The sequence below is a fragment of the Streptomyces sp. NPDC002092 genome, from assembly GCF_053593775.1.
Map to the genome: position 1 here is coordinate 189,210 of NZ_JBSFDG010000004.1, position 55,994 is coordinate 245,203.

General features: G+C 71.2%; 52 protein-coding genes, 1 pseudogene and 1 riboswitch (1 of these 54 only partly in view). Of the genes and pseudogenes, 32 read left to right on the forward strand and 21 right to left on the reverse strand.

Features of this window, described 5'->3' with window-relative positions:
* From ACWCRD_RS10915 to sucD, 3 genes are all read left to right on the forward strand, one after another.
* A partial coding sequence (locus tag ACWCRD_RS10915; protein ID WP_450965544.1) for a hypothetical protein occupies nt 1-600 on the forward strand: 600 nt, incomplete at its 5' end.
* Between the two features lie 453 nt (nt 601-1,053).
* Nucleotides 1,054-2,232 (forward strand): ADP-forming succinate--CoA ligase subunit beta, encoded by a 1,179-nt coding sequence (gene sucC, locus ACWCRD_RS10920; protein WP_450965545.1) that lies wholly within the window; start codon nt 1,054-1,056, stop codon nt 2,230-2,232.
* Nucleotides 2,233-2,250: 18 nt separating this feature from the next.
* Entirely contained in the window at nt 2,251-3,135 is an 885-nt protein-coding gene (gene sucD / locus ACWCRD_RS10925) for a succinate--CoA ligase subunit alpha (protein ID WP_099930861.1), read from the forward strand.
* A gap of 147 nt (nt 3,136-3,282) precedes the next feature.
* Here sucD and ACWCRD_RS10930 read toward each other — a convergent pair whose 3' ends face one another.
* Nucleotides 3,283-4,287, reverse strand: a complete 1,005-nt coding sequence (locus ACWCRD_RS10930; RefSeq protein WP_450965826.1) for an RNA polymerase sigma factor — start codon at nt 4,285-4,287, stop codon at nt 3,283-3,285.
* Between ACWCRD_RS10930 and ACWCRD_RS10935 the strand changes: the two genes are divergently transcribed.
* Nucleotides 4,210-6,096: a cell division protein PerM gene (locus tag ACWCRD_RS10935; RefSeq protein WP_450965546.1), complete on the forward strand. Its 1,887-nt coding sequence runs from the start codon at nt 4,210-4,212 to the stop codon at nt 6,094-6,096. The two genes, ACWCRD_RS10930 and ACWCRD_RS10935, sit on opposite strands and share 78 nt — an antisense overlap.
* 25 nt (nt 6,097-6,121) lie before the next feature.
* On the opposite strand, the gene ACWCRD_RS10940 is transcribed toward ACWCRD_RS10935, so the two are convergent.
* Nucleotides 6,122-6,883 carry a hypothetical protein gene (locus ACWCRD_RS10940; RefSeq protein WP_450965547.1) on the reverse strand — a complete coding sequence of 254 codons (762 nt, stop codon included), beginning with the start codon at nt 6,881-6,883 and terminating at the stop codon, nt 6,122-6,124.
* Between the two features lie 336 nt (nt 6,884-7,219).
* Between ACWCRD_RS10940 and purN the strand changes: the two genes are divergently transcribed.
* The 4 genes from purN to ACWCRD_RS10960 all read left to right on the forward strand — a co-directional run bounded on the left by purN (nt 7,220) and on the right by ACWCRD_RS10960 (nt 10,892).
* Nucleotides 7,220-7,849, forward strand: a complete 630-nt coding sequence (purN, locus tag ACWCRD_RS10945) for a phosphoribosylglycinamide formyltransferase (RefSeq protein ID WP_450965548.1) — start codon at nt 7,220-7,222, stop codon at nt 7,847-7,849.
* Nucleotides 7,846-9,414 carry a bifunctional phosphoribosylaminoimidazolecarboxamide formyltransferase/IMP cyclohydrolase gene (gene purH / locus ACWCRD_RS10950; RefSeq protein ID WP_450965549.1) on the forward strand — a complete coding sequence of 523 codons (1,569 nt, stop codon included), beginning with the start codon at nt 7,846-7,848 and terminating at the stop codon, nt 9,412-9,414. The genes purN and purH overlap by 4 nt, the downstream gene beginning before the upstream one ends.
* A 103-nt stretch (nt 9,415-9,517) precedes the next feature.
* The gene (locus ACWCRD_RS10955; protein ID WP_450965550.1) at nt 9,518-10,063 is read left to right on the forward strand and encodes a hypothetical protein; all 546 of its coding nucleotides are present in this window, start codon (nt 9,518-9,520) and stop codon (nt 10,061-10,063) included.
* A gap of 103 nt (nt 10,064-10,166) precedes the next feature.
* Entirely contained in the window at nt 10,167-10,892 is a 726-nt protein-coding gene (locus ACWCRD_RS10960) for a glycoside hydrolase family 16 protein (RefSeq protein ID WP_450965551.1), read from the forward strand.
* A 10-nt stretch (nt 10,893-10,902) separates the two neighbouring features.
* On the opposite strand, the gene ACWCRD_RS10965 is transcribed toward ACWCRD_RS10960, so the two are convergent.
* The 6 genes from ACWCRD_RS10965 to ACWCRD_RS10990 all read right to left on the reverse strand — a co-directional run bounded on the left by ACWCRD_RS10965 (nt 10,903) and on the right by ACWCRD_RS10990 (nt 15,664).
* The gene (locus ACWCRD_RS10965) at nt 10,903-11,364 is read right to left on the reverse strand and encodes a peptidoglycan-binding protein (RefSeq protein ID WP_450965552.1); all 462 of its coding nucleotides are present in this window, start codon (nt 11,362-11,364) and stop codon (nt 10,903-10,905) included.
* A gap of 81 nt (nt 11,365-11,445) precedes the next feature.
* Nucleotides 11,446-11,946: a hypothetical protein gene (locus ACWCRD_RS10970; RefSeq protein ID WP_450965553.1), complete on the reverse strand. Its 501-nt coding sequence runs from the start codon at nt 11,944-11,946 to the stop codon at nt 11,446-11,448.
* A gap of 98 nt (nt 11,947-12,044) precedes the next feature.
* A complete protein-coding gene (locus ACWCRD_RS10975) occupies nt 12,045-13,610 on the reverse strand; it encodes a serine/threonine protein kinase (protein WP_450965554.1) in 1,566 nt (521 codons plus the stop codon).
* Nucleotides 13,607-14,353: an FHA domain-containing protein gene (locus tag ACWCRD_RS10980; RefSeq protein WP_450965555.1), complete on the reverse strand. Its 747-nt coding sequence runs from the start codon at nt 14,351-14,353 to the stop codon at nt 13,607-13,609. Before ACWCRD_RS10980 ends, ACWCRD_RS10975 begins: the two co-directional genes overlap by 4 nt.
* 131 nt (nt 14,354-14,484) lie before the next feature.
* Nucleotides 14,485-15,015 carry a hypothetical protein gene (locus tag ACWCRD_RS10985; RefSeq protein WP_450965556.1) on the reverse strand — a complete coding sequence of 177 codons (531 nt, stop codon included), beginning with the start codon at nt 15,013-15,015 and terminating at the stop codon, nt 14,485-14,487.
* A gap of 37 nt (nt 15,016-15,052) precedes the next feature.
* On the reverse strand, nt 15,053-15,664 hold the full coding sequence (locus ACWCRD_RS10990) for an RDD family protein (protein ID WP_450965557.1): 612 nt from the start codon (nt 15,662-15,664) through the stop codon (nt 15,053-15,055).
* A 245-nt stretch (nt 15,665-15,909) separates the two neighbouring features.
* Between ACWCRD_RS10990 and ACWCRD_RS10995 the strand changes: the two genes are divergently transcribed.
* From ACWCRD_RS10995 to ACWCRD_RS11020, 6 genes and pseudogenes are all read left to right on the forward strand, one after another.
* A complete protein-coding gene (locus ACWCRD_RS10995) occupies nt 15,910-16,764 on the forward strand; it encodes a bifunctional methylenetetrahydrofolate dehydrogenase/methenyltetrahydrofolate cyclohydrolase (RefSeq protein WP_344404552.1) in 855 nt (284 codons plus the stop codon).
* Nucleotides 16,754-17,275: a DUF3017 domain-containing protein gene (locus ACWCRD_RS11000; RefSeq protein ID WP_450965558.1), complete on the forward strand. Its 522-nt coding sequence runs from the start codon at nt 16,754-16,756 to the stop codon at nt 17,273-17,275. Before ACWCRD_RS10995 ends, ACWCRD_RS11000 begins: the two co-directional genes overlap by 11 nt.
* Before the next feature lie 213 nt (nt 17,276-17,488).
* Nucleotides 17,489-17,971 (forward strand): annotated as a pseudogene (locus ACWCRD_RS11005) (helix-turn-helix domain-containing protein); the annotation flags it as partial.
* Nucleotides 17,972-18,340: 369 nt separating this feature from the next.
* A complete protein-coding gene (locus ACWCRD_RS11010) occupies nt 18,341-19,567 on the forward strand; it encodes a DUF2690 domain-containing protein (protein ID WP_450965559.1) in 1,227 nt (408 codons plus the stop codon).
* 327 nt (nt 19,568-19,894) lie between these two features.
* Entirely contained in the window at nt 19,895-20,884 is a 990-nt protein-coding gene (locus ACWCRD_RS11015) for a malate dehydrogenase (RefSeq protein ID WP_030930180.1), read from the forward strand.
* Between the two features lie 135 nt (nt 20,885-21,019).
* Nucleotides 21,020-21,910 (forward strand): hypothetical protein, encoded by an 891-nt coding sequence (locus ACWCRD_RS11020; protein ID WP_450965560.1) that lies wholly within the window; start codon nt 21,020-21,022, stop codon nt 21,908-21,910.
* Nucleotides 21,911-21,990: 80 nt separating this feature from the next.
* Here the strand turns inward: ACWCRD_RS11020 and ACWCRD_RS11025 are convergent, their stop codons facing one another.
* Nucleotides 21,991-23,388, reverse strand: a complete 1,398-nt coding sequence (locus ACWCRD_RS11025) for an MFS transporter (protein ID WP_450965561.1) — start codon at nt 23,386-23,388, stop codon at nt 21,991-21,993.
* Nucleotides 23,389-23,490: 102 nt separating this feature from the next.
* Here ACWCRD_RS11025 and ACWCRD_RS11030 point away from each other — a divergent pair, with 102 nt between their 5' ends.
* Complete coding sequence (locus tag ACWCRD_RS11030; RefSeq protein ID WP_450965562.1) at nt 23,491-24,411, forward strand: LysR family transcriptional regulator; 921 nt, start codon at nt 23,491-23,493, stop codon at nt 24,409-24,411.
* Here the strand turns inward: ACWCRD_RS11030 and ACWCRD_RS11035 are convergent.
* Nucleotides 24,394-25,329, reverse strand: coding sequence for a GNAT family N-acetyltransferase (locus ACWCRD_RS11035; RefSeq protein WP_450965563.1), 936 nt, complete (start codon nt 25,327-25,329; stop codon nt 24,394-24,396). The two genes, ACWCRD_RS11030 and ACWCRD_RS11035, sit on opposite strands and share 18 nt — an antisense overlap.
* 157 nt (nt 25,330-25,486) lie before the next feature.
* Here ACWCRD_RS11035 and ACWCRD_RS11040 point away from each other — a divergent pair, with 157 nt between their 5' ends.
* The 8 genes from ACWCRD_RS11040 to ACWCRD_RS11075 all read left to right on the forward strand — a co-directional run bounded on the left by ACWCRD_RS11040 (nt 25,487) and on the right by ACWCRD_RS11075 (nt 36,002).
* Nucleotides 25,487-27,250, forward strand: coding sequence for a hypothetical protein (locus tag ACWCRD_RS11040; protein WP_450965564.1), 1,764 nt, complete (start codon nt 25,487-25,489; stop codon nt 27,248-27,250).
* Nucleotides 27,240-27,599 (forward strand): hypothetical protein, encoded by a 360-nt coding sequence (locus ACWCRD_RS11045; protein WP_450965565.1) that lies wholly within the window; start codon nt 27,240-27,242, stop codon nt 27,597-27,599. The genes ACWCRD_RS11040 and ACWCRD_RS11045 overlap by 11 nt, the downstream gene beginning before the upstream one ends.
* Before the next feature lie 10 nt (nt 27,600-27,609).
* The gene (locus tag ACWCRD_RS11050) at nt 27,610-28,653 is read left to right on the forward strand and encodes a hypothetical protein (RefSeq protein WP_450965566.1); all 1,044 of its coding nucleotides are present in this window, start codon (nt 27,610-27,612) and stop codon (nt 28,651-28,653) included.
* Nucleotides 28,654-28,834: 181 nt separating this feature from the next.
* Nucleotides 28,835-30,364: an aldehyde dehydrogenase family protein gene (locus ACWCRD_RS11055; RefSeq protein WP_450965567.1), complete on the forward strand. Its 1,530-nt coding sequence runs from the start codon at nt 28,835-28,837 to the stop codon at nt 30,362-30,364.
* Between the two features lie 131 nt (nt 30,365-30,495).
* Nucleotides 30,496-32,025: a GMC family oxidoreductase gene (locus ACWCRD_RS11060; RefSeq protein WP_450965568.1), complete on the forward strand. Its 1,530-nt coding sequence runs from the start codon at nt 30,496-30,498 to the stop codon at nt 32,023-32,025.
* Nucleotides 32,025-33,086, forward strand: a complete 1,062-nt coding sequence (locus tag ACWCRD_RS11065) for a quaternary amine ABC transporter ATP-binding protein (protein ID WP_450965569.1) — start codon at nt 32,025-32,027, stop codon at nt 33,084-33,086. The genes ACWCRD_RS11060 and ACWCRD_RS11065 overlap by 1 nt, the downstream gene beginning before the upstream one ends.
* Nucleotides 33,086-35,029, forward strand: coding sequence for an ABC transporter permease (locus ACWCRD_RS11070; protein ID WP_450965570.1), 1,944 nt, complete (start codon nt 33,086-33,088; stop codon nt 35,027-35,029). The genes ACWCRD_RS11065 and ACWCRD_RS11070 overlap by 1 nt, the downstream gene beginning before the upstream one ends.
* 1 nt (nt 35,030) lies before the next feature.
* Nucleotides 35,031-36,002 carry an ABC transporter substrate-binding protein gene (locus ACWCRD_RS11075; protein ID WP_450965571.1) on the forward strand — a complete coding sequence of 324 codons (972 nt, stop codon included), beginning with the start codon at nt 35,031-35,033 and terminating at the stop codon, nt 36,000-36,002.
* Here the strand turns inward: ACWCRD_RS11075 and ACWCRD_RS11080 are convergent, their stop codons facing one another.
* The 3 genes from ACWCRD_RS11080 to ACWCRD_RS11090 are packed head-to-tail and all read right to left on the reverse strand — an operon-like array spanning nt 36,003 to nt 37,668.
* Nucleotides 36,003-36,731 (reverse strand): isocitrate lyase/PEP mutase family protein, encoded by a 729-nt coding sequence (locus ACWCRD_RS11080; protein ID WP_450965572.1) that lies wholly within the window; start codon nt 36,729-36,731, stop codon nt 36,003-36,005. It lies immediately after the preceding gene.
* Nucleotides 36,728-37,174 (reverse strand): carboxymuconolactone decarboxylase family protein, encoded by a 447-nt coding sequence (locus tag ACWCRD_RS11085; protein WP_450965573.1) that lies wholly within the window; start codon nt 37,172-37,174, stop codon nt 36,728-36,730. Before ACWCRD_RS11085 ends, ACWCRD_RS11080 begins: the two co-directional genes overlap by 4 nt.
* Nucleotides 37,171-37,668: a carboxymuconolactone decarboxylase family protein gene (locus ACWCRD_RS11090; RefSeq protein WP_450965574.1), complete on the reverse strand. Its 498-nt coding sequence runs from the start codon at nt 37,666-37,668 to the stop codon at nt 37,171-37,173. Before ACWCRD_RS11090 ends, ACWCRD_RS11085 begins: the two co-directional genes overlap by 4 nt.
* Nucleotides 37,669-37,715: 47 nt before the next feature.
* Here ACWCRD_RS11090 and pdxR point away from each other — a divergent pair, with 47 nt between their 5' ends.
* A complete protein-coding gene (gene pdxR, locus ACWCRD_RS11095) occupies nt 37,716-39,116 on the forward strand; it encodes a MocR-like pyridoxine biosynthesis transcription factor PdxR (protein ID WP_450965575.1) in 1,401 nt (466 codons plus the stop codon).
* Between the two features lie 129 nt (nt 39,117-39,245).
* Here pdxR and ACWCRD_RS11100 read toward each other — a convergent pair whose 3' ends face one another.
* Nucleotides 39,246-40,085 (reverse strand): hypothetical protein, encoded by an 840-nt coding sequence (locus ACWCRD_RS11100; protein WP_450965827.1) that lies wholly within the window; start codon nt 40,083-40,085, stop codon nt 39,246-39,248.
* A gap of 184 nt (nt 40,086-40,269) precedes the next feature.
* Nucleotides 40,270-41,475: an ornithine--oxo-acid transaminase gene (gene rocD / locus ACWCRD_RS11105; RefSeq protein ID WP_450965576.1), complete on the reverse strand. Its 1,206-nt coding sequence runs from the start codon at nt 41,473-41,475 to the stop codon at nt 40,270-40,272.
* Between the two features lie 104 nt (nt 41,476-41,579).
* Nucleotides 41,580-41,669, forward strand: a riboswitch (ZMP/ZTP riboswitch).
* A gap of 42 nt (nt 41,670-41,711) precedes the next feature.
* Here rocD and ACWCRD_RS11110 point away from each other — a divergent pair.
* Nucleotides 41,712-43,163, forward strand: a complete 1,452-nt coding sequence (locus ACWCRD_RS11110; RefSeq protein WP_450965577.1) for a glycine hydroxymethyltransferase — start codon at nt 41,712-41,714, stop codon at nt 43,161-43,163.
* Nucleotides 43,164-43,235: 72 nt separating this feature from the next.
* Here ACWCRD_RS11110 and ACWCRD_RS11115 read toward each other — a convergent pair whose 3' ends face one another.
* The 3 genes from ACWCRD_RS11115 to ACWCRD_RS11125 all read right to left on the reverse strand — a co-directional run bounded on the left by ACWCRD_RS11115 (nt 43,236) and on the right by ACWCRD_RS11125 (nt 45,608).
* Nucleotides 43,236-43,892: a hypothetical protein gene (locus ACWCRD_RS11115; protein ID WP_450965828.1), complete on the reverse strand. Its 657-nt coding sequence runs from the start codon at nt 43,890-43,892 to the stop codon at nt 43,236-43,238.
* Nucleotides 43,893-44,071: 179 nt separating this feature from the next.
* Nucleotides 44,072-45,019, reverse strand: a complete 948-nt coding sequence (locus ACWCRD_RS11120) for a hypothetical protein (protein WP_450965578.1) — start codon at nt 45,017-45,019, stop codon at nt 44,072-44,074.
* The gene (locus tag ACWCRD_RS11125; RefSeq protein ID WP_450965579.1) at nt 45,006-45,608 is read right to left on the reverse strand and encodes an RNA polymerase sigma factor; all 603 of its coding nucleotides are present in this window, start codon (nt 45,606-45,608) and stop codon (nt 45,006-45,008) included. The genes ACWCRD_RS11120 and ACWCRD_RS11125 overlap by 14 nt, the downstream gene beginning before the upstream one ends.
* Nucleotides 45,609-45,697: 89 nt before the next feature.
* Here ACWCRD_RS11125 and trpS point away from each other — a divergent pair, with 89 nt between their 5' ends.
* Both trpS and ACWCRD_RS11135 read left to right on the forward strand, forming a co-directional pair.
* Nucleotides 45,698-46,711, forward strand: coding sequence for a tryptophan--tRNA ligase (gene trpS / locus ACWCRD_RS11130; RefSeq protein WP_450965580.1), 1,014 nt, complete (start codon nt 45,698-45,700; stop codon nt 46,709-46,711).
* Nucleotides 46,712-46,848: 137 nt separating this feature from the next.
* Nucleotides 46,849-47,427 carry a 2'-5' RNA ligase family protein gene (locus ACWCRD_RS11135; RefSeq protein ID WP_450965581.1) on the forward strand — a complete coding sequence of 193 codons (579 nt, stop codon included), beginning with the start codon at nt 46,849-46,851 and terminating at the stop codon, nt 47,425-47,427.
* A 10-nt stretch (nt 47,428-47,437) separates the two neighbouring features.
* On the opposite strand, the gene ACWCRD_RS11140 is transcribed toward ACWCRD_RS11135, so the two are convergent.
* Nucleotides 47,438-48,193, reverse strand: coding sequence for a decaprenylphospho-beta-D-erythro-pentofuranosid-2-ulose 2-reductase (locus tag ACWCRD_RS11140; protein ID WP_450965582.1), 756 nt, complete (start codon nt 48,191-48,193; stop codon nt 47,438-47,440).
* Between the two features lie 492 nt (nt 48,194-48,685).
* Entirely contained in the window at nt 48,686-50,041 is a 1,356-nt protein-coding gene (locus ACWCRD_RS11145) for an FAD-binding protein (RefSeq protein ID WP_450965583.1), read from the reverse strand.
* A 199-nt stretch (nt 50,042-50,240) separates the two neighbouring features.
* Between ACWCRD_RS11145 and ACWCRD_RS11150 the strand changes: the two genes are divergently transcribed.
* Nucleotides 50,241-51,215 (forward strand): YihY/virulence factor BrkB family protein, encoded by a 975-nt coding sequence (locus ACWCRD_RS11150; RefSeq protein WP_450965584.1) that lies wholly within the window; start codon nt 50,241-50,243, stop codon nt 51,213-51,215.
* Here ACWCRD_RS11150 and ACWCRD_RS11155 read toward each other — a convergent pair.
* Nucleotides 51,160-52,431 carry a D-alanyl-D-alanine carboxypeptidase family protein gene (locus tag ACWCRD_RS11155; protein ID WP_450965585.1) on the reverse strand — a complete coding sequence of 424 codons (1,272 nt, stop codon included), beginning with the start codon at nt 52,429-52,431 and terminating at the stop codon, nt 51,160-51,162. The two genes, ACWCRD_RS11150 and ACWCRD_RS11155, sit on opposite strands and share 56 nt — an antisense overlap.
* A gap of 91 nt (nt 52,432-52,522) precedes the next feature.
* Between ACWCRD_RS11155 and ACWCRD_RS11160 the strand changes: the two genes are divergently transcribed.
* The 4 genes from ACWCRD_RS11160 to ACWCRD_RS11175 all read left to right on the forward strand — a co-directional run.
* Nucleotides 52,523-52,762, forward strand: coding sequence for an SCO4848 family membrane protein (locus ACWCRD_RS11160; protein ID WP_266959238.1), 240 nt, complete (start codon nt 52,523-52,525; stop codon nt 52,760-52,762).
* Between the two features lie 52 nt (nt 52,763-52,814).
* Entirely contained in the window at nt 52,815-54,056 is a 1,242-nt protein-coding gene (locus ACWCRD_RS11165) for a metallophosphoesterase (RefSeq protein WP_450965586.1), read from the forward strand.
* Between the two features lie 216 nt (nt 54,057-54,272).
* Nucleotides 54,273-55,829 carry an ABC transporter substrate-binding protein gene (locus tag ACWCRD_RS11170; protein WP_450965587.1) on the forward strand — a complete coding sequence of 519 codons (1,557 nt, stop codon included), beginning with the start codon at nt 54,273-54,275 and terminating at the stop codon, nt 55,827-55,829.
* Between the two features lie 95 nt (nt 55,830-55,924).
* Nucleotides 55,925-55,994, forward strand: the start of a protein-coding gene (locus ACWCRD_RS11175; RefSeq protein WP_450965588.1) for an ATP-binding protein. 332 nt of this gene lie beyond the right edge of the window; the window shows 70 of its 402 coding nt (coding positions 1-70); it begins with the start codon at nt 55,925-55,927; its stop codon lies beyond the right edge, outside the window.

Below are 55,994 nucleotides of genomic sequence, written 5' to 3' on the forward strand. Positions count from 1 at the left end.
GCCCGGCCCGTTGTCGGCGCCGTCGAGCCGGTGGTCCAGGGTGTCGCCGACGACGCGGCGCCGCTCGTGTACGGCGTGGCCGGTCATGTGACCGGTCTGGGGTACGGCGTCGCCGGGCAGGTGCCGCAGTTCGCGGAGGGTGTCACCGGGGCTGCCCGGCCCGTTGTCGGCGCCGTCGAGCCGGTGGTCCAGGGTGTCGCCGACGACGCGGCGCCGCTCGTGTACGGCGTGGCCGGTCATGTGACCGGCCTGGGGTACGGCGTCGCCGGGCAGGTGCCGCAGTTCGCGCAGGGTGTCACCGGGGCCGCCCGGCCCGTTGTCGGCCTCGTCGAGCCGGTGGTCCAGGGTGTCGGCGGCAGCGCGACGACCCTCGCGTACGGCGTCGCGGGCGATGTCACGCCCTTCGCGTACGGCGTCGTCGGGGATGCGGGCCCCTTGGCCCACGGCGTCGTGGGCCAGGTCGCGCCCTTCACCGGCGACCTGACCGACACCGTCCGGTCCACCGGCGGCCCGCTCGCCGGACACGCCGTCACCGGCGTCCAGGGCGTCACCGAGTCGATCACGCCCGGATACGTGCAGAACGTGCACCACGGCGTCTGACGCCCGACCGACTCCGCGGACCCAGGGACCCGGACGGCCGAAAGCCGTCGGACCGGCCGGCCCGAACCCCGCGGATGGAGCCAGGTGATCCCCATTGGGGTGGGGATCAACTGCTCCGAGCCCCCTTCGGGGCTGAACAGGGGCCTCACCGGGTCAACCCCAGCCCGGTGAGGCCCTTCCCCGTACGCGCCCCGTACGCCCTTGCGAACCGGGCCCGTCCCTCACATCCGGCACGCCGTGCCAGTGAGCGCGGCATCATGTGACAGGTATCACCGCTCAGGTGTGACCCTCGATTTAGGGGCCCTCCGCAAGCAGCGATAACCTGCGAGACGGACATGCCGCGCGCTCGGACACCGTGTGCGCCTCCCCTGTGACTAGCGGACGTCACGTTGCCCTTCGCGGCACGCCCACGCATCCAACGAACCGCGAGATCACTGATAGGGACGGAAGCGCGTGGACCTGTTCGAGTACCAGGCGAGGGACCTCTTCGCCAAGCACGATGTACCGGTGCTGGCCGGTGAAGTCATCGACACGCCTGAGGCGGCCCGCGCAGCCACCGAGCGTCTCGGTGGCAAGTCTGTCGTCAAGGCCCAGGTGAAGGTCGGCGGCCGTGGCAAGGCCGGTGGCGTGAAGCTCGCCGCCACCCCGGACGAGGCGGTCGAGCACGCGACCAACATCCTCGGCATGGACATCAAGGGCCACACGGTCCACAAGGTGATGATCGCCGAGACGGCGCCCGAGATCGTGGAGGAGTACTACGTCTCCTTCCTCCTCGACCGTGCCAACCGCACCTTCCTCTCCATCGCGTCCGTCGAGGGCGGCATGGAGATCGAGGAGGTGGCGGCCACCCGCCCCGACGCCGTCGCTAAGACGCCGATCGACGCCAACGAGGGTGTGACCGAGGAGAAGGCCCGCGAGATCGTCGCGGCCGCCAAGTTCCCGGCCGAGGTCGCCGACAAGGTCGTGAACGTCCTCGTCAAGCTGTGGGACACCTTCATCAAGGAGGACGCCCTCCTGGTCGAGGTCAACCCGCTGGCGAAGGTCGCCTCCGGTGACGTCATCGCCCTGGACGGCAAGGTCTCGCTGGACGAGAACGCCGAGTTCCGCCAGCCGGAGCACGAGGCCCTCCAGGACAAGGACGCGGCCAACCCGCTCGAGGCCGCCGCCAAGGAGAAGAACCTCAACTACGTCAAGCTCGACGGCGAGGTCGGCATCATCGGCAACGGCGCGGGTCTCGTCATGAGCACCCTGGACGTCGTCGCGTACGCCGGTGAGAACCACGGCGGCGTCAAGCCCGCCAACTTCCTCGACATCGGCGGCGGCGCCTCCGCGGCCGTCATGGCGAACGGCCTGGAGATCATCCTCGGCGACCCGGACGTCAAGTCCGTCTTCGTCAACGTCTTCGGCGGCATCACCGCGTGCGACGAGGTCGCCAACGGCATCGTCCAGGCGCTGAAGCTCCTGGAGGACAAGGGCGAGGAAGTCACCAAGCCCCTCGTCGTCCGTCTGGACGGCAACAACGCCGAGCTGGGTCGCAAGATCCTCTCCGACGCCAACCACCCGCTGGTCCAGCGCGTGGACACCATGGACGGCGCGGCCGACAAGGCCGCCGAGCTCGCGGCTGCGAAGTAAGGGACGAGGACAACAGCCATGGCTATCTTCCTCAACAAGGACAGCAAGGTCATCGTCCAGGGCATGACCGGCTCCACGGGCATGAAGCACACCAAGCTCATGCTCGCCGACGGCACGAACATCGTCGGTGGCGTGAACCCGCGCAAGGCGGGCACGACCGTTGACGTGGACGGCACCGAGATCCCGGTCTTCGGCACCGTCGCCGAGGCGATCGAGAAGACGGGCGCGAACGTGTCCGTCCTCTTCGTACCGCCGGCCTTCGCCAAGGCCGCCGTGGTCGAGGCGATCGACGCCGAGATTCCCCTCGCGGTCGTCATCACCGAGGGCATCGCGGTCCACGACTCGGCCGCGTTCTACGCGTACGCCGTGTCCAAGGGCAACAAGACCCGGATCATCGGCCCGAACTGCCCCGGTCTCATCACCCCGGGCCAGTCGAACGCCGGCATCATCCCGGGCGACATCACCAAGCCGGGCCGCATCGGCCTGGTCTCGAAGTCCGGCACGCTGACGTACCAGATGATGTACGAGCTGCGTGACATCGGCTTCTCCTCCGCCGTCGGCATCGGTGGCGACCCGGTCATCGGCACCACCCACATCGACGCGCTCGCCGCGTTCGAGGCCGACCCCGACACCGACCTGATCGTGATGATCGGTGAGATCGGTGGCGACGCCGAGGAGCGCGCGGCCGCGTTCATCAAGGAGAACGTGACCAAGCCGGTCGTCGGCTACGTCGCGGGCTTCACCGCGCCCGAGGGCAAGACCATGGGCCACGCGGGTGCCATCGTCTCCGGGTCGTCCGGCACGGCTGCCGCGAAGAAGGAGGCCCTTGAGGCCGCCGGTGTGAAGGTCGGCAAGACGCCGACCGAGACGGCGAAGCTGGCGCGGGAGATCCTGGCCGGCTGAGCGGTTTCCTAGCTGAGCGTTGGTGGGCCCGTTCCCCTGGGTGGGGGCGGGCCCACCGGTGTTTCGCTTGCCCGCGCTGGGCGGGTGCCGCCTCTCTTTGGGACGGGTGCCGCCCCAGCGGCACGACTGCCCGCGGGGCCGGGTCAGCTATTGCTGCAGCGGTACGAGTCTCTCCGGGCCGTGGGCCGTCTCCGACCGTAGTTTTGCTCGGAGTTGGGCCTGGGGGGCCGGCAGGGCGCCTCGGGCCACCCGGGGTGGGACCCCTTCCACGATCGCGCCCGGCGGTACCGGGGGCTCGTAGTGTGTGGGGGCCGTTCGCAGGGCCAGGGCCGTCGTGCCGATCAGGGCCGTTGTGAAGGCGATGGCGGCCCGCGTCCAGAAGCGGGCGCTGCGTTCGCCGCGGCTGCGTACCGTCGGTGGCCGGGGGGCGGGCCGCCGCTCCGTGGAGGCCAGTTCGACCAGACGGCGGTTCAACTCGGCCGGGTCGGCAAGCTCCGGCAGACGGGCGGCGATCGCCTCGCGCGCGTGCAGCAGCCGGTGCGCCGCCGCCGGAGTGCTCGCCTCCGCCTCGGCCGCCGTCTCCGGCAGATCGAGGCCGACACCGTCGTAGAGCAGCAGCGCCCGGCGGTACGACGGCGGGAGTTCCATGAGTACGTTCATCAGCTCGCGGTCGCGCCGGTCGACCAGCGGCGGCTCGGGGCGCCGCAGGCACGGGCGGAACCGGTGCCAGGGCGAGAGCGCGTACTCGTACGCCGTCGCCCGCACCCATCCCGCCGGATCTCGGTCCACGGCCACCTCGGGCCAGCGCTGCCAGGCGAGTTGGAAGGCCCGCTCGACCGACTCGCGCGCCAGTTCGCGCCGCCCGGTGAGCAGGAACGTCTGCCGTACGAGGGCGGGAGCGCAGAACGCGTACAGCGCGTCGAAGGCCTGAGCGGGCGTCAGCTCGAGCGCCGGCGGGCTCGCAGGGGTCGACGTCACGGGGCGCCCTTTCGTACGAAAAAGTACATAAACGTATATTGAGCGACACTTCGGCGGTTTGCCTATTACGGCGATAAAGCGCGTGTCGTTGGGAGCATGGCGGTCGTGATCCAGACGACTGCTCGCCGAGCTCCGTTGCCGTACCTGCGTGCCCGGATCCGGGCCAGGATGCAGGACCGATCGCCCGGGCTGGGCGCCGGCGTGGCGGGCGGTGCGGTGGCCGCCGGGCTGGGGCTCGGGGCGATCACCGTGCTGGTGATGGTGTTCTGGATCAGTTCGCCGTACCCGGACAGCGGGCCCGGCGGTGCGCTGCACGTCGCCGCCGCACTGTGGCTGCTGGCGCACGGCACCGAACTGCTCCGCACCGGCACGCTCTCCGGTGTCCCCGCCCCGGTGGGGGTCACTCCGCTGCTGCTCTTCGCGGTGCCGGTGCTGCTGGTGCACCGGGCGGCGCGGGACGTGGTGTACGGCGGCGAGGAGGACGGGCCGCTGCTGTCCGGCCGTACGGCCTGGGCGGGCGTGGTCCTCGGCTATCTCGGCGTCGGCGCGGCCGCGGCACTGTACGCCTCGGGCGGGGAGCTGCGGCCCTCGTGGGGGCGGGCCATGCTGTGCCTGCCGTTGCTCGTCATGGTGATGGCGGGGGCCGGGGTGTGGACGGCGTACGGGCATCCGCGCCGGGCGTTCGACGGTGTGCTGAAGCTGCTGCCGTCCGGGCTGCGGAGCTTCGTCCGCGGGCCGGGTTCCCACGCCCGCCTGGGCATTGCGGCGCGGTCCGCGGGGGCCGGTGCGGCGGTGCTCGTCGGGGGCGGGGCGGCGCTGGTGGCCGTGTCACTGGTGTGGCACGGCGGGACGGCGCGGGTCTCCTTCCTGCAGCTCACGGAGGGCTGGTCGGGCCGTTTCGCCGTGCTGTTCCTGTGCCTGGTGCTGGTGCCGAACGCGGCGGTGTGGGGGGCGGCCTACGCCCTCGGGCCCGGGTTCGTGCTCGGCACGGGGCATGTGGTGGACCCGCTGTCCTCGGCACCCGCCCCGCTGCTGCCACCGTTTCCGCTGCTGGCCGCGGTGCCGGACGCGGGGGCCGGGGGATGGCCGAACTGGGTCGCTGGAGCGGTACCGGTGGCGGCCGGACTGGCGGTGGGGTGGTTCGTGGGCGGGGCGGAAGCACGCGGTGCATCCTCCTCGGCGGATGCCGGAACCTCCGGTGGTGCCCGGCAGACCGCCGGCACTGCCCTGCTGGCGGCGCTGCTGTGCGGGGTCGCCATGGCGGTACTCGCGACGATGGCGGGCGGGCGGCTCGGCGTCGGGGAGCTTGCCAGGTTCGGGCCGGTGTGGTGGGAGACGGGGGGCGCGGCGGTCGTATGGACGGCGGTCGCGGCGATTCCGACGGCGGTCGGCGTACGGGCCTGGCGGTGCCGGACGCGCCGGGGACGTAGGGGAGAACCCGGGTCGCACACCCTCGATCTGAGGCCGAGGACCATCGACCCGAAAGCGAAGATCGTCGAGCCGAGGCCGGAAGCCGCGGACTCGAAGCCGGAGAAGCCGGAGAAGCCGGAGAAGCAGGAGAAGTCGAAGAAGGCAGCAAAGGCAGCAAAGGCAGCGAAGGCGGATAAGGCGGACAAGGCAGCAAAGGCAGCGAAGGCGGAGAAGGCGGACAAGGCAGCAAAGGCAGCGAAGGCGGAGAAGGCGAAGGGCAGGGGCCGGTTCTGGAAGAAGAAGTCGGCTTCCGGTGGGGCGCAGAATCCGGCGGACGCCCAGACGCCCTCCGCCCCCTACGACCAGGACGACGCGTACGGCGCGCTGCGCGACGAGGAGGAGGCGGGCTTCGGGCCGTACGACTTCCTGCCCGTCGAACCCTCGCCCCAGCCGACGGCCTCATGGCCCGGCGAGGCCACCCGCGAGTCCCGCTGGGCGGCCCTCAAGGACGCGTCCGACCCGTCCCGGACGCCGGATGCACCGGACGCGCCGGACGGGCCGGACCGGCCGTGAGCGCCGATCGCGCAACGGCCGTTCGTCAGCCGTTCGAGCCCAGCAGTCCCCGCAGTTCCTTCGGCAGCAGCTGGGTGCAGGACTGCTTCGCCTGGTTCGTGAGGGCGTCGTTGGTGCAGTTGTAGTAGTCGCTGTAGACCATCTGCGCGGTGAAGGTCGCGGCCACCAGTGCGATCGCCAGGGAGGCCGTCACCAGGCCGGTCACCGCCGCCGTTGTCTGCGGCCGGCCGCCAGGGTCGCCCGCGGGCTCGGCGCCGGTCCTGGCCCGCAGGGCGCTGATCCCCCAGTACAGGGCGAGGGCGCCCAGCAGCAGGGCCACATACGGCCAGCTGAACAGGGCGAAGAAGAAGGCCCACATGCCGCACAGCAGGGCGTAGCGGGCGCGGCGCTGCGAGGGGTCGGTCGGGTCCCAGCGCATGCCGGACCCCGGGGTGTTGCCGCCCTGGCCCTCGGGGCCGGGGGGCGGACTGCCGGGACGCTCACCGAAACCGCCGGGGGAGCGGCCCGGCTGGCGGTCGCTCCACTGGCTGCCCCACGGGGAACCGGACTCGCCGGACCGGTCGCCGTTCTCCCCCTCGGCCGGGCGGCGCGGCCGCCATGGGCGGTCCGGGGTGCCTTCCGGAGGCGGGGCGAAGGGGTTGTCGTCCTCGGGGGAGTCGCCGGTCTTCCGGTCCGAGGGCGCGTCGGGCGGAGAGGCGGGGCGCTCCCGCAGCAGCACGCCGCGGTGCTCCCCTCCCTCCACCGACTGCGGGGGGAGCGTGAGCAGTCGCAGGCTGCGGTCCGGCATCAAGTGAGCGTCTTCCCCTAGGCGATACGGCGGTGATCAGGTGTTGATCAAGCGTTGATCGGTTGATCAAGCGTTGATCAGGCGTTCGTACGGCTGTCCTTGCACGAGCTTCCACTTCGGAAACGCACAGCACCACGACCACGTTCCCGACCCGGGCTCTCCCAGACGCTACCTTCCGGCCGCGCCCCCGTCCCGTGGGGGCTGCCCGGAGTGCCGGTATCGTTGCTGACGTTCGGCCGCTTCGTAGACTTCCCCGTATCCCGGGGCGCGAAGCATTCGTACGAACGTACATACGGCCGACTGTACGGAACCGCTCCCCCGAGAAAGGGCCCCACCGTGGCCGCCAAGCCCGTGGCCAAGCGCCTCGTCGTGCTGGTCTCCGGATCCGGCACCAACCTCCAGGCGCTGCTGGACGCCATCGAGACGACCGGCGTCGAGGCCTACGGCGCCGAGATCGTGGCCGTCGGGGCCGACCGCGCCGGCATCGAGGGACTCGCCCGGGCCGAGCGCGCCGGGCTGCCGACCTTCGTGACGAGGGTCAAGGACTACGAGACCCGCGAGGAGTGGGACGCGGCGCTCGCCGAGGCCGTCGCCTCGTACCAGCCCGACCTGGTCGTCTCCGCCGGGTTCATGAAGATCGTGGGCAAGGAGTTCCTGGCCCGCTTCGGCGGCCGGTTCGTGAACACGCACCCGGCCCTCCTCCCGAGTTTTCCCGGAGCCCACGGTGTGCGCGACGCGCTCGCGTACGGCGCCAGGGTCACCGGCTGCACCGTCCACTTCGTCGACGACGGCGTCGACACCGGACCGATCATCGCTCAGGGCGTGGTGGAGGTCCGGGACGAGGACGACGAGAGTGCGCTGCACGAGCGCATCAAGGAAGTCGAGCGAAGGCTGCTCGTCGATGTCGTGGGGCGGCTCGCCCGCAACGGCTATCGCATTGAGGGACGAAAGGTAGTTATCCAGTGACCGCCGACAGCAACAAGCGGCCCCTTCGCCGGGCGCTCGTCAGCGTCTACGACAAGACCGGCCTCGAGGACCTCGCGCGTGGCCTGCACGAGGCGGGCGTGGAGCTCGTCTCCACCGGGTCCACCGCCGGCCGTATCGCCGCCGCGGGCGTCCCCGTCACCAAGGTCGAGGAGCTCACCGGGTTCCCCGAGTGCCTGGACGGCCGGGTCAAGACCCTGCACCCCAGGGTGCACGCGGGCATCCTCGCCGACCTGCGCCTGGAGAGCCACCGCGAGCAGCTGGCCGAGCTGGGCGTGGAGCCGTTCGACCTCGTGGTGGTCAACCTCTACCCGTTCCGCGAGACCGTCGCCTCGGGGGCGTCCCCCGACGAGTGCGTCGAGCAGATCGACATCGGCGGCCCGTCGATGGTCCGCGCGGCCGCCAAGAACCACCCGTCGGTCGCCGTGGTCACCAGCCCGGCCCGCTACGCCGACGTCCTGGCCGCGGCCAAGGACGGCGGCTTCGACCTCACCACCCGCAAGCGGCTCGCCGCGGAGGCCTTCCAGCACACGGCGTCGTACGACGTGGCGGTCGCCTCCTGGTTCGCGTCCTCGTACGCTCCCGTCGACCAGTCCGTCTTCCCGGACTTCCTGGGTGCCACGTACGAGCGCCAGAGCACCCTGCGCTACGGCGAGAACCCGCACCAGCCCGCCGCTCTCTATCTCGGCGGCGGTCCGGCCGGCGGTCTCGCTGAGGCCGAGCAGCTGCACGGCAAGGAGATGTCGTACAACAACTACACGGACACGGACGCAGCGCGCCGTGCCGCGTACGACCACGACGAGCCCTGCGTGGCGATCATCAAGCACGCCAACCCCTGCGGCATCGCGGTCGGTTCGGATGTCGCCGAGGCGCACCGCAAGGCACACGCGTGTGACCCGCTGTCGGCCTTCGGTGGCGTGATCGCCGTCAACCGGCCGGTCAGCAAGGAGATGGCCGAGCAGGTCGCCGAGATCTTCACCGAGGTCATCGTCGCGCCCGACTACGAGGACGGCGCCCTCGAAGCCCTCGCCAAGAAGAAGAACATCCGTGTGCTGAAGGCGCCGAACGGCCCGTGCAACCGGGTCGAGGCCAAGCACATCGACGGTGGTGTCCTCCTGCAGGTAACCGACCGCCTCCAGGCCGAGGGCGACGACCCGGCCAACTGGACGCTGGCCACGGGCGAGGCGCTGCCCGCGGACGAACTGGCCGAGCTGTCCTTCGCCTGGAAGGCCTGCCGCGCCGTCAAGTCCAACGCGATCCTCCTCGCCAAGGACGGAGCCTCGGTCGGCGTCGGCATGGGTCAGGTCAACCGCGTCGACTCCGCGAAGCTCGCCGTCGAGCGGGCGGGCGCCGAGCGAGCCCAGGGCTCGTACGCCGCCTCGGACGCGTTCTTCCCCTTCCCGGACGGCCTGGAGATCCTCATCGAGGCCGGCGTGAAGGCGGTCGTCCAGCCGGGCGGTTCGGTCCGCGACGAGCTGGTGGTCGAGGCCGCGAAGAAGGCGGGCGTGACGATGTACTTCACGGGGACGCGGCACTTCTTCCACTGAGCGGCTTTCACAAGGCGGCGCATTCGCCGCTGCTTCCTCCGCCCGTACGCGGTTCTCGCCGTGTACGGGCGGTCGTTTTCCGCAGGCCCCTTGGGAGATCCCCGTGACCAGCAGCAACCCGGCGTGGTCCGAGCGTGCGCTGCCGGCGTTCTTCAGGCGGTGGCGCACCGAATGGAAGGATGAGGAGCTCTCCCCGGCCGACTACCTCGACTACGCGGGCGGCCTGCGCTTCGTCCTGGCCGCGGCCTGGCTGTTCTGCCCCGAGACGATCGAGTACCGCGGTTGCGTGTTCCTCAAGCAGCGCTTCAGCCGGGGGACTGTCGACGACTGGTTCACCCACCTGGGCGGCGACCGGCAGCGCATCGAAGCCGTCGTCAACCATGTCGAGTTGTGGACGACTTTCGGCAACACCCCTCTGACGGACGACGATCGGCTCGGCGAGGAGCTCCCGCAACTCGCGCTCGCGCTGGGCGAATGCTGGCAAGGAGTCCTGTCCGCGCGCTACCCCGACCGGGAGATCACCGTCGCGGTGAGCGACGAGGAGGACGGCTCCTACGGCCCGACTCTGACCTTCTCGACATCTCCGGTCGTCCCGGGGCTCGGCCGGCCAGGCCCCGCCGTGGCTTCAAGTCCAGAAGCCAGGAAGTGATCTCCACCGCATATCTTGTCAAACGTTGAACGGACTCCTATGGTCCGGTTGATGGAAGTGGGACCGCTCCCACACCCCGTGTCATCCGAGCAATGGAGCCGCGATGTCATCTGTACTTCTCCGGCCGGGACGCCTCATAATCGGCGCCCTGGCGGCGCTGTCACTGCTTCTGCTGGGGCAGCCGCAAGCCCACGCGGCGTCGTGGGGTGCCCCGCAGACCGTCAACTCGTGGAATGTCATCAACGGACGGTGGACCGCCAACAACGAGCTGGAGACCTACACCCCGGGTTGCGTCTGGTACGAGGGCAACACCCTGGTCATCAAGACCTACAAGTCGGGCGGCACGTACTACTCGGGCCGCGTGGAGTCCAAGGCGCTCTACGGCTACGGCACCTACAGCTTCACCGCGAACATGCCCAACGGCCAGGGCCTCCTGCCCGCGGTATGGGCGGCCTATCTGAATCCGTGGCTGCCCGAGTTCGACGCTGCCGAAATCGTCGGCCAGAACGCGAACACCGTGTACCAGACCTCCCACGACACCAACAACGCCCAGACCCAGTTCTCTAAGACGAATTCCGCGGGCTGGACCAACGCGTACCACAGGTACTCGTTCACCTGGTGGCCGGATCACATCGACTTCGCCGTGGACGGCACCATCACCGGCACGAAGTGGTACACCACTCCTCCGGGTGTCGGGATGCACTTCATCGTCAACACCGCCGTCGGCGGTGACTGGCCGGGCAACCCCAACGACTCGACATGGGCCACGGGAGACGGTGCGAGGTATCTGAAGGTCTCCTCGATCACGTACACCCCGTACTTCCCGTAAGGGTTCCGCTTCAGGTCGAACTGCGCAGCGCCGCCCAGGTGTTGGGCCCGACCTGGCCGTCGACCTCCAGCCCCTTGTCGCTCTGGAAGCTCCGCACCGCCGCGTCGGTGGCCTTGCCGAAGTCGCCGTCCACGCCTGAACCGCCCACGCTGTAGCCGCGCTTGGTCAGCATGCACTGGACCTGAACGACGCGTTGGCCGCGGTCCCCGAGCTGGGTCTGTTCGGTGCCGGAGTAGTAGGTGCAGTCGGTGAGCCACGGTGGTTTCGCCGGGGTGGGAGCCGACTTCGAGGGGGTGGGGGCCGGGGTGCCGGGGGTCTTGGAGGTGCGGTGGGGAGTGGGGCTGGTTTGGGGGGTGCCTTGCGTGCCGTCGGCGGAAGGGGCGGCGGAGGTGATCGGGTTCCCGTTCTTCGTCCCCCTCGCCTTCGCCTTCTCCTTTGAGCGTCGTGCGCTCCCCGGTCTCGGGCGCGGCATGCGGACCGTGCAACAGCCGGACGTACGCGGTCTCCGGCCCTCCCCCGAGGGAGCCGGAGACCGCTGTTCTCGGGCGCCCTGTCAGCAGGGGCGCAGGGACCAGATCGGGTCCCAGCTGGCCGTGCCCGCCTGGTACGCCGTGGACGTCCAGCGGACGCTGCCGTCCTGGTTGTAGAACCTGGCGACCGTGCCGGGCGTCTGGTTGTTGGTGAACGGGCCGTCACCGGTCCAGTTGCTGACGGTCCAGGTCTGGCACTTGTAGAAGTCGAACTTGGTGCCCCTGACGATCATGCACAGATGGCCGTAGTCACAGGCCAGGTCCTGCGCGCCGAGCTTGCTCTTCGGGGCGTGGGTCAGGGTCAGGCCGTCGTACCTCACCTCGTTGGCGGTGGACTTGAGGGCCTTCGGGTGGCCGGCGAGCACCTGGTCGGCGGTCTGCTGGAGGCTGTTGACGCGGATGCCGTCCGGCGTCGCGGTCACCCGGGTGCCGTCCGGGGTGTCGGCCGCGGTGGCCGCGACCGTGGAGCCGGCGAGCAGGGCGGTGGCCGCGAGGAGCAGTGCGGCGGGCTTGGCGATGTTCACGATGTTTCCCCCATGAACTCTGGTGGTCGTTCCGCCTTGGCGGAGTGGTACCACCGTGCCGCCCGCGTCCGCCGACCGGTACCTCGGAAGTCTCAGGGTCACCAACTCCCGGGTGGCGTGTACTCCTTGAGGTACTGGGTGAGCCGCTTGCAGTAGTCGCGGTACTCGGGGGGAATCCCGCGTGCGGCATTCACTCGCTTGTACGAGGTCCGGTACGCGGCGGCGATCAGCACCCGTTTGTCACCGGGCAGGTTGGGTGTCAGGTTCGGCTCGATGTAGCAGAGGTAGTGGCCGAGGGCCGCGATCGAGTCGGGGACGGAGAGGGGTGGCTTGGGGATCGACTTCACCGGCTGTCCGTCGGCCCTGATCCACCAGCGCAGAAGCCTCGGCGTCCAGCGTGCGATGCCGTACTCGTCGTTGCCGGGGTCGGAGAGTCTCGGGTCGAAGTTGCTCTCCGCCTTGAGCATGGCCGCGATGAGCGCGGGTGTGACGTCCGCCTGGTCGCAGTGGTGAGCCGCGTCGACGATCATCGGGCGATAGGCCGCCGGGATGTCCTGGTCCGTGCGGAGTTCGGGGGAGCCGTAGGTGGCGGGGGTGATCTTCGCCGTGGGGGAGGCGCTCCTGACGGCCGGCGGGTTGCTGCCGGAGTCCGCCCAGGTGCTGATGCCGTAGCCGAGGGCCGCGATCGCGACGGTGGCTGCCGTGGCGCTCGCGATCACCGTCGAGCGGCGTCCGAGGCGCCGGAGGCGGGGCGGGCGGTCCGTGCCTGCCGCCTCCGCGACCCGGCGCAGCAGTGTGTCCGTGCCGAGGCGGTCGGCGTGCGTGCGCGAAAGGCAGTCGCGGACGATCTGCCGCCAGGCGTCGGGGAGTTCGGGCGAGAGGCGCAGCTCGTCGGTGCCGCGGGCGTAGGCGGCGGCCGCGTCGCGGCGGGCGGTCGGGGTGCCGCCGGGGAGGGGGAAGGAGTCGGTCAGCACCAGATGCGCCAGGACACCGAAGGCCCAGACGTCGGCGGAGGGGCGGATCTGGCGGCCGCGGGTGCCGATCTCCGACCAGAGGAGTTCGGGCGGGGTGTAGTCGGGCGTCGAGAAGGCGGGGGTGTACGCGTGCGTGCCTTCCAGCTCCGCCGCCATGTTGAAGTCGGCGAGCCGCGCCGAACCGTCCCTCATCAGCAGCACGTTGGCCGGTTTCAGGTCGCCGTGCACCCAGCCCGCACGGTGCAGCTGGGCCAGGCCCTCGCAGATCTGCGCGAGCAGCGCCGGCCCGGCCTCCGGTCTCGGCGAGTGCGCGAGCAGCGCCGCCAGGGAGCGTTCCGCCTTCTCCAGTACGAGGACGGTGGCGCCGTCCAACTCCGGCCGACCGGGATCGTCGACCGTGAGGGTGCCGTACATCCGGATCAGGCGCGGCTGCTTCAGACGGCGGTGCAACCCGACCTCGCGGTCGATGAGTTCGCGCAGATGGGCGAGTTGACGGGGGGTTCCGGTGCCGGTCGGAAGGAACTTCAGGGCGGCCGTGCGGGGCAGCTCCTCGCCGGTGCCCGCCAGGTCGTCGCCCGTGCGTCTGCCCTCGTACACGCTTCCGAAGGCGCCCGTCGCGATCGGGTCCCGCACCTCCCAGACACCCACCCGGTACCCCTTGGGCACCGGCACGGCGTACGGCTCGGTCACCGGAGCGCCCGGCCGGACGGGGAGGCGGCCAGGACCACCAGGTCGTCCTCGCGGACGAGGTCGAAGCGGAGCGCCAGCGAGACCAGCGATTCCTTCTTGCCGTTGAGACGCGGACCGCTGTCCGCCTCGTCCGGGCCCGGCTTCAGACGCAGTTTCACCGCCAGGTAGTCGATGTTCCACTGCACGGAAGTGCGGGACGCGGCCGGCCAGTTGGGGCGCAGCCGGTCGACGACCTGGTCGACGGTGGGCAGGGGCGCGTGCGGTGCGCCGCGCAGGCGCGGTTCGCACAGGGCCGCGAGGACCGCGAAGTAGCGCTTGGTGCGGTCGACGGAGAACGCGGGGGCGGTGGTGGCGCCGTCGAGGCCGCCCTCGGAGTGGAGGTAGTCGTGGCGGGGTGCCCACACCTCGACGGCCAGGAGGTCCCCGGCCGCCGGCAGCACGATGCGCGAGAACTCGAAGGGGACGGGGGCGTCGAGGCGGCCGGGGCCGACCTTCACGTGCTCGCCGGCCCCCTCGGGGTTCTCCACGACGTACGTCTGCTCCCGGCTGAGGTTGCTCAGTATCCAGAAGGCGCCCTGCGCGGTGATCTCACCGGCCCTGCGGGAGACGCCCTTGTGGGGGATCTCCACGTCGCAGTCGGCGCTGCGCCCGAACGTCAGCCGCTCGCCGGGCGCGAGCCTGAGCTGGGTGCGAGTGGACTGGTTCTCCGTGGTCGGCGGAGGTACCACGATGATGCTGTACAAGGTGCGTCTCCCGTGCCTGCCGGCTACCCACGTCAGAGTAGGGCGACGCGCCAGGGCCGTGTCCCCCTCGGACGGAGAGACACGGCCCTTGGCGACTTATTGGCGCGAACTGTTCAGTGGCGCCGGGCGGTTCACTGCTTTACGCGGTTGAACCAGGCGGTTCCGTTCGCGTTGCCGGCGAACACGGCTATCAGAATGCCGAGAACCGTGTGGAGCAGGCCCACGACCACGAAGGGGTAGATCCCGAGCATCGCGGTGATGACGCCGAAGACGATGGCCGTGATCCGGACACGGTTGCCGCCGTCGCTGAACTTCAACGCCAGCACGGCCGCGAACACCGCCCAGGCCAGCGCGAACACCACCATCGCCCACAGCACGCCCGACGAGTACTCCTTGATCTTCTCGAAGGAGGCGTCGTTCTCGACACCGGCGTTCGACGCCCTGCGCACCACCCCGGCGACGAAGGCGAACAGGGCCACACCGATGAGCTGCAGGGGAACGATCACCCACAGCAGTACGCGACCCACGCTCACCGTGCCCGGCATCGTCGTCATCACGGGAGTGCCGCCGTAGGGGCCGACCGGGGGAGCGGTGGGGTAGCCGTAGCCCGGCTGCTGGCCCTGTTGCGGGCCGTAGGGGTTGTTGGGGCCGCCGAAACTCATGGGGGGTGTTCCTCCGTGAAATGGGGTGGAGCAGCGCTCAGTTCGTACGGATCACGATCGACGAGCAGACCTTGTCGGCGAACGTCTGACGCTTGGCGTCCCAGGCCGGCCACAGCCAGCCGAGGTAGCAGGCGAGGCTGTCCAGGAAGTGCGCGAGCCGGCGCACGAAGGCCATGCCGACGCCGAGGGGCTGTCCGTCGGCCTCCCGCACCAGGCGGATACCGACCGCCTTCTTGCCGACGGTCTGGCCGGTCTGGCCCTCCTTGATCAGCTGCCAGATCGCCAGGCCGATGAGGGCGAGGTAACCGATGCCCACCAGGGCCCAGATCTTGGTGCCTCCCCCGATGGCGATGATGATGTAGGCGGGCACGAACACGAGCACGTCGACCAGCAGGCCGAGGAAACGCTGACCCCAGTTCGCGTACGGCGGCTGCATGCCGTAACCCGCCTGCTGCGGGTAGCCGTAACCGGCGGGGGCGTGCGGCGCCTGCGGGTAGCCGTAGCCCGGCTGCTGCGGCGGCACGCCCTGCGGGGGCTGCTGCGGGTAGCCGTAGGGCTGCTGGCCGCCCTGCTGGGGGTAGCCGTAACCGGGCTGCTGCGGCGGCTGCTGGGGCTGGCCGTAGGGGTTGTTCGGGTCGCCGTAACTCATGGCGGGATTCCTCCGTTGCGCATATGGGGACATTGCGGATTGCGCGGAGGAATCACACGATGTGAGCGGTTTGCCCCCCGAACACGAACCGCGATACTGCGCCGTTCATCGTTCTTTACGGCTGCTCGCCTTGTCCAGTGGCATTTCGCATGTGTTGTGCAAGTGCAATCTTGCTGATCATGACCGTCCCGCCGGTACGGCACCCGGATTGGAACCGGGGGGTGGTCATCCGCGAGGATGGGGGTATGACCGCCCAGATTCTCGATGGCAAGGCCACCGCAGCCGCGATCAAGTCCGATCTGACCGCCCGCGTGGCGGCGCTGAAGGAGAAGGGCGTCACGCCCGGCCTCGGCACGATCCTCGTCGGGACCGACCCCGGCAGCCAGAAGTACGTCGCCGGCAAGCACCGCGACTGCGCCCAGGTCGGCATCGCCTCCATCCAGCGCGAGCTGCCTCAGACGGCGACGCAGGAGGAGATCGAGGCGGTCGTCCGGGAGCTGAACGAGGACCCGGCGTGCACCGGCTACATCGTCCAGCTGCCGCTGCCCAAGGGCATCGACGAGAACCGGATCCTGGAGCTGATGGACCCGGACAAGGACGCCGACGGCCTGCACCCGATGAACCTCGGGCGGCTGGTGCTCAATGAGCCGGCCCCGCTGCCCTGCACCCCGAACGGCGTCCTCACCCTGCTCCGTCAGTACGGCGTGGAGATCAAGGGAGCCGAGGTCGTGGTCGTGGGCCGCGGTGTCACCATCGGCCGCCCGATGCCGCTCCTGCTCACCCGCCGCAGCGAGAACGCGACCGTGACCCAGTGCCACACGGGCACCCGTGATCTCTCCTCCCACCTCAAGCGCGCGGACATCATCGTCGCCGCCGCCGGTTCGGCCCATCTGATCCGGCCCGAGGACGTGAAGCCGGGCGCCGCCGTCCTCGACGTCGGTGTCTCGCGCAGCGCCGAGGGCAAGATCGTGGGCGACGTCCACCCGGGCGTCGCCGAGGTCGCCGGCTGGATCTCGCCGAACCCCGGCGGTGTCGGCCCGATGACCCGTGCCCAGCTGCTCGTCAACGTGGTCGAGGCGGCGGAGCGCAGTGCCGGCTGAGGCGAAGCACCCCGAGGGTGCGGCGAAGCAGCCCGAGCGCGCGGTCGAGGACCCCGGGCAGCAGGCGGAGGCGACCGTCCGCGACGCGATCAGCGCACCCGACGCCGAGGGCAGGCCGCGCCGGGTGACGCGCCGCTTCCCGCTGTTCACGAAGGACACCGCGCGTCCCGAGGGCGGCGGCCGGGCCGCTCCCAGCGACGCCCCCGCGCCCGCCCGGCAGTGGCCGATCCTCGCCGTCCTCGGTCTCGTCGGGCTCGGCCTGCTGCTGACCGCGCTGGACGTCTTCCGGGTCGGCACCCTGCTGATCGGCATCGCTCTGGTGGCCGGGGCCGCGCTGCGCTGGATCCTGCCCGACGTCGGCATGCTCGCCGTACGCTCCCGCTTCACGGACATCGTGACGTACGGCGTGCTGGGCCTCGCGATCGTGCTGCTGGCGATGATGGTGCAGCCGCATCCGTGGCTGCAGATTCCGTTCCTGAAGGACACGTTGCATTTCACGGTGAGCAGTTAGTTCGCGCAGTTTTGCGTGCCGCGGGCTGTGCCGGGACAGGTCGTCGATCGTCTGCGGGGTGTGTCGTGGCTGGTCGCGCAGTTCCCCGCGCCCCATTGGGGCGCGGTTGCCGCCCGGGAGCTGACTGTTCCGGTACGCGGGGGAACCAACGGCGGGTCTGCGTCGTCACCTGGTCAGGACGGGTAACCGCGAGAGATCTGGTGGAGGTGCGCGATGGGCGGCTGGCAGCCGCTGCCGGACGATCTGCCGCCCGAGGTGCGGCACTTCGTGGAGCAGCTGCGGCTCCTCAAGGACCGGACGGGTCTCAGCCTCGTCTCGCTCGGCGCCCGCACCGCGTACAGCAAGTCCTCCTGGCACCGCTATCTCAACGCCACCCAGCCGCCGCCCCGGCAGGCGGTCGCCGCCCTGTGCCGGATCGCGGGCCTCGCCGACACGGAGGCCGAGCGCTTCGCGGTGCGCTGGGAACTGGCGGTGCAGGCCTGGCCGCGCCCGGCCGCCCTGCCCGCGAAACCCGCCGACGGCTCGGGGGAAGCGGAAGGGCCGGGCGGTGAGGAGTACGAGGACGATCCCACCCTGCCCTGGTGGGACACGCCCGAAGAGACCCGTCGGCGGCCCGCCGGGGGGCTGCTGCTGTACGCCGTACTGCTGCTGCTCCTCATGCTGGCGATCGCGGTCGTGGGTGTCCTCGCGCGCGGGTGGGGTGCCCCTGTGCGGGGTGAATACGCCCGTGACGGGCGAGGTTGTCCGTGTGTGTCTCCGGTGTCGATGTATTGACAAGTTTGCGGAATTGACACGGGGTTGTTCGCTGAGGGCCCTAGGGTGGGCGGGTCCGGCCGGGCGGCGGAGGGGGTCGCCGGTGGGACGCTGAACCGCGGTCGGGTCGGCGCGCAACGGTGCATGCCGAACGACCCCAACGCTCCCGTGCGCCCCCATCCCGGGAACTGAGATCCCTACTGGGCGCATCCCTGTGGGTAGGCCAGAACGGGCACCGCGCGCGGGGGAACGCGAGGAACACCAGCACCAACCGGGGGGAAGAGGGGGGAAGCAATGCCTCGTTGGAGGGCCTTGCCGGACGAACTTGATCCGCAGGTCAGGGAGTTCGCGAGCCAGTTGCGACGGCTCGTGGACCGCAGTGGCCTGAGCATCGCGTCGGTGGCCGACCGCACGGGCTACAGCAAGACGTCCTGGGAGCGGTATCTGAACGGCCGGCTGCTCGCACCCAAGGGTGCGATCGTGGCGCTGGCCGAGGTCACGGGTACCAACCCGATCCATCTGACGACCATGTGGGAGCTCGCCGAGCGTGCCTGGAGCCGTTCGGAGATGCGCCACGACATGACCATGGAGGCCATCCGCATCTCCCAGGCGCGTGCCGCGCTCGGTGAGTTCGGGGCGCCTCCCGCCAATGCCAAGGCGAGCGGCAGGGCGAGCAGCAAGAGCGGCACCGCGGCCCGCAGGACCGGCAGCGCGACGGCGACGCCGGGGATCGCGGGACCGGCGGGCGTGGTGCCGACGGTGCCGCCGCAGCCGGGCCCGGAAGTGCGGGACGCGGCGGGCGCGGTGCGGGAGAGCGGCGCCTCGCCCGCCGCGGATGCGCCGGAGAGCTCCTCCGGTGCCAACTCGTGGGGGCTGGCCGGGTACAAGGGGCCGTCGCCGTCCGGTGCGCGTGCTCCCGGGGCCGCCGCTCCGGCGCCGCAGCCGGCGGCCGACGGTCGGGGCCGGACACCGGAGACGACGCCGGGTCCGATCGGTGAGCCGCCGCAGGGCCCGCGGCCCGGCGGGGGCTCCTCCTCGGGCGGTGGCAGGCGGAAGCTGACGATGTTCCTCGCGGGTCTCGTCGGCGTACTGGTCGTGATAGCGGCCGGGTTCTATCTGACCGACAACGGCTCGGGCAAGAAGAACGAGGGCGGCGCCTCGCCGTCCCCGTCCGTCAGCGCCCGGACCGACCTGCCGGCCGGGGTGAAGTGCAGCGGCGCCTCCTGCACCGGCAAGGACGCGGAGGCGATGGGCTGCACCAAGGACGCCGCCTCGGTCACCACCGCCAAGACCGCCGTCGTCGGCACCTCCACGGTCGAGGTGCGGTACAGCAAGACGTGCGGTGCGGCCTGGGGTCGTGTCACCCAGGCCACCCAGGGGGATTCCGTGCAGGTGACCGCCGGCAAGGCCAAGGAGAGCGACAGCATCACGGCCACCGGGGACAACATCGCCTACACGCCGATGGTCGCGGTCAAGGACGCGGGCGAGGCCACGGCGTGCGCGACGCTGGCGTCCGGGCAGAAGGGGTGCACGAAGTAGGGCAGAAAAAGGGGCGGCCGCCCGTCCGGGAGAGGGGGGACTGAGGCGGCCGCCGTGGGGGGACCGACCGTGCCGGACTCCCGTGGGGGTACGGTTCGCGTGCCCGGGATGGCGACGACTATTCCTCCCGTCCCACATTTCTTCTGAGCCGGTCGAGCCGCCGGTCCACTCTGTGGGACGGGCCACACGGACCCGCGCGTCCGGCATCCCGGATGCGCGATAGCCTGACCGGTGGATCTCTCTTGATACCAAGAGATCGATCATTTGTACGTCCGTCCGCACCCCAGGGCGAGGACGCCCACCGCCAGCTGTCATACGGAGAACGCCATGACCCGCACTCCCGTGAACGTCACCGTCACCGGCGCGGCCGGCCAGATCGGTTACGCCCTCCTCTTCCGCATCGCCTCCGGCCAGCTGCTCGGCGCGGACGTGCCGGTCAAGCTGCGCCTGCTGGAGATCACGCCCGCGCTGAAGGCCGCCGAGGGCACGGCCATGGAGCTGGACGACTGCGCGTTCCCGCTCCTGCAGGGCATCGACATCACGGACGACCCGAACGTCGCCTTCGACGGCACCAACGTCGCCCTCCTCGTGGGCGCCCGCCCGCGCACCAAGGGCATGGAGCGCGGCGACCTGCTCTCCGCCAACGGCGGCATCTTCAAGCCGCAGGGCAAGGCCATCAACGACAACGCCGCGGACGACATCAAGGTCCTCGTCGTCGGCAACCCGGCCAACACCAACGCGCTCATCGCGCAGGCCGCCGCGCCGGACGTACCGGCCGAGCGCTTCACCGCGATGACCCGCCTCGACCACAACCGTGCGCTCACCCAGCTCGCGAAGAAGACGGGCTCGACGGTCGCCGACATCAAGCGCCTGACGATCTGGGGCAACCACTCCGCCACCCAGTACCCGGACATCTTCCACGCCACGGTCGCCGGCAAGAACGCCGCCGAGACCGTGAACGACGAGAAGTGGCTGGCCGAGGAGTTCATCCCGACCGTCGCCAAGCGCGGTGCGGCGATCATCGAGGCCCGCGGCGCGTCCTCGGCCGCCTCGGCCGCCAACGCCGCCATCGACCACGTGTACACGTGGGTCAACGGCACCGCGGACGGCGACTGGACCTCCATGGGCATCCCGTCGGACGGCTCCTACGGCGTCCCGGAGGGCCTGATCTCCTCCTTCCCGGTCACCACCAAGGACGGCCAGTACGAGATCGTCCAGGGCCTGGACATCAACGAGTTCTCCCGCGCCCGCATCGACGCCTCCGTGAAGGAGCTCGAGGAGGAGCGCGAGGCGGTCCGCGGTCTCGGCCTCATCTGAACCGAGCCGTACGGCTTCACGGTTCTGTCACGACCCTGCACGGGCCCCGTTCCGGTTCTCTCCGGAACGGGGCCCGTGGCCGTTTTCGCCGCTACCGTCAGAAGCGGTACCCAATGGGGTGATTCGGGGGGTGTCATGAGCGGTCGATACGGCTACGACGACGGTCGCTCCGGTTCCGGACCGGAGCGCGAGCCGAGCGAGGAGAGAGGCCAGGCGGCCTGGGCCGCCCGGCAGCCGGCGACTCCACCGCCGTGGTCGTCGGCCGAGACACAGACGGGCCAGGCGCCACCGCCGTGGGCCTTCGCTCCGACCCACACGGGCGGTGTCCTGTCGCCGACCTGGCCGCCACCGCCGCCTCCCGCGCAGCCGCGCGGTCGAGCCCGCCGTGTCCTGGCCGTCCTGGCGGCCACGCTCGTCCTCGGCGCGGGCGCCGGAGCGGGCGCCTGGTACCTCACCCGCGACCACGCACGCGGCACCGGGGCCGCGCCCGCGACGAGCGTGAGCGTCACGGCCACGACGACCCCGCCGCCCACCCCCACCGCGTCCGCCTCGCTCCTGACGTCCTCGTCCCCCTCGGTCGGCTACCGCCGCGCCCAGGACCCCGTCGGCTACTCCGTCGACGTCCCGAAGGGCTGGACTCGGCGTGAGGAGCAGGGCAAGCTCGCGCGGATCGTCTACTACGACGCCCCCTCCGACGGCCGCCAGCTGCAGATCTTCGAGGTCACCGAGCCCACCCCCTACGACTCCCTGACCCTCGCCGAGACCGACCCCGGCTACGGCTTCGCCAAGCAGCCCGGCTACCGGGTCGTCGAGCGCGACCACGGCGACACCTGGGCGGAGCTGACATACCGCTACGACGACCAGCACAAAGGCACCCGCCAGGTCATCGACCACCGCTTCCGGTCAGCCGACGGCACCCTCTACGCCATCCGCTCCAGCGGCCCCGCGAACCTCGCCCCGGAGCAGGTCCGGGCACCACTGAGGATGGCGGTGCGCTCGTTCTGCCCGGCGGGGGCGCGGTGTTGAACGGTTCGCTGGTTGCGCCGAGTTGCACCCCGCGCCCTTCAGGGCGGACCTCCGCCGGCCTGCTCGACAGCCCCTGACGGTCAGGTGACGGGCTCCTTGGTACGGGCGGAAGACGCCGCCGTACGAGAGACACCGCCGCTTCCGCGGTAGCCGGCCACGACCGCCGCCGTCGCCGCCAGGACCAGGACGCCCACCGTCCGCAGGGCCGGGCCCATGCCGTCGGTGAAGGTGGGGTGGGAGGCCAGGACCGTGCCGGTGACGGCGACGCCGAGGGCCGCGCCGATCTCGCGGGCCGAGGTGCCGAGGCCGGAGCCGAGGCCCGCCTGATGGGCGGGGAGGGACGTGACGACGCCGAGGGTGAGGGCCGGCATCGACAGGCCCGCGCCGGCCGAGATGACGAGCAGCCAGCAGGCGTACAGGGCGTAGGGCGTGCCCGCGTCCGCGGTGGACGCGCCGAGCAGGCCGAGGCCGATCAGTGCGAGACCGGCGCCGACGACCGGGCGGGGGCGGGACGCCCAGCGCGCCGCCAGCTTCGGGACGAGCGCCATGCCGACGATCAGCGGCACGATCGCGACCCCGGTGACGGCGGGGCCGTAGCCCTTCACGCCCTGCAGATACTGGGAGTTGACGTAGAAGAGGGCGAAGAGGCCGAAGAAGCCGGTCGTCATGCCGAGGGTCGTGGCGCGCAGGCCGGGGGAGCGGAACACCCGGGGGTCGAAGAGCGGGGTGCGGGAGCGCAGGGCGTGGAGCGTGAAGGCGGCCGTCAGCAGGGCGCCGGCCGTGAAGACGGCCAGGATGCGCGCCGAGCCCCAGCCGTACGCCGGGCCCTCGATGATGCCGAAGAGGAGCGCGACCAGGGCCGCGGTGAGCAGCACGGTGCCCAGGGGGTCGAGGTGGTTGCCGGCGGCTCGTTCCGTGCGCGGGGTGGTGAGCGCGACGCTGACGGCGAGCAGCGCGGCCAGGGGGACCATCGCGCCGAACAGGGCGCGCCAGGTGAGGAACTGGCCGACCAGACCGCCGCCGAGGTTGCCGAACATGCCGCCGAGGCCGATGGCCAGCGTCCAGGAGGCCATCGCCTGTGCCCGGCGTTCCGGGCCGGCGAGGCGCATCAGGATCGACATCGTGGCCGGGGTGATCAGCGCGGCCCCCGCCCCGGAGATACCGCGCCCGGTGATGAGGAGCGCGGGGCTCGGCGCGAGCGCGCCGGCCGCCGCGCCCGCCGCGAACAGGCCGAGGCCGGCCAGCAGGGCGCCCTTGCGGCCGTACCGGTCGCCGAGCGCACCGGCCGGGATCAGCAGGGAAGCGAAGACGATGACGTACGCGTCGACCGTCCACAGGATCTCGGCGTGCGAGGGATGCAGGGACGACGAACTCAGCTGCGGTATCAGGAGGTTGATGGCGGCGACCATGCTCTGGGCGACCAGGACGCAGGCGCACAGTGCCAGCAGGGTGGACCGTTTCAGGGCGTGCGGGGACATGGCTCCTCCCAGGGAGCTCGACGGGTGGTGTGGGACGCCCTGTCACCGTAGGCTCGGTCGTGTCCTGCACTCCAGTGCAAGCTTTGCAAGGGATCGATGCGTATGACGCAATCAGGCGGTCTGGATCTGAATCTGCTGGTCGCCCTGGATGTGCTGCTGGAGGAGCAGAGCGTGGGCGGCGCCGCCCGCCGGCTGCATCTGTCCGAACCGGCGATGTCCCGCACCCTCGGCCGGATCCGCAAGGCGCTCGGCGACCCGGTGCTGGTGCGGGCCGGACGGCAGATGGTGCCGACGCCGCACGCGCTGGCCGTACGGGCCGAGGTCAGTGCGGTGGTGGAGCGGGCCCGCGCGTTGTTCGCGCCGGGCCGGGACGCGGACCTCAGGACCGTGCAGCGCACCCTCACGATCATCGGCCACGACGCCGTCCCCGCCGCCTGCGGCGCCGCGCTGTTCGCACGGGCCGCCGAGGAGGCGCCCAGTATCCGTATCCGCTTCCTGGCGGAGAGCCATGTGGACGCACCGGTCCTGCGCGAGGGGACCGCCGATCTCGAGATCGGGGTCGTGGACACGACGGCACCCGAGGTGCATGTGGAGGCTCTGCACGAGGACCGGATGGTGGGGGTCGTACGGGCAGGACATCCGCTGCTGGAGGGTGAGCTGACCGCGGAGCGGTTCGCCTCTCAGGCCGATCATCTGACCGTGTCGCGGCGGGGCAGGCTGCACGGGCCCGTGGACACCGCCCTCGCCGAACTCGGCCTGAAACGGCGGGTGGTGGGGGCGGTCGCCACCTTCCCGGCCTCGCTGTTCATCGTCCGGGACACCGATCTCGTCGGACTGATCAACTCGTGGGCCCTGCAGCCCGCGGCAACACTGGACCTGGTCACCTTCGAGGTGCCGCTCAAGCTCCCGCCACTGCACCTCGGCCTCGCCTGGCACCCGCGGCACGACGCCGACCCGGCACACGCCTGGCTGCGGCGGACCGTCCGGGAGCTGCTCGCCCAGTGGTCAGCCGGCCGGGACTGACAGCCGTTTCTCGAACCAGTGGTCGCCGTACACGTGGTCGACGTAGGCGGGGATCTCCGTATAGCCGGACGCCCGGTACATGGCCTGCGCCTCGGTGAGGGTCGCGTGGGTGTCGAGTCGTACGACGGTGCAGCCGCGCGCGGCCGCCGCCTGCTCCAGGGCGCCGAGGATCCGGCGCGCGAGACCGAGGCGCCGGGCCTGCGGGTGCACCCACACGTGCCGGATCTCGCCGACGCCGGGCTCCAGACGGCGCAGCGCGCCGCAGCCCACCGGGCGGCCCTCCTCGTAGGCGACGAAGAACGCGCCCGCCTCCCCGGACACCTCCTGCGGCCCCACCAGGTCGGACTTGTCGAAACCCTCGGGGAAGCGTGCGTCGAGGTCGGCGGCGTACGCGTCCAGGCAGGCGCGGGCGTCCGGGGAGCCGCCGTCGACGAGTTCGACGGTGATCGCGGCGAGGCGCAGCAGGCGCTGCGAGGTGGCCATCGCCTCGATCAGCTGCGCCCGCTGGCCGGGAGTGAGGCTGTCCAGCAGGCCCGCCGCGAGGGCGTTGGCCCGGCGGTTCTGCTCCTTGACCTCGACGCGTCCGGCGGGCGTCGGTTCGGCCATGCGCAGCCGGTTGTCGTCCGGGTGGACACTGAGCCGGACCAGGCCCTGTGCCTCCAGCGCCTTCGCCATGCGGCTGAGGTAGCCGGCGTCGAGTCCCAGGCGGCTCCTGAGCTCCCGGAGTGAGACCCCGCCCGGGTTCCCGGCGATCTCGAACAGCAGACGGGCCTCACCGAGCGGGCGGTCCTGGCCGAGGTAGTGATCGTCCAGGGCCCCGATACGGCGGGTGAAGTAGCGGTTGAACCGGCGGAGGGCCGCCACCTGCTCCGTCGACACCGGCTCCGTATGTCCTGGCTCCGTATGTCCTGACTCCATTCTTTGACTTTAGTCAAAGAATTTCGGGGCGTCCATCCCTGCTCTCCGTGTCCGTCCCTTGGCATTCCGCTTCCACCCGTCCCACCCGCCCCTCTATGCTGATGGTTTGTCAACTGAACGTCTGACAACGGTCTTTCCACGCATCGGGGGAGTTCGCGTGAGCACCGCATTCGTGCCACAGCAGCCGCAGCCGACGACGCCCACAGGAGCGCCACCCACACCACCGCCCACTCCGCCGCACGCCAGCGAGGCGACCCGGCTGCTGTGCGCGGGCACCTATCTGGACTCCGGTTACCGCGACCGCGTGATCGAGGAACTGCACCTCAACGAGCAGCGGATCGTGGCGCCCTCGCTCGGCTTCGACGCCGCCCGCGTCCTCGCGCACGCCCTGCGCGCCCGCCGCCAGGAGCTGCTGTGGGCCGGGGCGATCCTCGGGCTGTGGGTGGTCGGCTCGGCCCTCAGCGGAGGGCTGCTGCTCCTCTTCCTCTGGCCGAGCGTGCTGCTCGCCCTCGCACCGTGGGTCAGGGGGCGCGGTGAACAGCCGCCGCTGTACCGCCGGATCGCCGCGTTCCTCGTCCGCTGGTGGGGCCGTATCTTCTTCGCGACGATACTGGCCCTGCTCGTCGTCGCCGCGTTCGGCGGCGGCTCGGAGGACAGCTCCTCCTATGGTTCGTACAGCTCGGACTACGGCTACGGCTATTCGGACTCGCCGAGCGTCGGCGATGCGCTCTCGCCGAGCAGCCTCGCCGACGCGGTCAGGCCGTGGCAGGCCTGGCTCACGCTCGCCGTGTTCGCGCTCATCGCCTGGTGTGTGCACGTCCAGCGCCACCAGTTCAGCCGCGCACTGGCGGCCGAGCTCTCCCCGCAGCGCTTCCCGGACGCCGCCTCGGACCCCGCCGAGCAGGCCGAGAACCCCCGCTTCCAGCGGCTGAAGCAGCGCATCCGCGTCGAGCAGCACGCACCGCTGGTCATGTACCACGAGGCGCGTCCGTTCTGCGGGGCCGGAGCGGCGTACAACACCTGGGTGCTCGCCGTCGAACTGCGGCGGGACGAGCTGAAGAAGCAGCAGCCGCTCAGCAACCGCGCGGTCCTGGAGCGGGTCCGCCCGCTGCTCGAACAGCTCCGCGTCCCGGCCGAGTACGCGGGCCCCGGCGTCCGCGACCGGCTGCGCTGGCTGGAGATCGACGAGTGCGTGTTCCTGCCCGCGGAGGGGCTGCTCACCCGGGACCAGGCGCCGTACACCCCGCAGGCCTTCGAGGAGCACCGGGCGCGGGCGGTCGAGGAGGGCGCCGAGAAGCGGCGGCACTTCCTGCGCATCCGCGTCGGCGGCTGGGAGGAGGAGCTGGTCGTCACGGTCTTCGTGCGCATCCACACCCAGGGCCGGATGCTGATGCTGGAGATCGCGCCGCATGTGCTGACGCCGGTGCGTGCGGAGTTCAAGGATGCCGACCGTACGGCGCACCGATTCCGCAACAACAACGTGCTGGGCAAGGCGGCCGGCGCCGTCGTCCTGGTGCCCGCCTCGGCGGGGCGCTCGCTCGCCCAGCTCGGCCGCGGCCTGGTGTACGTGTGGCGGTTGCTGACCGGCGGGTACGCGGGCGCGCTGCCCGACGGCCCGGCCCTGTCGGTGCGTGAACTGGGCTCGGTGCAGACCGGTTCGCTCTTCCAGGAGATGGACGTGGCGCGCTATCTGAAGAGCGTGCAGGACCGGGTCGCGGGCGGGGTGCGGGCGGCGCTGGCCGAAGCCGGTTATGAGACCGGCGAGTTCGTCCAGAAGGTCGTGAACATCAGCAACGGCGACGTGCACATCGACCGGATCAGTGGCGGCGCCTTCGCCTTCGGCAGTCACGGGTCCGCTTCCTCCACCACCGACTCGGGCGGCGCCGCGCCGCAGAACGGAGCCGACAGCAATGACCGGTAAAGAGCCGAGCATCAACTTCGGCAACATCTCGGGCGGCGCCTTCGCCTTCGGCAGCCATGGGCACGCCGAGAGCAACCAGCACTACGGCGCGGCCCCGCAGCGCGACGAGGCCACCGAGCAACTACTGGAGGCGGTACGGCAGCTGCGGGCCGACCTGGAGCGGGTGAACAGCACCGAGCAGACCGTCGCGCTGGGCCAGGCGCTCGCTGACACGGAGACCGAGATCACCAGCACCGGCGAGGCCGGGCCCACGCGCCGCCAGCGTCTGCGCGAACTGCTCACCGACTCCCAGGCCCTGGTCACCTTCCTCTCCTCCGCCGGCGCCCTGGCCGGCCTCCTGGGGCGGTGAGCGGGACACGATGAGCGGGGGACAGCGGTACTGGAACGAGGACACCCAGCGCTGGGAGGACGGCACGGGCGGGCCCCCGGCGGCCGAACCGACGCTGCCGACGCCGACGCCTGCGCAGGAGGGGGCGCAGGTCACCGGCCCGGCCTACCCGGCGCCCCCGACCTCGACTCCCACCGTGGGGACGGAGACTCCCACCGTGGGCGCGGCGCAGGGCTGGCCCGGCAGCGGTGCGGACAGCGCCTGGCACGGTCCGGGGACCGAGGGCGCCGTGCCCGAGTGGTCCAGTGGTGCCTCCTGGACGCCCCCCGAGCCGCTCCCCGCCCCCGCCCCCGCCGCAGGGCCGGGCCGGCGGCTCGTCTGGTCCGTGGTCGTCGGCGCCGCCGTGGTCGGGGTCGCCGTGAGCCTCGTACTGACCCTGGTGGTCGGCAAGGACGACGGGTCGGGGAAGAGGCACGTGGCGGCGAGTCCCGCCCCCTCCTCGACGGCCTCCGCGTCGCCGGACGTGTCGCAGTCGCCGTTCGCCGACGACACGGCATCGCCGTCCCCTTCGGCCTCCGCGCCGCCCGCGGGGTACGAGCTGCGTGACGACACGGAGGGGTTCCGGATCGCGATACCCGAGGGGTGGTCGCGCAGCAGCGTCGCTTCGATATACGGGATGGCCGTGGTCAACTACCGCAGCGCCGACCGGAAGCACCGGCTGCAGGTGTACCAGGTGCAGGAGTCGTCCCCCGACGCTTCCTTCCAGCTGTATCTGTCCGACCAGACCCGTAAGCCCGCAGGTTTCAAGAAGCTCGATCTGCAGAAGCTCGACGACGGCGGGTTCACCGGCTCACGGCTGGAGTACCAGGCCGACACGATCAAGGGCGAACCCGACGTCGGCACCTGGCACGTCTACGACGAGCGCTTCGTCGCGGCGGACGGGAACATCTACGCCATCGCCTCCTACGGCCCCGGCTCCGACAGTCATGAGGACCAACTCACCCAGCTCGCCACGGCGTTGGACTGGTTCTGCCCGCCCTACACGACCTGTGACGCGAACCCGGGGACCGACTGACCGCTCTCCGTTCCACTCCGCTCCCCTTTCGCCCTGTTTGTCCGCATTTTCAGTGACGCAGCGCACTTTCCGCCATGGATTGCGCATGCAACCGAAGGCGGGGGGCAGGCGCTCACGGTCCTCATGAGGGACACACGTGTCACTCAGGGGCACCGAACAGGAACGGAAGGCAATACGGATCATGGCGGAGAGAGCGGAAACCCAGGGGCTGGACGCGCAGGCGACCATCCACGTGGCAGGGGAATGGCGAGAAGCCTCCTCCGGTGCCACGCGCGAGATCATCGACCCCGCGGACGGCCAGGGCTTCGCTCTGGTTGCGGAGGGAGACGAGAAGGACACCGATCTGGCGGTCGCGGCCGCCCGGCGCGCCTTCGACCACGGCGACTGGCCCCGCACCCCCGTGGCCGAGCGCGCCGCGCTGCTGCGCCGCGTCGCCGACCTCCTCGTGCGCGACCGCGAGCGGCTCGGGCTGCTGGAGAGCCGCGACGCAGGCAAGACCGTCGAAGAGGGCCGGGTCGACATCGACTGCGTCGCCGACGCCTTCCGCTACTTTGCCGACCTGGTCGCCGGCGAGGCCCCGGGCCGGGTCGTCGACGCGGGCTCGCCCGACATCCACAGCGTCGTCGTGCACGAGCCGGTCGGGGTCTGCGCGCTGATCACTCCCTGGAACTACCCGCTCCTCCAGGCCAGTTGGAAGATCGCCCCGGCTCTCGCGGCGGGCAACACCTTCGTGATCAAGCCGAGCGAGATCACCCCGCTCACCACCATCGCGCTCATCGACCTGCTCTCCGAGGCCGGGCTCCCCACCGGCGTCGCGGGCATCGTCACCGGCCCCGGCCACACGGTCGGCGCCCGGCTCGCCGAACACCCCGACGTCGACCTGGTCTCCTTCACCGGCGGCCTGGTCAGCGGCACCAAGGTCGCGCAGGCCGCCGCCCCGAGCGTCAAGAAGGTCGCCCTGGAACTCGGCGGCAAGAACCCCAACGTCGTCTTCGCCGACGCCTGCGCGACGGACGAAGGGTTCGACACCGCCGTCGACCAGGCCCTGAACGCGGCCTTCATCCACAGCGGCCAGGTCTGCTCGGCCGGCTCCCGCCTCATCGTCGAGGAGTCCGTACGGGAGCGCTTCGTCGCCGAACTCGCCCGCCGGGCCGCCCGGATCCGCCTGGGCCGTGGCACCGAGGAGGGCGTCGAGTGCGGTCCCCTCGTCTCCGCGCAGCAGCGCGCCAAGGTCGAGTCGTACGTCGCCTCCGCGCTGGCCGAGGGCGCGGTGCTGCGGACCGGCGGCAAGCGCCCCGAGCCCTCTCCGGAGCGCCCCGCGGGCGGCTACTTCTACGAGCCGACCGTTCTCGACCAGTGCCACCGCGAGATGCGTGTGGTGCGCGAGGAGGTCTTCGGGCCGGTGCTGACGGTGGAGACCTTCCGCACCGAGGACGAAGCGGTCGCGCTCGCCAACGACACCGAGTACGGCCTCGCGGGTGCCGTCTGGACCGCCGACGCGGGGCGGGCCCGGCGGGTGGCCGGCCGGCTGCGGCACGGCACCGTGTGGATCAACGACTTCCATCCCTACCTTCCGCAGGCGGAGTGGGGCGGGTTCGGCAAGAGCGGGGTGGGGCGTGAGCTGGGCCCTGCGGGGCTGGCCGAGTACCGCGAGAGCAAGCACGTTTATCAGAACCTGGCGCCCACGGCTGTGCGCTGGTTCCGCGGCTGAGACTGCGCTGCGCTGCCGTGCCGCGGATAGGCCGTCGTCGTCTGCGGGCCCGTTGTGGCTGGTCGCGCAGTTCCCCGCGCCCCTTGGGGCGCCCCGGCGCCCCCCTCAAGACTTACCTGGAGTTACCCCCCATGTCCGAGAACACCCAGATCTACGACTACGTCGTCATCGGCGGCGGTACGGCCGGGTCCGTCATCGCCTCCCGGCTGACCGAGAACCCGGACGTCACCGTTGCCGTCATCGAGGGCGGCCCCAGTGACGTCGGCCGTGAGGACGTGCTGACGTTGCGCCGCTGGATGGGCCTTCTTGGCGGTGAGCTGGACTACGACTACCCCACCACCGAGCAGCCACGCGGCAACTCGCACATCCGGCACAGTCGGGCGCGGGTGCTCGGTGGCTGCTCCTCGCACAACACGCTGATCGCCTTCAAGCCGCTGCCGTCCGACTGGGACGAGTGGGAGGAGGCCGGCGCCAAGGGCTGGGGCGCGGTGCCCATGGAGGCGTACTACGCCCGGCTGAAGAACAACATCGTCCCGGTCGACGAGAAGGACCGGAACGACATCGCCAACGACTTCGTCGACGCCGCTCAGCACGCCCTCGGCGTCCCCCGGATCGAGGGCTTCAACCGCTCGCCCTTCACCGAGGGCGTGGGCTTCTTCGACCTCGCCTACCACCCCGAGAACAACAAGCGGTCGTCGGCTTCCGTGGCGTATCTGCACCCGGTGATGGACGAGCGCGAGAACCTGACGATCCTCCTGGAGACCTGGGCGTACAAGCTGGAGCTGAACGGCACTCGGGCGGAGGGCGTGCACGTCCGCACCAAGGACGGGGAGGAGATCCTCGTACGGGCGCGCAGCGAGGTGCTGCTCTGCGCCGGCGCCGTCGACTCCCCGCGGCTGCTGCTGCACTCGGGCATCGGTCCCCGGCAGGACCTGGAGGCGCTCGGCATACCCGTGGCGCTCGATCTGCCGGGCGTCGGCGAGAACCTGCTCGACCACCCCGAGTCGGTGATCGTCTGGGAGACCCACGGCCCCCTCCCGGAGAACTCCGCGATGGACAGCGACGCCGGGCTGTTCGTGCGCCGCGACCCCGAACACCAGGGCCCGGACCTGATGTTCCACTTCTACCAGGTGCCCTTCACGGACAACCCGGAGCGGCTGGGCTACGAACGGCCCCGGTACGGCGTCTCGATGACGCCCAACATCCCGAAGCCGAAGAGCCGCGGCCGGCTGTACCTGACCAGCGCCGACCCGTCGGCCAAGCCCGCCCTCGACTTCCGGTACTTCACGGACGAGGACGACTACGACGGCCGCACCCTGGTCGACGGCATCCGCATCGCCCGCGAGATCGCGCAGACGGAGCCGCTGGCGAGCTGGCTCAAGCGCGAGGTGGCACCCGGCCCGCACATCACCGGCGACGAGGAGCTGAGCGAGTACGCGCGCAGGGTCGCGCACACCGTGTACCACCCGGCCGGGACCTGCCGTATGGGGGCGAGCGACGACGAACTTGCCGTCGTCGACCCGCAGTTGAGGATCCGCGGTCTGGAGGGGATCCGCATCGCGGACGCCTCCGTGTTCCCGACCATGACCGCCGTGAACCCGATGATCGGAGTGCTGATGGTCGGGGAGAAAGCCGTAGACCTGATCGGAAGTGGTGCGTGATGAACGCGACGAACGTGATGAGCAAGCCGGTCTTCTCCGTCGAGGGGCTGTGGAAGGTGTTCGGCCCGAAGGCCGACCGGGTTCCCGCCGATCCCGGACTGACCTCGCTGCCACCCGCCGAACTCCGCGCCCGCACCGGCTGCACCGCCGCCGTCCGTGACGTCTCCTTCGACGTGCGCAAGGGCGAGGTGTTCGTGGTGATGGGCCTGTCCGGCTCCGGCAAGTCCACGCTGGTGCGCTGTCTGACCCGGCTGATCGAGCCGACGGCCGGCACGATCGCCATCGACGGCGAGGACGTCCGCGCCATGGACAGGTCCCGGCTGCGCGAACTGCGCCGCCACCGCGCCGCCATGGTCTTCCAGCACTTCGGCCTCCTGCCGCACCGCACGGTCCTCGACAACGTGGCGTACGGCCTGGAGATCCAGGGCGTGGGCAGGTCCGAGCGGCGGGCACGCGCCCAGGAGGTCGTCGCCAAGGTCGGCCTGGACGGCATGGAGCAGCGCCGCCCGAGCCAGCTCTCCGGCGGTCAGCGGCAGCGCGTGGGTCTCGCCCGCGCCCTGGCCGTCGACCCCGAGGTCCTGCTCTTCGACGAGCCGTTCAGTGCCCTCGACCCGCTGATCCGGCGGGACATGCAGGAGGAGGTGGTCCGCCTGCACCGCGAGGAGGGCCGCACGATGGTCTTCATCACGCATGACCTGAGCGAGGCCCTGAAGCTCGGCGACCGCATCGCCCTGATGCGCGACGGCCGGGTCGTCCAGCTGGGCACCCCGGAGGAGATCGTGGGCAGCCCGGCCGACGACTACGTCCGCGAGTTCGTCCGGGACGTCTCCCGCGAGCAGGTCATGACCGTACGCACGGCCATGCGGCCCGGGGACTGCGGCGGCACGGAGCATCCCGGGGCGCTCGCGCCGGGTGAGCTCGTCGCCGACGCGATCAAGGTCGTGGCCACGACCGGCAAGCCGGCGTGTGTGGTCGACGACGGCCGCTGCCTGGGGGTCGTCGACCACGAAAGGCTCCTCGGCGTCGTCGCCGGAACGGAGCCTCGGAAGGAGGCGGCCTGATGGCCACCGTCACCGCATCCGCCCCGCGCGTACTGCCCGGCGGTCTGCTGAAACACCGTGCGGTGCAGAAGCTGCTGCTGCTCGCCCTCGCCGCCGCGGTCCTCGTCCCCCTCGCCAACGCGCAGTGGGCCAGCGGCAGTTGGCCCGCCGCCCTCACTGTCGACCTCACCAAGCCGCTCACCAGCGCCAGCAACTGGATCATCGACAACCGGGACAGCAACCCGCTGTTCCTCTACTTCTTCGGCTACATCAGCAACGCGGTCGTGATCTCCGTACACGCCGTCTATCTGGTGCTCCTCGCCGCGGGCTGGGCCGGCGTCACGGCCATCGGCGCCCTCGTCGCCTGGCGCGTCGCCGGAGTCCGGCTCGCCCTGGGGACGGGCGCCGCGTTCCTGGCCTGCGGTCTGCTCGGCATGTGGGTGCCGACCATGCAGACGCTAGCGCTCATGGTGGTCGCCGTACTCGTGTCGGTCGCCGTCGGCGTGGTCCTCGGGCTCGCCGCCGGGCTATCGGGCCGTCTCGACCGCGGCCTGCGCCCGGTCCTCGACACCATGCAGGTGCTGCCCGCCTACGCGTATCTGCTGCCCGTCGTCCTGATCTTCGGCATGGGCGTGCCCGCCGCCGTCCTCGCGACCGTCGTCTACGCCGCCCCGCCGATGGCCCGCCTCACCGCCCTCGGTCTGCAGGGCGCCGACAAGGAGGTCCTGGAGGCCGTCGACTCGCTCGGCGCCACCGCGCCCCAGCGCCTGCTGACCGCCAGGATCCCGCTGGCCCGCAAGGAGCTCCTCCTCGGCCTCAACCAGACGATCATGATGGCGCTGTCGATGGCCGTCATCGCCTCCGTCATCGGCGCCGGGGGCCTCGGTGACCGCGTCTACCAGGCGCTGGCCTCCGTCGACGTGGGCGCGGCGCTCGCGGCCGGCATCCCGATCGTGCTGCTCGCCGTCGTACTGGACCGGGTGACCGGCGCCGCGGGCGAGCAGTCCGGCGAGGAGCCCGGAAGCCTGAGGCCGTGGCTCTACGCCGCTGCCGCCGCCGTGGCCGTCGCGCTCGCCGGACGGCTGGCGGGCCGCCTCGACTGGCCCGACTCCTGGACGTTCGACATCGCCGAGCCGGTCAACCGCGCCGTCGACTGGATGACCGCGCACCTGTACTCGGGTGTGCCCGTCGTGGGCGGCACCGCCGACTGGGCGGGCCACTTCACCACCTGGGTGCTGAACCCGGTCCGCAGCGGCCTGCAGTCGCTGCCCTGGTGGTCGGTCCTGCTCGTCGTCGCCGCTCTCGCCTGGCTGATCGGCACCTGGCGCACCGCGCTCACCGCGGTCCTCGCCATGGCCGCGATCGGCGTGCTCGGCGTGTGGCAGCCCTCGCTCGACACGCTCTCCCAGGTGCTGGCGGCCGTCGCCGTCACCCTGGTCCTGGGCTTCGCGATCGGTATCGCGGCGGCCCGCAGCGACCGGTTCGAGCGACTGCTGCGTCCCGTCCTGGACGTCTTCCAGACGATGCCGCAGTTCGTGTACCTGATCCCGGTGGTCGCACTGTTCGGCGTCGGCCGCGCGCCCGCCGCGGCGGCCGCCGTCGTCTACGCGCTGCCCGCCGTCGTCCGCATCACCACGCAGGGCCTGCGCCAGGTCGACCCGGCCGCCCTGGAGTCGGCCCGCTCGCTCGGCGCGACCCCGGCCCAGCAGCTGCGCCAGGTGCAGCTCCCGCTCGCCCGCCCGGCGTTGCTGCTCGCCGTCAACCAGGGCGTGGTCCTCGTCCTCGCCGTCGTCGTCATCGGCGGCCTGGTCGGCGGTGGCGCGCTCGGCTACGACACCGTCTTCGGCCTGGCACAGGGCGACCTGGCGACCGGCCTGGTGGCGGGCGCCGCGATCGTCTGCCTCGGCCTGATGCTCGACCGGGTGACCCAGCCGACCGAACGCCGCGCGAAGAAGGGAGCGTGACATGCGACTTCGTACGAGTACGAGGACGACTGTGAGTACGGCCGCCGTGGTGGGCTCCCTGGTGCTGCTCACCGGCTGCGGTGCCGCCGACATGACCAAGCAGGCGTCCCCGTTCGCCAATGCGCAGGGCGCCAAGAGCGTGACCCTGTCCGTCCAGTCGTGGGTGGGCGCGCAGTCCAACGTGGCCGTCGCCCAGTACCTGCTGGAGCACAAGCTGGGCTACCGGGTCGACACCGTCCAGGTGGACGAGGTCCCCGCCTGGGACGCGCTGAGCCAGGGCCGCGTCGACGCCATCCTGGAGGACTGGGGCCACCCCGACCAAGAGAAACGCTACGTCGACGACAAGAAGACCATCGCGCGCGGCGGCGGCCTCGGGGTGACCGGCCACATCGGCTGGTATGTGCCGACGTACCTGGCCAAGCAGCACCCCGACATCACGAACTGGAAGAACCTCAACAAGTACTCGTCGCTGTTCCGCACCGCGGAGAGCGGCGGCAAGGGCCAGCTGATGGACGGCTCACCGTCCTACGTCACCAACGACAAGGCGCTGGTGAAGAACCTGAAGCTGGACTACCAGGTGGTGTTCGCGGGCTCCGAGGCCGCGCAGATCACCCAGATGAAACAGTTCGCCAAGGAGAAGAAGCCCTTCCTGACGTACTGGTACGCGCCGCAGTGGCTGTTCAAGAAGGTTCCCATGACCGAGGTGAAGCTGCCGCCGTACAAGGAGGGCTGCGACACGGACCCGGCGAAGGTCGCCTGCGCCTACCCGCACACCCCGCTGCAGAAGTACCTCAACGCGGACTTCGTGAAGCGGGGCGGCAAGGCGGCGGCCTTCCTGAAGAAGTTCAAGTGGACGACCGAGGACCAGAACGAGGTCTCCCTGATGATCGCCGACCAGAAGCTGACCCCGGAGCAGGCGGCGAAGAAGTGGGTGGACAGCCACGCGTCGACGTGGAAGGCGTGGCTGTCCTGATCACTTCAGCTTGTTCAGCTGCTCGGCCATCCCCTGCAGCGCCAGCGCCGCCCAGTGCTGCAGCCCGGGCCCGAACGTGACGCGGGTGGCCCCGAGTGCACCGAGTTCGGTGGGCGAGGGGCCCCTGCCGTCCAGCGTGCCGTGCACATTGACCGGCCCCTGGATCCCGGACCGCAGCAGCGGCAGTACGTCCGCCGGGGCGCCGATCGGATAGATGCAGTCGGCGCCTGCGGCGACATACAACGCGGCCCGCTCGATGGCCCGTTCGGGGTTGCCGTCCCCGTAAGAGAAGGTGTCGACGCGGGCGTTGACGAAGAGCCGGTCGCCCGCCGCGTACCGCACCTCGGCGAGCCACTCGGCGTGCTCGTGCGGGTCCTTGAGGACACCCCCGTTCGAGTCCTCCAGGTTGCAGCCCACGGCGCCCGCCTCCAGGAGCCGCTCCACCAGCTCTTCGGGCGCGAGCCCGTAGCCGTCCTCGACATCCGCCGACACGGGCACGTTCACGGCTCGTGCGATGCGCGCCACCGCGGCGAACATCTCGTCGGCCGGCGTGGACCCGTCCTCGTGTCCGAGGGAGGCGGCGATCCCCGCGCTGGGCGTCGCGAGCGCGGGGAAGCCGGCCTCGACGAACACCCGGGCGCTCACCGCGTCCCAGGGGCCGGGCAGGACGAGCGGGTCGTCCGGGGCGCGGCGCCTGTGCAGCGCGCGGAAGACATCCACCTTGCTCATGGCGTGTGACCTCCCGGCGGGATCCGGCGGCTGACCATCACCCGGTTCCAGTTGTTGATGGCGACGATCAGCGCGATGAGATGCGCGAGCCGCGGCTCGTCGAAGTGCTTGGCGGCGGTCGCGTACACCTCGTCGGGCACGAACCCGTCCGTCATGACCGTGACCGCCTCCGTGAGCGCGAGCGCGGCTCGTTCCCGTTCGTCGAAGACGCCGTCCCCGGCCTCCTCCCAGGCGGCGAGCAGGTCGAGCTGCCGCTCGCTCACGCCGTGTCGGCGGGCCAGGGCCAGGTGCATGTCCAGGCAGAACGCGCAGTGGTTGAGCTGCGAGGCCCGGATCACGACCAGTTCGGCGAGGGCGGGGTCGCCGAGGCCTCTTTTCGCGGTCGCGCTGAGCGCCGACAGGGCCTGCCCGACCTCGGGGTCGAGGAGGGTCGTACGGCTCACTTGTGCTGCCCGGCCTCGTAGTGGCCGGGAGCCATGCGGCAGGTCACGCCGAACCGGTTCCACGCGTTGATCACCGTGATCGCGGCGATCAGCTGCGCCAGCTCGGGCTCCTCGAAGTGCTTGGCGGCGTGCTCGTACACCTCGTCCCTGACGAAGCCGTCGGTCAGCACGGTGACCGCCTCGGTCAGCTCCAGGGCGGCGAGCTCCTTCTGGGTGTAGAAGTGCTTCGACTCCTCCCAAGCGCCGAGCTGGACGATCCGCTCGACGCTCTCCCCGGCGGCGAGCGCGTCCTTGGTGTGCATGTCCAGGCAGAACGCGCAGTGGTTGAGCTGCGAGGCACGGATCTTCACCAGCTCCAGCAGCTTCGGGTCGAGGCCCCGCCGGGCGGCCGCGTCCAGGCGGACCATCGCCTTGTAGACCTCGGGGGCGTGCTGCGCCCACAGCAGTCGGGCGGGCTGCTCGGGCGCGTATGCGGTGGCTTCGTCTGTCGTCATGCCTTCGACCCTAGAAGCGAGGCAGCCCAGCGGTATGGTCCATTCCCATGGCGAAATCCTGGGCCACTTTGGGCGTCGACCTGCACCTGGAGCCGACAGGTCCCGGCCTCCGCAGAGGGCTCACCGACGCCCTGCGCGAGGCCGTCCGCACCGGCCGGCTGGCCCCCGGCACCCGACTGCCCTCCTCCCGCACCCTCGCCGCCGACCTGGGCATCGCCCGCAACACGGTCGCCGACGCCTACGCCGACCTGGTCGCGGAAGGCTGGCTGACGGCTCGGCAGGGCTCGGGCACCCGGGTGGCCGAGCGGGCGGTGAGCCGGCCCGCCGCGCCCGCACCCCGCTCCCGTACGGTCGACCGCCCCGCCTACGACCTGATCCCCGGCACCCCCGACCTGGCGTTCTTCCCCCGCGCCCAGTGGCTCAAGGCCGCCCGCCGCGCCCTCACCGCGGCCCCGTACCGGGCCCTCGACTACGGTGACCCGCGCGGCCGCATCGAACTGCGCACCGCCCTCGCCGACTACCTCGCCCGCGCCCGGGGCGTACGCACCGACCCCGAGCGCATCCTGGTGTGCGCGGGTATCTCGCACGGCCTGCGCATTCTCGGCGCGGTACTGCGGACGCGCGGCGCGAGGACGGTCGCCGTGGAGTCGTACGGCCTGTACGTGCACTGGGACCTGCTGGCTCAGGCCGGTCTGCGGACGGTCCCGCTGCCGTTCGACGAACGCGGCACCAACCCGGGGGAGCTGACCGGCGAGGACGCGGTCCTGCTCACTCCCGCCCACCAGTTCCCGATGGGCGGCACCCTGCACCGCGACCGGCGCGCCGCCGCCGTCGACTGGGCGCGCCGCACCGGCGGCCTGCTCGTAGAGGACGACTACGACGGCGAGTTCCGCTACGACCGCCAGCCGGTCGGCGCCCTCCAGGGCCTGGACCCGGACCACGTCGTCTACGCGGGCACGGCCAGCAAGTCCCTCGCCCCCGGCCTCAGACTGGCCTGGCTGGTCCTGCCGCCGGACCTCGCCCGGGAGGCGGCGAAGGCCAAGGGGCACATCGACTCCTGCGGGGCCCTGGACCAGCTGACGCTCGCCGAGTTCCTCACCTCGGGCGCCTACGACCGCCATGTGCGGGCCGCCCGGCTGCGCTACCGCCGCCGCCGTGACGCGCTCGTCGCGGAACTCGCACGACGTGCTCCGCAGGTCAGTGCCACGGGTATCGCGGCGGGCCTGCACGTGGTGCTGCGGCTGCCGCCGGGCACCGAGCAGGCGACGCTGCGGGCGGCGGCCTGGCAGGGCCTCGCGGTGCACGGACTGCACCGCTACCGCCACCCCGAAGCGACCGTCGAGCCGCACGACGCGCTGGTGGTGGGCTACGGGACCCCACCGGACAGCGCATGGGCCGGCACCCTGGACGCGCTGTGCGCGGCTCTGCCGGAATCGGCAGAGCCGTAATCCGTAGCAGCCGGCCTCAACTCCCCGCAGCGGGCCCCTTGACGGCCTTTCCGGCACCTTCATTCGGTGCGGAAAGAATGCCCGTGCATCCCGATTTGCCAGCGGATATGCAGCCGCAGGGGCATTCGCTCAGGCCGTTTCCGCGGTCGTGGCGTCCGCCGTCGGCGCCTCCCCGAACCGCGCCAGCGCCAGCGCCCCCACGACCGCGACCAGGAACCCCAGCACCGCAAGCCAGGCCAGCCCGTCCCTGGTGCGGTCCCCGAGCCACACCACACCCACCGCCGCCGGCCCGATCGTCTCACCGATCACCATCCCGGCGGTGGCGGTGGTCACCGAGCCGCGCTGCAACGCCGACGTCAGCAGCAGGAAGGCCGCGCCCCCGCCGATGAGGAGGGCGTAGGTCGCCGGGTTGGTGAGCAGTTCTGACGGTGCGAGCGAGTCGATCAGCCGCACCGACACCTCCACCACCCCGAACCCGAACCCGGCTCCCAGGCCGAGCACCAGCGCCCGCCCCCGCCCGGACCACCGCCCCCCGAACAGGCCCAGCAGCAGGACCACGACGGCGATCGCGAGCATCGCGTACTTCAGCGCCGTCGACCCTTCGCGATTCCCCTCGGCCCCGGACGCCAGCCCCAGCATGGCGAGACCGGCGCACACCACCCCCACCGCACCCCACTCCGTCCCGCTCAGCCGCACCTGCAGCAGTCGCGCCGCGACCACCCCGGTCACCGCCAGGCTGGACGCGAGCGCCGCGGCCACCGCGTAGATCGGGATCGAGCGCAGGGCGACGATCTGGAACAGGAACCCCAGCCCGTCCAGCGCCAGCCCGGCCAGATACCGCCACTGCCGCAGGGCCCGCAGCAGCAGCGCCGCCTCCCCGCCCCCACCCGTACCGGCCGTCCTCGCGGCAACCGCCTGCAAAACCGTCGCGGTACCGAAGCAGACCGCCGCGCCCAGCGCGCACACCATCCCAAAGATCACGAAGTGACTGTAGGGGAGACGTACAGCAAGCGGCGATGCCCCCGGCTTCCGCTCTCACCGATCGTTGGCTTTACATACCTAAAGGAAGGTGCATATGTGGGGGTGCATATGTGGCGTTCCCCCGGGTGCCCCGTCTCTGCTGCCGCCCGGCCGGCTCACCGGGACGGGAGGCTCAGATCCCCAGCACTGCCCGCAGCTGCGCGAGCCCCCAGTCCAGGTCCTCCTTCGCGATCACCAACGGCGGCGCGATCCGCACCGTCGGCCCATGGGTGTCCTTCACCAGCACCCCCCGCTCCATCAGCTTCTCGGACACCTCCCGCCCGGTGCCGTACTGCGGCGCGATGTCGATGCCCGCCCACAGCCCCCGTCCGCGCACCGCCCGCACCCGGCCCGTGCCGGTCAACGCCCCCAGTTCCCGGTGCAGATGACCGCCCAGCTCCGCGGACCGCGCCTGGAACTCGCCCGTCCGCAGCATCGCGATCACCTCCAGCGCCACCGCACACGCCAGCGGATTCCCGCCGAACGTCGAACCGTGCTCACCGGGCCGGAACACCCCGAGCACATCGGCCGACGAGACCACCGCCGACACCGGCACGATCCCGCCGCCCAGCGCCTTGCCGAGCACATACACATCCGGGACCACGCCCTCGTGCTCGCACGCGAAGGTCTTTCCGGTCCGGCCGAGACCCGACTGGATCTCGTCCGCCACGAACAGCACGTTCCGCTCGCGCGTCAGCTCCCGCACCGCCGGCAGATAACCGGCCGGCGGCACCAGCACCCCCGCCTCGCCCTGGATCGGCTCCAGCAGCACCGCCACCGTGTTCTCCGTGACCGCCGACCGCATCGCCGTCAGATCCCCGTACGGCACGATCTCGAAGCCCGGCGTGTACGGACCGAAGTCCGCCCGCGCCTCCGGGTCGGTGGAGAAGCTGACGAGGGTCGTCGTACGGCCGTGGAAGTTGTTGCCCGCCACCACGATCTTCGCCATCTCCGCGGGCACGCCCTTGACCCGGTAGCCCCACTTCCGGGCCGTCTTCACGGCCGTCTCCACCGCTTCCGCGCCGGTGTTCATCGGTAGCACCAGCTCCATCCCGCACAGCTCGGCGAGCTCGGAGCAGAAGGCCGCGAACCGGTCGTGATGAAACGCCCTCGACGTCAGCGTCACCCGCTCCAGCTGCGCCTTCGCCGCCTCCACCAGCCGCCGGTTGCGATGCCCGAAGTTGAGCGCCGAGTAACCGGCCAGCAGGTCCAGATACCGCCTCCCCTCCACATCCGTCATCCACGCCCCGTCCGCGGAGGCGACGACCACGGGCAGCGGGTGGTAGTTGTGCGCACTGTGCGCGTCGGCGGCGGCGATGAGCGCGTCCGTCGTGTTCACGGGACCTCCCGGGGGTGTGGCAGCCGTGCAGCGGCCCCCTCTTCCTATCGTCGCTCGCATGGTGGACGCGGGACCTGCGCTCTCCGGCGTGGCCGGTAGGCTGATCGACGGGTCGTGACTGGCGCGCAAGGATGGGACGGACCATCGGGGAGCGACCCGTGTGTGACCGAGTGCCGTGCGCCTGGGCCAGACCGAGAACCGTGACCGCTTGCACGCCACGCCCGGAGGCCGACGACATGTCAGAGCAGCAGCCCCTCTCCACCGAGTCCACCGCCTTCCGCGCCGCCCTCGATGTGATCCGCGCCGTCGAGCCGCGCGTCGCGGACGCCATCGGGCAGGAGGTCCACGATCAGCGCGAGATGCTCAAGCTGATCGCCTCCGAGAACTACGCCTCCCCGGCCACCCTCCTCGCGATGGGCAACTGGTTCAGCGACAAGTACGCCGAGGGCACCATCGGCCGCCGTTTCTACGCAGGCTGCCGCAACGTCGACACCGTCGAGTCGCTCGCCGCCGAACACGCCAAGGAGCTCTTCGGCGCCCGCCACGCCTACGTCCAGCCGCACTCCGGCATCGACGCCAACCTCGTCGCCTTCTGGTCGGTCCTCGCCGACCGGGTCGAGGCCCCCTTCCTGGAGAAGACCGGCGCCCGCCAGGTCAACGACCTCACCGAGGCCGACTGGGCCGAGCTCCGCCAGGCCTTCGGCAACCAGCGCATGCTCGGCATGTCCCTGGACGCCGGGGGCCACCTCACCCACGGCTTCCGCCCGAACATCTCCGGCAAGATGTTCGACCAGCGCTCCTACGGCACCGACCCGGCGAGCGGCCTCATCGACTACGAGGCCCTGCGCGTCTCCGCCCGCGAGTTCAAGCCGCTGATCATCGTCGCCGGCTACTCCGCCTATCCGCGTCTGGTGAACTTCCGCATCATGCGGGAGATCGCCGACGAGGTCGGCGCGACCCTGATGGTGGACATGGCGCACTTCGCCGGGCTGGTCGCGGGCAAGGTGCTGACCGGCGACTTCGACCCGGTCCCGCACGCCCAGATCGTCACCACCACCACCCACAAGTCGCTGCGCGGCCCCCGCGGCGGCATGGTCCTGTGCGACGACTCCCTCAAGGACCAGGTCGACCGCGGCTGCCCGATGGTCCTCGGCGGCCCGCTTCCGCATGTCATGGCCGCCAAGGCCGTCGCCTTCGCCGAGGCGCGTCAGCCCTCCTTCCGGGACTACGCCCAGCGCATCGTCGACAACTCCCGCGCCCTGGCGGAGGGCCTGATGCGCCGCGGCGCCACCCTCGTCACCGGCGGCACCGACAACCACCTCAACCTCATCGACGTGGCCACCTCCTACGGCCTCACCGGTCGCCAGGCCGAGGCGGCCCTGCTCGACTCGGGCATCGTCACCAACCGCAACGCCATCCCCGCCGACCCCAACGGCGCCTGGTACACCTCCGGCATCCGCATCGGCACCCCCGCCCTGACCACGCGCGGCCTGGGCACCGCCGAGATGGACGAGGTCGCGGGCCTGATCGACCGCGTCCTCACCACCGCCGAGCCGGGCACCACCAAGTCGGGCGCCCCGTCCAAGGCGCAGCACGTCCTCGACCCGAAGATCGCGGACGAGATCTCCCACCGCGCCACCGACCTCGTGGCAGGCTTCCCGCTGTACCCGGAGATCGACCTGGGCTGACCAGCGCCCGCTCTTGAGTTGTCAAAGATCGATGGCGTTCGGAGACCGGTGATACTCAAAGACCGGTGACGCTCAGAGCTCGATGAGCTCCTGTCGTGGTTCCTCCCGCGGCGGTCCGGCACCCTGCCGGGCCGCCGCGCGCCGTATCAGCAGTGCCCCACCGGCCCCGGCTGCGAACCCCGGAACCGCCCACCAGACACTGCTCCGGCCGGCCCCCTGCCCGGTGGCCTGCTGCCAGGCCATCCCGCTCTCGCCGCGCCCGGCCGCGGCCGGACCGTCGCCCAGCACTTTCGCCTGCTCCAACTGCACAAACACCGAGCGCGGTGCCCGATGCCAGCGGATGTCGTCGTCCTGGACGGCCGGCGCGGGATCGCTGCGTATCCAGGGCGTGCCGTCCGCCGCCACGAACAGCTGGTCCTGGCGCTCGACGGCGATGTCACCGCCCGGCGGACGCATCGTCTGCGGCCAGCCTCCCACCCCCGTCAGCCCCCAGACCACGGTGAAGGCCACCGGCGGACGGCGCCCCTCGGCCCAGTCGTCCGGCACCCGCTCCGTCCCCTCGTAGGTCGGCCGCAGCAGCTGTCGCAGGCGGGTGAAGGCCGGCTCACCGGACCGCAGCACCGTCGTCTGCCCGGTGCCGCCCGCGATGATCATGGCCAGGTCGGGGACGTCCCGGACCTGCCCCTGCGCCGCCTCGTCAGTCCCGTCGGACGCCGCGGCCACCGGCATTCCGCACAGGACCACAGCCACCACCGCCGCGAAGAGAGCGGCGACCCGCACCCTCGGTCGACTGCTCTTCCACGCACGCATCCAGTCCCCCAACCCGTCGGTGTCGTACGGCCCGTCCCCCAACCGCCTGTCACTTCTGGTACACCGCCCGACCCGTCGGGGTTCCCACCCCGGCTGTCCTATTTCGAGGCTTCCTCCAGCGACTTCGCGATCTCCACGGCCCGGCGCTCGGACGCCACGCCCTCCAACCGGAGTGTCACGGCACCTGCACCCGTCCGGTGGGTCCACAGCAGCGTCGGCCCGGTGGCCCGCTCCCTTCGCGTGAAGCGGTTCCCGTCGGGATCGACCAGCCAGAAACTCAGCAGATGGGGGCGTGGGAACCACAGTGCGTAGTTCTGCACACCGTCCGCCGAGGGCTCTTTGCCCAGCCCGATCCACTCCGGTCCCTCGCGCAGCACCTTGGTGAAGCCGACGTCCAGCCGCTCCGGGAACTCGTCCAGTCGAACCGTGCGCCCACCCTCCCGCCGGCACAGGCTCACCAGGAACCGTCCGTGCGGCTCACTCGTCACCGCCACGGTGTCCGGCGCGCCGAGCGCGTCCGGCACCAGCGGCTCGAAACCGGCCCGGTTCCCGGCCTGTCCGAGCGACACCGAGGTGCCGCAGCCGGGCACCGAAGCACCTGGCGAGGGCGACGCCGACGGGTCGTACCGCACCTGCACCCCGCCGAAGTCGAACCAGTCGAGGACCGCGGCCCGCACCGGCGGCGTGAGCACGAGAACCGTCAGCAGAGAGCACAGGACCGTGGTCAGCGAGCGCCACCGCTGCCGGGTCCAGTGCCGGACCGCGCCCAGCCGCTCACGGGCGCCCCGGGGCTCGGCCACCGGGACCGGCACATGCTCGGCCAGTATCTGCCCCAGCACCCGCTCGACCATCGTCTCGGCGCCCGGCGAACCGGCGGCGCCGTCGCTCCCCGGCGCGTCCAGCGACCGGCCGAGCGCCCGCAGCTCCTCCGGCAGCCGGGAAGGGCCGTCCTCGCGCGCCCTCCCACGGTCCCGCCCGCCCGGCCCCGGACTCGGACCACGGCCGCCCTCACCGTCGTACGCACCCCGTCCTTCACTCACGCTCATCACCCCCTTCCCGAGGCCTGAAATCCGGCAGCAGTCGGCCCAGCTTGCGCAGAGCGCGGTTCAGCCGGGACTTGACCGTCCCGCGAGGCCAGCCCAGCGCCTGGGCCGTCTCGGACTCGTCCATCTCCAGGAGATAGCGGTAGGTGACGACCAGCCGGTGCTCCTCGCTCAGCTTCTCCAGCGCGGACAGCAGCGCCTCACGGCGCTCCGCCTCCAGGGTCGCCACCGCCGGGTCCGCCGATTCCGGTATCAGCGGCTCCGCCTCCACGAAGGCCGCCTCCCGGCCGGCGAGCGTGCGCTGCCGCGCCGCCGTGCGCACTGTGTTCCTCGTCTCATTGGCGACGATCGACAGCAGCCACGGCTTGAAGGCGGCGCCGTCCCGGAACCTGCCCAGCGCGCAGTACGCCTTGACGAAGGCCTGCTGCACCACGTCCTCCGCGTCCGCACCCGCCCCGAGCGCCGCGGCCGCCCTGAGCGCGATACCCGTATGGGCCCGCACCAGGTGCGCATACGCCTCCGGCTCCCCGGCGCGTACGCGTGCGATCACCGCGGCCTCATCGACGATGCGGCCCCCCTCCCGCGTCCTCACACCCTTGTTACACCGCAGCGGACGGATCGGTTCCCACCTGTTTCCGACCAGTTCCGGATCGGCTCGACAGACCTGAGAGAATGGTGAACATGGCCTCTGACCGACCCCGTGTGCTTTCTGGAATCCAGCCCACCGCAGGCTCGTTCCACCTCGGCAACTACCTCGGCGCCGTCCGCCAGTGGGTGGCCCTGCAGGAGTCCCACGACGCGTTCTACATGGTCGTCGACCTGCACGCGATCACGGTTCCGCAGGACCCGGCGGAGCTGCGCGCCAACACCCGGCTCGCCGCCGCCCAGCTGCTCGCGGCCGGTCTCGACCCCGAGCGCTGCACGCTCTTCGTCCAGAGCCATGTGCCCGAGCACGCACAACTGGCCTGGGTCATGAACTGCTTCACCGGCTTCGGCGAGGCCTCCCGCATGACGCAGTTCAAGGACAAGTCCGCCAGGCAGGGCGCCGACCGCGCCTCCGTCGGCCTGTTCACGTACCCGATCCTCCAGGTCGCCGACATCCTGCTCTACCAGGCCAACGAGGTCCCGGTCGGCGAGGACCAGCGCCAGCACGTCGAGCTCACCCGCGACCTCGCCACGCGCTTCAACGGCCGCTTCGGCGAGACCTTCACCATCCCGAAGCCGTACATCCTCAAGGAGACGGCGAAGATCTACGACCTGCAGGACCCGTCGATCAAGATGAGCAAGTCGGCGTCCACACCGAAGGGCCTCATCAACCTCCTCGACGACCCCAAGGCCACCGCCAAGAAGGTCAAGAGCGCCGTCACCGACACCGACACCGTCATCCGCTACGACGCCGAGAACAAGCCCGGCGTCAGCAATCTGCTCACCATCTACTCCACCCTCACCGGCAAGTCGGTGGCCGAGCTGGAGCAGGAGTACGAGGGCAAGATGTACGGCGCGCTCAAGACGGACCTCGCCGAGGTCATGGTCGAGTTCGTGACGCCCTTCCGGGAGCGCACCCAGCAGTATCTGGACGACTCGGAGACGCTGGACTCGATCCTGGCCAAAGGTGCGGAGAAGGCCCGTGCGGTCGCTGCGGAGACCCTCTCCCAGGCGTACGACAAGGTGGGCTTCCTGCCCGCCAAGCACTGAGGCACCCCGGCGCACGCGTGTACCACTCGGCAGAGCGCTGCACATCACTACGGTTGCGCCTGCCCGCGACCCGGCCGTGGCCGTACAGTCGATAGCCGACGGCTGAGAACAAATCCGTCACGACGACAGGAGACGACGTGGGGACCGTAACGATCGGCGTGTCGATCGCGGTCCCGGAGCCTCACGGCAGCCTGCTCCAACAGCTGCGCGCGGGCTTCGGCGACGCCGCTGCTCACGGCATCCCCACGCACGTCACCCTGCTGCCGCCGACCGAGGTCGACGGCAGTGACCTGCCGGTGGTGGAGGCGCATCTGGCCGAGGTCGCCGCGAGCGGCCGACCGTTCCCGATGCGGCTGTCCGGCACCGGCACCTTCCGGCCCCTGTCACCCGTCGTCTACGTGCGGATCGCCGAGGGCGCCGAGGCCTGCACCCAGCTGCAGAAGCAGCTCCGCGACCCGGCCGGCCCCGTACCGCGCGAACTGCAGTTCCCGTACCACCCGCATGTCACGGTCGCGCACGGCATCGACGACGAGGCGATGGACCGCGCCTTCGAGGAGCTCGCCGACTACGAGGCCGACTGGCCGTGCACCGGCTTCGCCCTCTACGAGCAGGGCGCGGACGGCGTGTGGCGCAAGCTGCGGGAGTACCCCTTCGGCGGCCTGGTGGTCCCGCCGCAGGCCGGGCACGTGGAGCGCGGCTCCCTGCCGACCCGGTAACCCCCGGCAGCTACAGGGGCAGTCGGCGAAACAGCCCGCGCGGCATGTGCCGCAGCGCCGACATCACCACGCGCAGCGTGCCGGGCACCCACACCGTCTCCGAGCGCCGCCGCAGCCCCAGTTCGACGGCCGTCGCGACCGCCTCCGGGGTCGTCGCGAGTGGTGTCTTGACGAGGCCGGCGGTCATCTTCGACCGTACGAATCCGGGGCGTACGACCATGACGTGCACGCCCGTGCCGTACAGCGCGTCGCCCAGGCCCTGGGTGAAGACGTCCAGGCCGGCCTTGCTCGAGCCGTAGATGAAGTCGCTGCGGCGGGCCCGCTCGCCGGCGACGGAGGAGAGCACCACCAGGGAGCCGTGGCCCTGCGTCTGCAGGGCCCGTGCGCTCACCAGGGCCGCCGACACCGCGCCCGTATAGTTGGTCTGTGCGACGCGCACCGCCCAGGCCGGTTCGCGCTCGTCGCGGGCCTGGTCGCCGAGGATCCCGAAGGCCAGCAGCACCATGTCGACGTCGCTCTCCGCGAAGACCTTCCCGAGGGCGGTCTCATGGGCGTCGGGGTCGAGCGCGTCGAAGGCGACGGTGTGCACATCGGCACCGTGGCCGCGCAGTTGCTCCGCGGCCTGCTCCAGGGCGGGCGAGGGACGTCCCGCGAGCCACACCGTGCGGGTGCGGCGCGCGATGAGACGGCGGGCCGTTGCGAGCGCGATCTCGGACGTACCACCGAGGACGAGCAGGGACTGGGGGAGGCCGAAGGCGTCCTTCACGACAGCAGCTCCTTGGTGCCCAGAGGGCGAGACGGCGGGATGGAATCGGACGTACTGCATCTTCGGGGTGCCGCCCTCGGGCCCCCGGTTGACGCGCCGCATCGGGAGAGGGCGTGGCGGCGGAGATTGGTGGTGGTGTGTCGCTCGGGTGCCGTTCCCGGCTCCTCGGTCGAGGTGGTGGATCGGGAGAGGGCGTGACGGCGTGAAGGGTGGGACGTGCTGTATTCCGGGGGGCGACCCCCGCCCCGTGTCGACGCAGCATCGTTGCAGGGCGAGGCGGCGGGAGAGGTCGGTCGTGGTGCGTCGCTCGGGTGCCGTTCCCGGGCCCCGGGGCGGCGCATCGTCGCAGCATGAGGCGGCGGGAGGGGGCGTACGTGCTGCACCTCCGGGCCCCCGGCCGACCAGCGCAACGTCGCAGCATGAGGCGGCGGGAGAGGTCGTACGTGCTGCACCTCCGGGCGACCGCCCGGCCCCCGGCCGAGCAGCGCGACGTCACAGTGCAAGGCGGCGGGACAGGTCGGACGTGAACGTGCCGCGCGGGTCGAGTTCCGTGCGCAGGGACCGGAAGTCGTCGAGGCGCGGGTACATCGCGGCGAGGAGTTCGGGGCGCAGCCGGGAGTCCTTGGCGAGGCAGACGCGGCCGCCGGCCGTGGCGACCTCCTCGTCGAGTTCGTCGAGGAGGGCGCCGAGACCGGGCAGGCACGCCGGGAGGTCCACGGCGAGCGTCCAGCCGGGCACGGGGAACGAGAGCCACCCCGGGGCGGCCTCCCCGAAGCGCTTGAGGACGGCCGGGAAGGCCGGGCAGCGCTGCTCGGAGATGCGGCGCACGATCCGGCGCAGGGCGTCCTCCTGGCCGCGTCCGACGACGAACTGGTAGTGCACGAGGCCGCCGCGGCCGTAGATGCGGTTCCAGTGGGGCACGCCGTCCAGCGGGTGGAAGAAGGCGGAGATCCGCTGCAGTCGGCCGGTACGCGCGCGTGGCGCCGTCCGGTACCGGAGCTCGTTGAGGAGGCCCACGGTGGTGCGGCCGAGCAGGCCCTCCGGGAGCAAGGCGGGGGCCGGCGGGAACTGCGGGGTGCGGAACGCCAGTGGCGCTCCACGCGCGCGTGCGGGCAGCGCGTCGAGCGGGGCGTGGTCGGCGCGGGTGAGGACCGCGCGTCCGGTCGCCGCGCCGCGGGCCAGCAGGTCGATCCAGGCGACCGAGTAGCGGTGGCGGTGGTCGGTGGCCGTCAGACGCGCCATCAGGTCGTCGAGATCCGCGGCCCGCTCCGTGTCCACCGACATCAGGGAGGTCTCGACCGGCAGCAGCCGGAAGGTGGCCGTGAGGATCACACCGGTCAGGCCCATGCCGCCGGTGGTGGCGTCGAACAGGGGCGTGCCCCGGCTCACCGTGCGGATCCCGCCGTCGGCGGTGAGGAGTTCCAGCGCCAGAACGTGCCGGGAGAAGGAGCCGGAGACGTGGTGGTTCCTGCCGTGGACGTCCGCGCCGATCGCGCCGCCGACCGTCACATGGTTCGTGCCGGGCAGCACCGGCACGAACCAGCCCAGCGGCAGCAGCACCTCCGTCAGCCGGTGCAGGGAGACGCCCGCGTCGCACAGCACGGTGCCGCCGTCGGCGTCGATCGCGTGGATGCGGTCCAGGCCCGTCATGTCGAGCACCGCACCGCCCGCGTTCTGCGCCGCGTCCCCGTACGCCCGTCCAAGGCCCCTGGGGATGCCGCCGCGGACCCCGCAGCCCCGGACGGCGGCCGCGGTCTCCTCGTACGACCGTGGGCGGATCGGACGGGCCGCGGTGGGAGCGGTGCGGCCCCAGCCGGTGACGGTGACCGGAGCGGTGTCGGGAGACATATCGGTGACCGTATCGGCCCTGTATAACCGGGCAGCAGTTAAACAGGACGCTTATGCCCGGAATGGGGGATTAATGGGATGGCGCCCCATGGTGAATCGAGGCGCCCTCGGAGTGCCCGCGCCGGCCGCTGCGCAGCACTGCGCCGGGTTTTCGGGGTACTCGCACATTGGTCTTCCACACCAGGGGGAGAGTCTGATCATGGACTGGCTGAAGAAGCTCCCCGTCGTCGGGCCGCTGCTGGCGCGCCTCATGCTCACGCACGCCTGGCGGTCGTTCGAACGACTGGACAGGGTGAAGTGGACCCGGCTGGCCGCCGCGATGACCTTCACCAGCTTCGTCGCACTGTTCCCGCTGCTCACCGTGGCCGCCGCGATCGCCGCGGCCACACTCAGCACGAAACAGCAGAGCGACCTGCAGCACAAGCTCGCCGAGCAGGTGCCCGGCATCTCCGACCAGCTCGACATCCAGAACCTGGTCCAGAACGCCGGCACCATCGGCCTCATCGCGGGCGCCGCCCTGCTCTTCACCGGCATCGGCTGGGCCGGTTCGATGCGCGAGTGCCTGCGCGCGGTGTGGGAGCTGCCCGACGAGGAGGAGAACCCCTTCCTGCGCAAGGCCAAGGACCTGGGCATCCTCGTCGGTCTCGGCGGCGCCGTCCTCGCCACGATCGCCGCCTCCACCGTCGCCTCCGCGATGGTCGGCTGGATCACCCGGCAGCTCGGCATCGACAACGGCGGCTGGGGCGGTGCGCTCCTTTACATCGCCGCGTTCGCCGTCGCCGTGTTCGCCGACTTCCTGCTGCTCCTGTACGTCCTCACGCTGCTGCCCGGCGTCGAACCGCGGCGCCGCCGTCTGATCGTCGCGGCGTTGACCGGCGCCGTCGGCTTCGAACTGCTGAAGACGCTGCTGAGCGGCTATATGCAGGGCGTGGCCGCGAAGAGCATGTACGGCGCGTTCGGCGTACCCGTGGCGCTGCTGCTGTGGATCAACTTCACGGCGAAGCTGGTCCTGTTCTGCGCCGCGTGGACGGCGACGCCGAGCGAGCAGCACGACCAGGATCAGGGGGAGGGGCAGGACGAGCAGGAGGAACGGGACGAGCAGGGCGTCGGGGCGGACCTCACGGACGGGACGAGCGGCGACGTACCAGATCGGGCAGCGGCCAGCGGCGGTTGACCAGGAACGCGGCCGCCGCGAGCAGCACCAGCACCCCACCGCTTATGGCGAAGGCGACCCCCATGCCGCCGGAGCGGCCCGCGGCCGAGGCGCTCGCCACCGGAGAAGCGGACGCCTTGCCGGCGGCCCCGCCCGCCGACCCGTTCCCACCGGACTGCCCGCCCGACTGCGCGGCGCTCCTCGGCGCCACCAGCTCACCCACAGGCCGCACCTTCCCGGCTGCCTGGAAACCCCAGTCGAAGAGCTTGGCGGTCTCCTTGTAGACCTCGTTGTGCTCCTTCTTCTCCGGGTTCATGGCGGTGACGAGGAGCACCCTGCCGTTGCGCTCGGCGACACCGGTGAAGGTCGCGCCCGCGTTCGTCGTGTTGCCGTTCTTGACGCCCGCGATGCCCTGGTAGACGGAGACGTCGGAGTCGCCGGTCAGCAGCCGGTTGGTGTTCTGGATCTCGAAGGATCCGCGGACCGACTTGCCCTCCTTCTTCGTCGTGTCGCCGGGGAAGCTCGCGCGCACCGTAGAGCAGTACTCGCGGAAGTCCTTCTTCTGCAGCCCGGAGCGGGCGAACAGCGTCAGGTCGTACGCGGACGAGACCTGCCCCGGTGCGTCGTACCCGTCGGGCGTGACCACATGGGTGTCGAGGGCCTGCAGTTCCTCGGCGTGCTCGTTCATCTCCTTGACGGTGGTCTCGACACCGCCGTTCATCGCCGACAGCACGTGCACCGCGTCGTTGCCCGAGCGCAGGAAGACACCGAGCCACAGGTCGCGCACGGAGTACGTCTCGCCCTCCTTTATCCCGACCATGCTGGAACCGGCGCCCATGCCCGCGAGGTCGGAGGGCACCACCTCGTGCTCCTGGGTCCTCGGGAACTTCGGCAGCACCGTGTCCGCGAAGAGCATCTTCATCGTGCTGGCGGGGGGCAGCCGCCAGTGCGCGTTGTGCGCGGCGAGCACCTCGCCCGACTCGGCGTCGGCGACGATCCAGGAGCGCGCGGTGATGTCCTTGGGGAGCACGGGCGCGCCGCTGCCCAGATCGACCTGTGTGCCCGGCTGCCCGAGACGGGCGCCGCCCACGGACGACATGTCCGCCGGGGGAGTGGCCGTCGGACTCGGCGAGGGCCTCGGGGCCGCGAAGGCGACGGGCGCGGTCAGCGCGATCGAGGACAGGACGGCGGAGGTGACCAGCAGGGATCGCCTGAGGGTCTTCTGGGGAGCGGACACGGACGAGAAAGTACATGCCACAGGCCGTGAAGTCCCGCCTCCCACCCCACCCCGGACACGGAACGGAACAGGCGGCGGCGATACTGAACGCATGAAGCTCAGCCGCCCGGTCTCCTGGTTCCTGCTCGCCTTCGGGGTGTGGTCCTGGGTCATCTGGGTCACTTTCGTTAAAAATCTCATCAAGGACGGCAGCGGGCTCGCGTTCCACGACGGTCACCCGACGGCGTACTTCTGGGTGCATCTGACGCTCGCCGTCGTCTCCTTCGTATTGGGGACGGTCATCGGGGGCATCGGGTTGCGCGGACTGCGCGCTTTGCGCCAGACCTCATAAGAGCGGGCAAATACACGCAAACGGCAGAACCGGCAACGGGGGTCACGGCACGATGGTCGTCGTCTTCGGGGCATTCGCGCTCCTCGCGCTCGGCGTCCTCGTCGCCGGCAACTGGTACCTGTGGCGCCGTCTGTTCCGCGACACGACCCGGGGCCCGGGCCTCGCGCGCCGCGCGGGTGCGGCGGGAATCGCGGCCGGCTGGCTGCTGGCGGTCGGAGCCGTCGCCGGCGAGCGCGCGGGCGCGCCCTTCTGGCTCCAGCAGGTCCTGGCCTGGCCCGGTTTCCTCTGGCTCGCGCTGTCGATCTATCTGCTGCTGGCCGTCGTGGCGGGCGAGGTGGTACGGCCCCTGCTGCGCCGCCTGTTGGAGCGGCGGGCGCGGCCCACGGCGGCCGTACCGCATGCGCAGCCGGTACCGGCGGGACCCGTACCCCGGCAGGCACCGGAGGCCGAGCCCGAACCCGCGCCGCTCCCGGAGCCCTCGCGCCGCCTCTTCGTCTCCCGTGTCGTCGCAGGCGCCGCGGCCGCCGCCGCCGTGGGAACGGTCGGCTACGGCACCTACGGCGTGCTGCGCGGCCCCGCCGTGAAGCGCGTCACCGTGCCGCTGGCCAAACTCCCGCGCGCGGCGCACGGTTACCGCATCGCCGTGGTCAGCGACATCCACCTGGGCCCGATCCTCGGCCGCGGCTTCGCGCAGCAGGTCGTCGACACCATCAACGCCACCCAGCCGGACATCGTCGCGGTCGTCGGCGACCTGGTGGACGGCAGCGTGAGGAACCTGGGCCCGGCTGCGGCACCGCTGTCGCAGCTCAAGGCGCCCTCCTACTTCGTCACCGGCAACCACGAGTACTACTCCGGCGCGAAACAGTGGGTCGAGGAGGTACGGCGGCTCGGGCTGCACCCGCTGGAGAACGCCCGCACCGAACTGCCCTGGTTCGACCTCGCGGGAGTCAACGACATCGCGGGCGAGAGCGAGGGCCAGGGCCCCGACTTCACCAAGGCGCTCGGCGACCGGGACACGGCACGCGCGTGCGTGCTCCTCGCCCACCAGCCGGTCCAGATCCACGACGCCGTCAAACACGGCGTGGACCTCCAGCTCTCCGGCCACACCCACGGCGGCCAGCTCTGGCCGGGCAACTTCATCGCGGCCGCCGCGAACCCGACCGTCGCGGGTCTGGAGCGCTACGGCGACACACAGCTCTACGTCAGCCGGGGCGCGGGCGCCTGGGGGCCGCCCACGCGCGTGGGCGCACCCTCGGACGTCACCGTGATCGAACTGGCCTCGACGCAGGCCTGAGCCGGGCCGAGAGCCCGATGGAAACCGCTGGCCGAAATCATGTGCCGGTAACCCCGTGGGAGTCCTGTGAAATCTGACGGAAACCCCTTGCGGTAACTTCTTTCTCAACTCGCCAGATTCCTCTTCCCTCAGCTGAAAAACCTGTGATTAGGTGAGCCGCGCCACTAGGGGAGTGGCATGTGGGGTGGGGCCCGTAGGGCCCGGGGAGGGCAACCGATGCGCTCGGTTCGCATGCGGATTCTCGCGACACTGCTGGTACTGGCGGGCGTGGGGGTCGGCGGCTGGCAGCTGCTGCCGTCGCAGGGGAACACCGACAGGACCATCGAGGTCGGCACGACGGACGAGGTCACCTCGCTCGATCCGGCCGGCGCCTACGACGCGGGGTCCTGGGCGTTGTTCAGCAACGTTTTCCAGTCACTGCTCACCTTCGAGCCGGGCGGCACCGCGCCGGTGCCCGACGCCGCCCGCAGCTGTGACTTCGTCGGCAGTCAACCGACCACCTACCGCTGCACGCTGCGCACGGGACTCGCCTTCCCCAGCGGCCGCACGATGACCGCCGAGGACGTCAAGTACTCCTTCGACCGCGTCAAGGCGATCAAGTCCGACGTCGGCCCGTCCTCGCTGCTGAGCACGCTCCGCTCGGTCGACGCGAACGGCCTGACGGTCACCTTCCATCTGTCCTCGCCCGACGCCACCTTCCCGTTCAAGGTGGCCACCGGGGCGGGCTCGATCGTCGACAGCCACACGTACCCGAAGAACCACCTGCGCACCGACCCCGGCGCCGACGGCACCGGACCGTACGAGCTGACGTCGTACACCAAGGGCAAGAAGGCGGCCCTCACGCCGAACACGCACTACCGGGGCGCCGTCCAGAAGACGGGCCGGCCCGTCGACCTGCTCTACTACGTCGACTCGGACGCCCTCGACAAGGCCTGGAGCGCGAAGCAGATCGACGTCGCCACCCGCCAGCTGCCGCCCAAGGTCCTGTCCCGGCTCTCGGCGAGCGACCCGAACCAGCGCCTGTCCGAGTCCGACAGCGCCGAGACCCGCAACCTCTACCTCAACACCCGCGCGAACGCGCCCCTGCACGACACCAGGGTCCGGCAGGCCCTGGCCTGGCTGATCGACCGGGAGGAGCTGGCCGCCACGGTGTACCAGGGGACCGTCGACCCGCTGTACTCGCTGATCCCGACGGGCATCACCGGCCACACCACCTCGTTCTTCGACGCCTATCCGAAGCAGGACGCCAAGAAGGCGAAGGCCCTGCTCACCGCCGCCGGTGTGACGACGCCGGTCCGCTTCACCTACGGCTACGCCGAGAACCGCGGCTCCTCCGAGGCGGAGGCCCAGGCCATCAAGACGCAGCTGGAGGCGAGCGGCCTGTTCAAGGTGACCCTCAAGGGCTACGGGTGGACCTCCTTCCAGGAGGCCTGGGCCACCGGCAAGCTGGACGCGTACGCCGTCGGCTGGGTCGCCGACTACCCGGACCCGGACACCTTCGGCGCACCGCTCGTCGGCACCAGGGGAACCATGAACACCGGCTACAGCAACAAGGCCGTCGATCAGCTCATCCAGGCCAGCCAGCGGTACGCCGACCGCGGCGACGCCGCCTCCGACTTCAGCACGCTGCAGCGGGACGTCGCCCACGACGTGCCGGTCATCCCGCTGTGGCAGGGCAAGGAGTACGTCCTCAGCACCGAGGACGTCGGCGGCAGCCAGTATCTCGACGACGGCACCGGTGTGTTCCGGCTCTGGAGCCTGGGCTGGATCTGACGCTTCTCACGGCGTTGACATTCGCCCCGGTGACGTCGGACGCTCACCTGACGCGGGACCGTGTGGCGGAGGTGTGCGCGGGGTGAGGAGCAAACGTGTTGAGACGCAACTCGTTCCGGCTGCCCCGGCATCCGGCATCCGTCGGCCTGGCACGGCGCCGGGTGC

Excerpts from the sequence above, each read along its gene's own strand:
- ACWCRD_RS11080 (WP_450965572.1), bottom strand. The coding sequence starts at position 36,731 with ATGAGCAAGGTGGATGTCTTCCGCGCGCTGCACAGGCGCCGCGCCCCG.
- ACWCRD_RS11165 (WP_450965586.1), top strand. The coding sequence starts at position 52,815 with ATGGTCGTCGTCTTCGGGGCATTCGCGCTCCTCGCGCTCGGCGTCCTC.
- ACWCRD_RS11150 (WP_450965584.1), top strand. The coding sequence starts at position 50,241 with ATGGACTGGCTGAAGAAGCTCCCCGTCGTCGGGCCGCTGCTGGCGCGC.
- pdxR (WP_450965575.1), top strand. The coding sequence starts at position 37,716 with ATGGCGAAATCCTGGGCCACTTTGGGCGTCGACCTGCACCTGGAGCCG.
- ACWCRD_RS11035 (WP_450965563.1), bottom strand. The coding sequence starts at position 25,329 with ATGGAGTCAGGACATACGGAGCCAGGACATACGGAGCCGGTGTCGACG.
- trpS (WP_450965580.1), top strand. The coding sequence starts at position 45,698 with ATGGCCTCTGACCGACCCCGTGTGCTTTCTGGAATCCAGCCCACCGCA.
- ACWCRD_RS11100 (WP_450965827.1), bottom strand. The coding sequence starts at position 40,085 with ATGGTGTGCGCGCTGGGCGCGGCGGTCTGCTTCGGTACCGCGACGGTT.
- ACWCRD_RS11090 (WP_450965574.1), bottom strand. The coding sequence starts at position 37,668 with ATGACGACAGACGAAGCCACCGCATACGCGCCCGAGCAGCCCGCCCGA.
- ACWCRD_RS11050 (WP_450965566.1), top strand. The coding sequence starts at position 27,610 with ATGAGCGGGGGACAGCGGTACTGGAACGAGGACACCCAGCGCTGGGAG.
- ACWCRD_RS11170 (WP_450965587.1), top strand. The coding sequence starts at position 54,273 with ATGCGCTCGGTTCGCATGCGGATTCTCGCGACACTGCTGGTACTGGCG.
- ACWCRD_RS11030 (WP_450965562.1), top strand. The coding sequence starts at position 23,491 with ATGACGCAATCAGGCGGTCTGGATCTGAATCTGCTGGTCGCCCTGGAT.
- ACWCRD_RS11055 (WP_450965567.1), top strand. The coding sequence starts at position 28,835 with ATGGCGGAGAGAGCGGAAACCCAGGGGCTGGACGCGCAGGCGACCATC.
- ACWCRD_RS11060 (WP_450965568.1), top strand. The coding sequence starts at position 30,496 with ATGTCCGAGAACACCCAGATCTACGACTACGTCGTCATCGGCGGCGGT.
- ACWCRD_RS11045 (WP_450965565.1), top strand. The coding sequence starts at position 27,240 with ATGACCGGTAAAGAGCCGAGCATCAACTTCGGCAACATCTCGGGCGGC.
- ACWCRD_RS11075 (WP_450965571.1), top strand. The coding sequence starts at position 35,031 with ATGCGACTTCGTACGAGTACGAGGACGACTGTGAGTACGGCCGCCGTG.
- ACWCRD_RS10990 (WP_450965557.1), bottom strand. The coding sequence starts at position 15,664 with ATGAGTTACGGCGACCCGAACAACCCCTACGGCCAGCCCCAGCAGCCG.
- sucD (WP_099930861.1), top strand. The coding sequence starts at position 2,251 with ATGGCTATCTTCCTCAACAAGGACAGCAAGGTCATCGTCCAGGGCATG.
- ACWCRD_RS10995 (WP_344404552.1), top strand. The coding sequence starts at position 15,910 with ATGACCGCCCAGATTCTCGATGGCAAGGCCACCGCAGCCGCGATCAAG.
- ACWCRD_RS11115 (WP_450965828.1), bottom strand. The coding sequence starts at position 43,892 with ATGCCGGTGGCCGCGGCGTCCGACGGGACTGACGAGGCGGCGCAGGGG.
- ACWCRD_RS11020 (WP_450965560.1), top strand. The coding sequence starts at position 21,020 with ATGAGCGGTCGATACGGCTACGACGACGGTCGCTCCGGTTCCGGACCG.
- ACWCRD_RS11015 (WP_030930180.1), top strand. The coding sequence starts at position 19,895 with ATGACCCGCACTCCCGTGAACGTCACCGTCACCGGCGCGGCCGGCCAG.
- ACWCRD_RS11025 (WP_450965561.1), bottom strand. The coding sequence starts at position 23,388 with ATGTCCCCGCACGCCCTGAAACGGTCCACCCTGCTGGCACTGTGCGCC.
- ACWCRD_RS11065 (WP_450965569.1), top strand. The coding sequence starts at position 32,025 with ATGAACGCGACGAACGTGATGAGCAAGCCGGTCTTCTCCGTCGAGGGG.
- ACWCRD_RS11120 (WP_450965578.1), bottom strand. The coding sequence starts at position 45,019 with ATGAGCGTGAGTGAAGGACGGGGTGCGTACGACGGTGAGGGCGGCCGT.
- ACWCRD_RS10985 (WP_450965556.1), bottom strand. The coding sequence starts at position 15,015 with ATGAGTTTCGGCGGCCCCAACAACCCCTACGGCCCGCAACAGGGCCAG.
- ACWCRD_RS10960 (WP_450965551.1), top strand. The coding sequence starts at position 10,167 with ATGTCATCTGTACTTCTCCGGCCGGGACGCCTCATAATCGGCGCCCTG.
- ACWCRD_RS11145 (WP_450965583.1), bottom strand. The coding sequence starts at position 50,041 with ATGTCTCCCGACACCGCTCCGGTCACCGTCACCGGCTGGGGCCGCACC.
- ACWCRD_RS10940 (WP_450965547.1), bottom strand. The coding sequence starts at position 6,883 with ATGCCGGACCGCAGCCTGCGACTGCTCACGCTCCCCCCGCAGTCGGTG.
- ACWCRD_RS10965 (WP_450965552.1), bottom strand. The coding sequence starts at position 11,364 with ATGCCGCGCCCGAGACCGGGGAGCGCACGACGCTCAAAGGAGAAGGCG.
- ACWCRD_RS11110 (WP_450965577.1), top strand. The coding sequence starts at position 41,712 with ATGTCAGAGCAGCAGCCCCTCTCCACCGAGTCCACCGCCTTCCGCGCC.
- ACWCRD_RS11160 (WP_266959238.1), top strand. The coding sequence starts at position 52,523 with ATGAAGCTCAGCCGCCCGGTCTCCTGGTTCCTGCTCGCCTTCGGGGTG.
- ACWCRD_RS10935 (WP_450965546.1), top strand. The coding sequence starts at position 4,210 with ATGGCGGTCGTGATCCAGACGACTGCTCGCCGAGCTCCGTTGCCGTAC.
- ACWCRD_RS11070 (WP_450965570.1), top strand. The coding sequence starts at position 33,086 with ATGGCCACCGTCACCGCATCCGCCCCGCGCGTACTGCCCGGCGGTCTG.